Origin of the sequence: Curtobacterium luteum (genome assembly GCF_014646995.1) — a bacterium.
Classification (GTDB): Bacteria; Actinomycetota; Actinomycetes; order Actinomycetales; family Microbacteriaceae; genus Curtobacterium; species Curtobacterium luteum.
This window is the reverse complement of record NZ_BMOI01000001.1, coordinates 211,018-268,688: the sequence shown is the minus strand read 5'-3', so window position 1 is coordinate 268,688 and position 57,671 is coordinate 211,018. Positions and strand designations below refer to the sequence as shown.

Genomic DNA, 57,671 nt, shown 5'->3' with positions numbered 1-57,671 from the left:
CAACGGCAGCGGTCCGTCGGAGCCCGCAGTTCGCTGGGCTCGTCCGTCAGGGGAGCTCGGCCCCTGGTGGGGCTCCGGACGCACGCTCGTGGTCGAGCGCGTGTTGCAGAATGATGACAGCGGCCGCTTGGTCGATCACGGCGCGGGACTTCTTCGTGTTCCGCCCGGCCTGGTGCAGGCCGCGCTGCGCCGTCACCGTCGACAGCCGCTCGTCGACGAGCCGCACCGGCCGGTGTCCGGCGATCCGGGCGGCGAACGCGCGGGCGTCCTCGGTCGAGGGGGTGTCGCCCCCCGACATCGACAGCGGCAGCCCGACGACGACCTCGAGCACGTCGTACTCGTCCGCGATGGCGAGGATCCGCCCGAGGTCGGCGTCGTCGTCGCGGCGGACCGTCTCGACCGGCGTCGCGAGCAGACCGTCCCGGTCGCACACCGCGACGCCGATCCGGGCGCGGCCGACGTCGATGCCGAGCCGACGCCCGGAGCGGATCGCCACGCTCAGGCCGCCAGGCGGGCGGTCACGGCCCGGAGTGCCGCGGGCAGCGCCGCTGCGTCCGTACCACCACCCTGCGCGAGGTCCGGCTTGCCACCGCCACCGCCGCCGAGGACGCTGGCGGCCTCCTTGGCGAGCGGTCCGGCCTGCACGCCGGCGGCACGCGCTGCGTCGTTCGTCGCGACGATCACCACCGGCTTCTCGTTCACGACCGCGCCGAGCACGACGACCGCGGCACCGTCACCGAGCTGGGCACGGACGCCCGTGGCCAACGAACGGAGGTCGTCGCCGGACTGCACGTTCTCGACCGTCTCGGCGACGACGGTGGTCGCGCCGACGGTGGACGCCTGCCGTGCGATCGCCGGGACGCGCTGCTGCAGGTTCGCGGACTCGAACTCGGCGATCCGCTTCTGCGCGGTCCTCAGGTCGTCCATGAGCGACTGGATCCGGGTCGGCAGGTCCTCGCGCGGGGCCTTGAGCGCGCTCGACAGCTGCGACACGATGGTGCGCTCGACCGCGAGGTCGAGGAACCCCTCGAGGCCGACGAGTGCCTCGACACGACGGTTCGTCGAACCGACGCTCGACTCCCCCACCAGGTTCACCAGGCCGACCTGTGCGCTCGACGCGACGTGCGTGCCACCGCACAGCTCGCGCGACCACGGACCGCCGATGTCGACCATGCGGACCTCGGCGCCGTACTTCTCGCCGAACAGCGCCTGCGCCCCGAGTTCCTTGGCCTCGGCGAGCGGGAGCACGCGGGTCGAGACCTCGAGGTCCGAGCGGATGGCGTTGTTCACGACCTCCTCGATCTCGGAGCGGGTGTCGAGCGACACCGGCTGCGACCAGGAGAAGTCGAGGCGCATGTACCCGGACTTGTTGTACGAACCGGCCTGCAGCGCCTCCGGACCGAGGATGTCCCGCAGCGCGGCGTTGACCAGGTGGGTGGCCGAATGGGCCTGCGTCGCGCCCCGGCGGTACTCGGCGTCGACCACGGTCGTGGCGGCGTCGCCGACCCCGACCTCGCCCGAGCGGACCTGCACCGTGTGGCTCCACAGGCCGGCGACCGGACGCTGGACGTCGAGGACCTCCAGATCGAAGCCGTTCCCGATGATCGAACCCTGGTCGGCGTCCTGACCGCCGGACTCCGCGTAGAGCGAGGTCTCGCCGAGGATGACCTCGGCGATGTCGCCCGCGACCGCCCGGTCCACGCTGACGCCGTCGACGATGATGCCGAGGACGCTCGTCTCCGCCTCGAGCGCGTCGTACCCGAGGAACGTCGTCTCGCCCTTGGCTCGGAACGCGCTGTAGACGCTGAGGTCCGCGAGCGCGGTCTTCTTGCTCTTCGCGTCCGCCTTCGCGCGGGCACGCTGCTCCGACATCAGGGTGTCGAACGCGCCGCGGTCGACCTGGACCCCGGCCTCCTCGGCCATCTCGAGCGTGAGGTCGATCGGGAACCCGAAGGTGTCGTGCAGCAGGAACGCGGTGTCGCCGCCGATCGCGGGCTTGCCGTCCGCCTTGGCGCGCTCGACCGCGACGTCGAGGATCGTCGTGCCCTGCGCGAGCGTCCGGAGGAAGGTCTCCTCCTCCGCGTAGGCGATGCGCGCGATGCGGTCGTAGCCCTCGGCGACCTCGGGGTAGGCGTCCTTCATGGCGTCGCGGGACGCCGGGAAGAGTTCGGGGAACGTCGCACCCTCGACGCCGAGGAGCCGCATCGCACGCACCGTGCGGCGCAGCAGCCGACGGAGGATGTAGCCGCGGCCCTCGTTCGACGGGCTGACCCCGTCGGCGATGAGCATGAGCGCCGACCGGACGTGGTCCGCGATGACGCGCATCCGGACGTCGTCCTCGTGGACGGCACCGTAGCGGCGACCGGAGACCTCCGCCGCCTTGTCGAGGACCGGTCGCACCTGGTCGATCTCGTACATGTTGTCGACGCCCTGCTTGATGAACGCGACGCGCTCGAGCCCCATGCCGGTGTCGATGTTCTTGTTCGGCAGCTCGCCGGTGATCTCGAAGTCGTACTTCGACCGCACGTCGGCGATCTGGTACTGCATGAAGACGAGGTTCCAGATCTCGACGTAGCGGTCGTCGTCGGTGGCCGGGCCGCCGTCGATGCCGTACGCGGGTCCACGGTCGAAGAAGATCTCCGAGCACGGGCCCGCCGGGCCGGGCTGCCCCGTCGACCAGTAGTTGGTGTCCTTGCCGAGTCGCTGGATCCGGTCGTCCGGCAGCGAGGAGTGCTGCTTCCAGAACGCGATCGCCTCGTCGTCGTCCTCGTAGACGGTGACCCACAGGTCATCGGGCGAGAATCCGAGGCCGCCGTCCGACTCCGGCGTCGTCAGGAGCTCCCAGGCGTACTGGATCGCCTGCTCCTTGAAGTAGTCGCCGAACGAGAAGTTCCCGTTCATCTGGAAGAACGTGCCGTGGCGCGGGGTCTTGCCGACCTCTTCGATGTCGTTCGTGCGGATGCACTTCTGCACGCTCGTGGCCCGCGGGTACGGCGACGGGACGAGCCCGGTGAGGTACGGGATGAACGGCACCATGCCGGCCACCGTGAACAGGAGCGACGGGTCGTCCGAGACGAGCGACGCGGACGGGACGACGGTGTGCCCGCGGTCGCCGAAGAACTGGAGCCAACGGCGGCGGATCTCTGCGGTCTGCAAGGTGCTTCCTGGTTTCAGGTCGAGTGCGTGGGAGGGCGTGCGCGGTGCTCGGGCGCCGCTGGTGCCGGGCGACGGGCGCCAGGCGTCGGGCGTCAGGCGTCAGGCGTCAGGCGTCGGTGCGGAGTTCGGCGTCGCGGGACTTGTACCCGTCGGCCACGGCGTCCGCGAAGGCCTTCGTCCGTGCGTTCACGTCCGCGAAGAAGCGCGCACCGCCGCGGGTGTTCGCGACCTGGTGCGCCACGGCGAACCCGATGACGATGCCGACGGCGACGAAGAACAGCTGCTTCACGGTGCCTCTCCCTCTCGCGTGCGTGGTGTGCACGCCCGACAAGCTTAGTGGCGGTGCTGAGCGGGAACACGGAACGGCGGGCCGCCCTCGCAAGAGGACGACCCGCCGTTCGTGAGCGATCAGGAGATCAGCGCGCTGCGTAGTACTCGACGACGAGCTGGACTTCACAGGTCACGGGGACCTCGGCACGCTTCGGGCGACGCACGAGGCGGGCCTGGAGCTTGTCGATCTCGACCTCGAGGTAGCCCGGGACCTTCGGCAGGACTTCCTGGTGCCCACCGGCGGCGGCGACCTGGAACGGCTCGAGGGACTCGGAGCGCTGCTTCACGTGGATGAGCTGCCCCTCCTTCACGCGGAAGGACGGACGGTCGACGAGCTTGCCGTCGACGAGGATGTGGCGGTGCACGATCAGCTGACGGGCCTGCGCGGTGGTGCGGGCGAAGCCGGCACGGAGCACGAGGGCGTCGAGGCGCTGCTCGAGGAGCTCGACCAGGTTCTCACCGGTCAGGCCCTTCGTCTTGCGGGCCTCTTCGAAGACGATGCGGAGCTGCTTCTCGCGGATGCCGTACTGGGCGCGCAGACGCTGCTTCTCACGGAGACGGACGGCGTAGTCGCTGTCCGCACGACGGCGGGTGCGGCCGTGCTCACCGGGGCCGTAGGGGCGCTTCTCGAGGTACCGGGCCGCCTTCGGCGTCAGCGGGATGCCGAGCGCGCGCGAGAGGCGGGTCTTGCTACGGGTGCGTGACTTGGTAGACACAGGGTCCTTTTCTCTGTCTGAACTGAATACTCGAGGGGCACCGCCCTCCGTGCGCACGAGACACACGGGAAGGACCGGTCCCGACGACGGGATCCAGAGGGATGAGCCTGTGGGATCGGACGGCTACAGTCCGAACCTCTGCCCCGTGCCACCGGAGTGGCACTCTGTCCTCGACGCAGCCGTGCTCGAGGACCAGGACGTAGGCGGATCAACGATAGCAGCAAGTCGGGCGCCGGACCACCGCCGCGCCTACTCGCCGCGGGTGATCTTCCGGAGACGTTCGAGCCGGGGACCGACCTCGCGCTCGAAGCCGTTCGTGGTCGGGGTGTAGTACTCGGTGCCCTCGAGCGCGTCCGGGAGGTACTGCTGCTTCGCCACCCCGTGCTCGGCGTCGTGCGAGTAGACGTACCCCTTGCCGTGCCCGAGGCGCTTCGCCCCGGGGTAGTGCGCGTCACGGAGGTGGGTCGGCACCACGCCCATCCGCCCCGCCTTGACGTCCGCCATCGCCTGGTTCACCCCGTTGTAGGCGGCGTTCGACTTCGGCGCGGTCGCGAGGTAGACCACCGCCTCGGCCAACGGGATGCGCCCTTCGGGCATGCCGATCAACTGCACCGCCTGCGCAGCAGCCACGGCGATCGGCAGCGCCTGCGGGTCGGCCATGCCGATGTCCTCGGACGCGGAGATGATGATCCGACGGGCGATGAAGCGCGGGTCCTCGCCCGCCTCGATCATGCGAGCCAGGTAGTGCAGCGCAGCGTCGACATCGCTCCCCCGCACCGACTTGATGAACGCACTGATGACGTCGTAGTGCTCGTCGCCCTGCCGGTCGTAGCGGAGCAGTGCGCGGTCCACCGCGGCCGCGACGGTGTCGGCGTCGACGACGGGCACCGTGTCGTCGTCGTCGTCCTGGGCGGCGGCGGCCGACGCGGCCGCGGCCTCGAGCGCGGTGAGCGCGCGACGGGCGTCACCGGACGCGAGGCGCACGATCGCGGCCCGGGCTTCGTCACCGAGGACCACGGCGCCACCGAGCCCGCGCGGGTCCTCCACCGCACGGTCGACGAGCATGCCCAGGTCGGCGTCGGTCAAGGGCTTGAGCGTCAGGAGCAGGGAGCGGGACAGCAGCGGCGAGATGACGGAGAACGACGGGTTCTCGGTCGTCGCCGCGATGAGGATCACCCACCCGTTCTCGACGCCCGGGAGGAGGGCGTCCTGCTGGGCCTTGCTGAACCGGTGGATCTCGTCGAGGAAGAGCACGGTGGTCGACCCGTACAGGTCGCGGTGCGCGAGCGCCTTCTCCATCACCTCGCGCACGTCCTTGACGCCGGCGGTGACCGCCGAGAGCTCCACGAACTCGCGCCCCGACTGCCGCGCGATCGCCTGCGCGAGGGTGGTCTTGCCCGTCCCGGGCGGTCCCCAGAGGATCACCGAGACGCCGCCCGGGTTCTCGCGCGTGCCCGTCGCGAGCTGCACGAGCGGCGACCCGCGACCGAGGAGGTGCTGCTGACCGGCGACCTCCTCCAGCGAGGTCGGACGCATCCGCACCGCGAGCGGCACGGACCCCTGGGCGAGCCCCGCGCGCCCACCCGTGGTGGGCGCGTTGATGCCCGAACGGTCCGTCGCCATGCCCCCAGCCTAGGCGTCACCACCGATAGCACCCACCGCCGGACGGGAGGCACGGTGCGGGCCCGCCCCGCGCCTCCAGGCCGGTGCATGGGCCCGTCCGCTACGCTCGTCGCACACTCGAGACGAGAGGTCCGACCAGCACCGTGGCACCGAAGAACCAGGCGCGTGACAACCGCGAGGCGCGCGAGCGCCTCCGTCTCTACCAGGCCCGCCAGGGACTGCACGAACGGCAACGTCGTCGCCGGGTGCGGGACAACGTCGTCGGCACGGTCGTCCTCGTCGCGGTCGCCGCGCTGGCCACCGGTTCGCAGCTCGCCTTCGCCGGCTCGCAGGGCTCGGGGACGGCGGACGCGAGCGCAACGGCCACCGCGACGTCGACCCCGACGCCGAGCGCGACCGCCGGGAACACCGGGGACGTGCCGAGCAAGTCCATCGCGAAGGACTCGACGTGGACGGGCACACTCACGCTGAACAAGGACGTCCGGCTCGGCATCGAGCTCGACGGGCAGAAGGCCCCGCAGGCCACCAGCGTCGAGATCGAGCTCATCGAGGAGCAGTTCTACAACGGCACGACCTGCCACCGCCTCGCCGACAGCACGGGCCTGCAGTTCCTCCAGTGCGGTTCGGCGAACGGGGACGGCACCGGGGACGCCGGGTTCGAGTACGGCCCGCTCGAGAACGTGCCGAGCGACGGTGAGTACGCGAAGGGCACGATCGCGATCGCCCGCAGTTCCTCGCCGTACTCGCAGTCGACCCAGTTCTTCATCGTCACCGGCGACACGACACTCGACTCCTCGACGGGCGGGTACACGGTCGTTGGGAAGGTCACGAGCGGCCTGTCCGCCCTCGTGTCGAAGATCACCTCGAAGGGCATCGCGAAGGCCGGCAGCGACGGCACCGGCGAGCCGAAGGTCGCGACGAAGATCACCGGCGCGACCATCGAGCGGGAGCAGTAGTCCACAACCCGTCGACCCCGGCCGTCCCGGCAGCGTCTTCGTGCAATAGGCTGACGACCTGACCGTGCCGACGGGGACGTCGGCGATGCACGACCACGATCGAGGCGAGACCTGTGGGATCTGACGAAGCAACGACCTGGGGGCGGGTCGACGAGAACGGGACGGTGTACGTCCGGTACGAGGACGGCGAGCGAGCCGTCGGCGAGTACCCGGACGCCACGGCGGACGAGGCCCTCGCCTACTTCGCACGGAAGTACGCCGACCTCGAGGGCCAGGTGAAGATCGCGGAGCAGCGCGTGCAGCGCGGCGCCTCGGCGAACGACGTCTCCCGGACCGTCGCGCACCTCCGCGAGCAGCTGGCGGACGCCCGGGTCGTGGGTGACATCAAGACGCTCGAGGACCGCGTCGCCGCGCTCTCCGACCAGGTCGGCTCGCTCACCAAGGAGCAGGCCGAGCAGGCCCAGCAGGCGCTGACGGACGCCCTCGCGCACCGGACGGCACTGGTGGAGGAGGCCGAGGCCCTGGCCGCGGTGGACCCGGCGCGTGCGCAGTGGAAGCAGATCACCGCGCAGCTCGACGACGTCTTCGCCCGCTGGCAGCAGCACCAGCACGACGGTCCGCGGATCCCGAAGAACGAGGCCAACGAGCTGTGGAAGCGCTTCCGTGCCGCTCGTTCGACGGTCGACCAGCACCGTCGTGCCTTCTACTCCGAGCTCGACGCGCAGCACCGTGACGCCCGCAGCCGGAAGCAGGACCTCGTCGCCCAGGCCGAGGCGCTCGCACCGCGCGGCTCCGACGCGATCCCGACCTACCGGCAGCTGCTCGACGACTGGAAGCGCGCCGGCCGTGCGGGCAAGCGCCATGACGACGCCCTGTGGGCACGGTTCAAGGCGGCCGGAGACGTCCTGTTCGAGCAGCGCCACGCCGAGGCGGCCGTCGAGAACGAGGAATTCGCTGCCAACCTCGACGCGAAGCAGGCGCTCCTGACCGAGGCCGAGCCGCTCCTGCAGGAGACCGACCGGGTCGCCGCTCGCCGGACCCTCACGGGCATCCAGCGTCGGTGGGACGAGATCGGCAAGGTGCCCCGCGGCGACGTCCGGCGCATCGAGGACCGTCTGCGTCAGATCGAGGACCACGTGCGGAGCCTCGAGGACCAGCACTGGAAGGCGTCCGACCCGGAGCGCAAGGCCCGTCAGACCGGTCTCGCGAGCCAGCTCGAGGACGCGATCGGCAAGCTCGAGGCGGAGCTCGCCGCGGCCAAGGAGTCGGGCGACGCCCGGAAGATCAAGGACGCGCAAGAGGCCCTCGACGCCCGCAAGATCTGGCTCGACGCGCTCGGCGGCTGAGTCCTGGCACCGCAGGACGCCCCGCGACCGACGTCGGTCGCGGGGCGTCCTGCGTTCTGCGCCGGGTGCGGGGCGCGCGGCGTACGCGGCGGCGAGTGTCGGGCTGCGCGGGGGCGAGTCTCGCGCTGGGCGACAGTTCTCGCGTTCGGAGCCGCGAAAACTGTCGCCTCGGCCGACACTCGCGGGCGCCCGGCCGAGTCTCGCGCCCGCCCGGCCGAGTCTCGCGGGCGCACGGCCGAGTCTCGCGCCCGCGGGAGACGGCAGCTGCCGACGTCAGACCGGCGCGGGCAGCCCGAGCAGGAGTCGGATGTCGAGGTCGTCCTGCTGCATCTGCGCGGCGAGCTCGTCCATCGACGAGAACTTCACCATGCCGCGGACGTACGAGACGAACAGCACCGCGATCGTCTCGCCGTAGAGGTCGATGTCGACGTCGAGCAGGTGCGCCTCGATCTGCTTCTCCGGGACGCCGTCGAACGTCGGGTTGTTGCCCACCGACACCGCGGCAGGGTACAGCGTGCCGTCGTGCAGCACCCGGGCCGCGTAGACGCCGTCGGCCGGGACGAAGCCCTCGCAGTGCGGGTCGAGGTTGGCGGTGGGGTAGCCCATCGCGCGTCCGCGCTGGTTGCCGTGCACGACGACGCTCCGGACGGCATGCTCACGTCCGAGCAGCCGGGCGGCCTCGGCGACACGGCCGTCGCCGAGCAGCTCACGGATCCACGTCGAGGACACCCGACGCTCGCCGGCGGGGCGGACGTCGTCCACCAGGTCGACGTCGTCGATGAGCTCGACGGTGAAGCCGAGACGCTCCCCCAGGCTGCGGAGCAGGGTGACGTCCCCGGCGCCGCGGTGCCCGAACCGGAAGTCGCTGCCGACGAAGACGTAGCGCGCGTGCAGCGTGTCGACGAGGATCTCGGAGACGAAGTCCTCGGGTTCCTTCGACTGGAGGTCGTGGTCGAAGCGGAGCAGCACGGTCGCGTCGACGCCGACGTCCTCGAGGAGTTCGCGTCGCTGGGCGATGCTCGTCAGCGCCGGGGGCGTCTTCACCGGGTCGATGACGCTCAGGGGATGCCGGTCGAACGTGACGACGGTCGACACGAGGCCCTGCTGCCGGGCCGACTGTTCGAGGTGCGCAATCACCGCGCGGTGCCCGACGTGCACGCCGTCGAACTTCCCGATGGTCACGGCGCTCGGTCCGAAGCCCTGAGCCATGTCGGCGAGGTCGTCGTAGTACTGCACGGCCGTCCCTACTCGCCCACGGGGGCGGTCGGTGTCGCGTCCGAACGGTGGTCGGCCGCGGGCGTCGCCTGCGCGGCCGTCCGGTGGTGCTTGCGGAGCCACCAGAGGCCCGCGATCGGCAGGACGAGCGGCGCGAAGAGGTAGCCGAGCCCGTAGTAGGACCAGACGGTGTCGTCGGGGAACAGCTGGTGGTCGAGGAGCGAGAGCGTCCCGACGACGAGCACCCCGGCCATCTCGAACCCGATGGTGACGCAGGCGACGCGGTACCAGACCCGGCCGGGAGCGATCAGCGCGATCATCGCGACGATGTACACGACCGCGGCGACGGCACTGAGCGTGTAGGCGAAGGGCGCGAAGGAGAACTTCTCGATGATCTGCACGACGCTTCGACCCGTCGCGGCCAGCGCGAGGATGCCGTAGACGGCGATGAGGACTCGGCCGACGCCGGTCGCGAGTGAGGATCTGGTCGCCATTGCACCGATTCTACCGACCAGCACCGACCCGGATGACGCCGCCGGTCGCGCCGCACCGGATCAGACCAGGGCGAACCAGATCTGGTACATCCGGTAGACCATCACGGCGACGGTGAACGCGCCGGCGCCCAGCACGACGGTGCTCCATCGCGTCCGGTCGATGAGCGCCCAGACGACGGCCGCCGGCGGCACGAGCAACACGGAGACCGCGTACACGCCGAACTCGAGCGCGTTGCCCTTCGGCGGACTGCCGACTGCAGGCAGCACGAGCGAGATGACCCCCTGCGCGATGAGCAGCAGCTCGACGAGCACGAGGGAGCCGACGGTGTAGTCGTTCGGCTTCCACCCGATGAGTCCGACCACCACGGCGAACAGCCCCGCGACCACGGCGAGCACGAGCTGGACCCACATGAACCACTCGATCACGGCTCAGGCTCCCGTCGGCGTGGGGAAGTTGGTGATGACGCGGAGCTGTCCGCGGCGGACCGAGACGAGACCGACGAGCCGGTCCGATCCGGCGGCGATGGCCGCGACGGGACCGTCGTGGTCCGGGTGCTCCGCCCGCACGCGCTTGCCGTCGGCGAGGTCCTTCGCGGACACCGGGTCGAGGGCGACGGTCGGGAACAGGGTGCGCGCGACGTCCGCGGGACGGAGGAGCGCCGCCCGCACGTCGACCGAGTCGTCCTCGATGTCGACGGCGTCGTCCACGTGGAAGGGACCGACGTCGATGCGCCGCAGGGCGGTCAGGTGCGCACCGGTGCCGAGGGCTGCGCCGACGTCACGGGCCAGCGCCCGGACGTACGTGCCCGAGGAACACGCCACGACGACGTCGAGGTCGACGACCTGCACGTCGACGCCGTCGACGGTGACCGTGTGCTCCTGGCGACCGGTCACGTCGAAGCGCGACACGGTGACCGTGCGGGACTTCAGCACGACCTCCTCGCCCTTGCGCGCGAGGTCGTACGCGCGCCGGCCGTCGACCTTGATGGCGCTCACGGTCGAGGGCACCTGGTCGATCGTGCCGCGCTGCGCAGCCACGGCCGCCTCGACGGCCACGTCCGACACGTCAGCGCCGGCGACCCCGGGCGCGGCGACCGGATCGCCGTCCGCGTCGTCCGAGTCCGTGGACACACCGAGGCGGACGGTGGCGGTGTAGGTCTTCCCGAGGCCGACGAGGTGGGTCAGCAGCCGGGTGGACGGTCCGGCACCGAGCAACAGTAGCCCGGTCGCCATCGGGTCGAGTGTGCCCGCGTGGCCGATCTTCTTCATCCCGAGCCGACGGCGTGCGATCGACACGACCCGGTGACTGGAGATCCCCTGCGGCTTGTCGACGAGGAGGATCCCGTCCGGCGGCGATTCGAGCACCCGGAGAGGCTACCAGCGCTCCTCATCCCCCGGCTGCGCTCAGCAGGCGTCGTTCCACTCGCGACGGGGGTGCTCGGGGTCGGTGACGTCGAGCACGGCCGACGCGGCGATCTTCACGTCGGCGCGCCGCTCGAGCCGGCCCTCCTCGCGCTCCACCCAGAGCGACCAACGCCACAGGCCGCGCACGCCCTGGTCGAGGAGCCCGTGTCCGTGGACGACCAGCACACCGGGTCCCTCGCCCGTGGACCGGAACGGCGCGACGACGCCGGACCGCAGCTCGTCCGCCGACGCCGAGGGCGCCGCGGCGGCCATCGCCTGCACGCCGTGCTGCTCGAACCCGGCGACGAGCGCGGCCGCGACCCGCTCGAGGTCGGTGCCCGACTGCCCGTCGACCCCGATGACGGTGCGGTTCGTGCCGACCTGCGCGATCGCCTCCGCCGCGATCGCGGCCATGGTGTCGGTCTCTTCGGGTGCCCAGCGTGTCATGCACCCCACCGTAGGCTGTCCTGGTGAACGCGAGTCGAGCCTCCAGGCCGCCTGTGGAGAACGCGCCACGTGTGGACGGCACCGCCGAGGCGGACGCCCCCGACATCGCCACCCCGCTCACCGCGTGGTTCCGCGCGGAGGCGCGCGACCTCCCGTGGCGCCGTCCCGGCTTCCCCGCGTGGGGCACGCTCGTGAGCGAGATCATGCTGCAGCAGACGCAGGTCGCGCGCGTGGTCCCCCGCCTGGAGGCATGGCTCACCCGGTGGCCGACCCCTCGCGACCTCGCCCAGTCGCCTCCGTCCGACGCGGTCCGCGCCTGGGACCGGCTCGGCTACCCGAGACGGGCGCTCGCGCTGCACGCCGCGGCGACCGTGATCGCGGAGCAGCACGACAACGTCGTGCCCCGCGACGTCGACGCGCTGCTCGCGTTGCCGGGGATCGGCGACTACACCGCGCGGGCGGTGGCCGTGTTCGCCTACGGCGACCGGCACCCCGTCGTCGACGTCAACGTCCGTCGCGTCCTCGCTCGCGCCCTGCTCGGGCAGGGCGAGCCCGGCCCCGCGAACGCGAAGCGGGACCTGCCGCTGATGGATTCCGTGCTGCCCGAGGACCGCGACGACGCCGCGGCCACGAACGCCGCCGTGATGGAGCTCGGGGCGCTCGTGTGCGTCGCCCGCTCCCCCGCGTGCGACGCGTGCCCGATCGCCGACCGGTGCGCCTGGCGCGCCGCCGGGTACCCGGAGCACGACGGGCCGCGGGCCCCGAAGCAGGCGAAGTTCGCCGGGAGCGACCGGCAGGTGCGCGGGCTCCTCATGGCCGAACTCCGCGCGAGCGACGTGCCCGTCACGCGGTCCGAGATCGACCTCGTCTGGCCGGACGACGCACAACGGGAGCGTGCACTCGCCTCGCTCCTCCGCGACGGACTGGCCGTCGGCGACGATGCGGGTGGGTACACGCTCCCGATCGGGTGAGGACTATGCCTCCTCGTCCTCGTCGTGCTTGTACGGGTCGGCGTCGCCGGCGTACTGCGCGCCCGCCGAGGCGGCACGCACCTGCGCGTCGCGGACCTGGGCCTGCGCGAGCAGGTCCTCCATGTGCGCCGAGGTCTCCGGCAGCGCGTCCGCGATGAACTCGAGCGACGGGGTGAGCCGTGCGGTGATGTTCTTGCCGACCTCGCTCCGGAGCATCCCGGTGGCGGCCTTGAGCGCGGCGGCCGAGTCGGCGCGCTCCTCGTCGGACCCGTAGACGGTGTAGAAGACCGAGGCGTGCTGCAGGTCCCCGGTCACGCGCACGTCGGTGATCGTCACGAAGCCGAGGCGCGGATCGCGGAGTCCCTTGTCGAGCCGACGTGCGACGACCTCCTTGATGCGGTCCGCCATCTTGCGGGCGCGCTGCGGGTCAGCCATGAGTGCCTCCTGGGGCAGGTGTCTTCTGGTGGAACGGGTGGACCCCGCCGCTCCCCTGGGGGAACGGCGGGGTCCAGGATAGCCAGGCGACTAGTCGCGCGGCTTCTCGACGAGCTCGGTCGTCTCGATCTCGTCACCGATCTGGATGTCGTTGTACTTGCCCAGACCGATACCGGCCTCGAAGTCCGTGCGGACCTCGGTGACGTCGTCCTTGAAGCGACGCAGGGACTCGATCGCCAGACCGTCGGCGATGACGACACCCTCGCGGATGACGCGCGCCTTGGCGTTGCGGGTGATCGTGCCGGAGCGGACGATGACACCGGCGATGTTGCCGAACTTGGAGGAACGGAACACCTCGCGGATCTCCGCGACGCCCGACTGGACCTCTTCGTACTCGGGCTTGAGCATGCCCTTGAGGGACTGCTCGATGTCCTCGAGTGCGTTGTAGATGACCGAGTAGAAGCGCACGTCGATGCCTTCGCGCGCCGCACGCTCGCGGGCCTTGACGTCCGGGCGGACGTTGAAGCCGACGACGATCGCGTTGTCGATCGTCGCGAGGTCGATGTCCGACTCCGTGATCGCACCCACACCGCGGTGCAGGATGCGCAGCTGGACGCTGTCGTCCACCTCGATGTCGAGGAGCGACTGCTCGAGTGCCTCGACGGCACCGGAGACGTCACCCTTGATGATGAGGTTGAGCGAGTCGACCTTGCCCTCTTCGAGTGCACGGGTGAAGTCCTCGAGCGAGATGCGCTTGCGGGCCTTGGCCAGCTGGGCGTTGCGCTCGGCGGCTTCACGCTTCTCAGCGATCTGACGGGCCGTGCGGTCCTCCTCGGTGACGAGGAACGTGTCACCGGCGCGCGGCACCGACGACAGACCCTGCACCTGGACCGGACGCGACGGGGTCGCAGCCTGGACGGCGACGCCGTTCTCGTCCGTCATCGCACGGACGCGACCGTAGGCCGTGCCGGCGACGATGGCATCCCCGACGTGCAGCGTGCCGGACTGGATGAGCACGGTCGCCACCGAACCACGACCCTTGTCGAGTCGGGCTTCGATCGCCACACCGCGGGCGTCCTTGTCGGGGTTCGCACGCAGGTCGAGACCGGCGTCGGCCGTGAGCAGCACCGCGTCCAGGAGGTCCTGGATGCCGATGTTCTGGCGGGCCGACACGTCGACGAACATGACGTCGCCGCCGTACTCCTCGGCCACCAGGTTGTACTCGGTGAGCTGCTGGCGGACCTTGGCCGGGTTCGCGCCTTCCTTGTCGATCTTGTTCACCGCGACCACGATCGGCACACCGGCCGACTGGGCGTGGTTCAGCGCCTCGATCGTCTGGGGCATGATGCCGTCGTCCGCCGCGACCACCAGGATCGCGATGTCCGTCACCTGCGCACCACGGGCACGCATGGCGGTGAACGCCTCGTGACCCGGGGTGTCGATGAACGTGATCGGACGCTCGACGCCCTCGTGCTCGGTGACGATCTGGTAGGCACCGATGTGCTGGGTGATGCCACCGGCCTCGCCCTCGACGACCTTCGAGTTGCGGATCGCGTCGAGGAGGCGGGTCTTGCCGTGGTCGACGTGACCCATGACGGTGACCACCGGGGGCCGCTGCTGCAGCACCGAGTCGTCCTCGTCCTCGAGTTCGCCTTCGAGGTCGATGTCGAAGCCCTCGAGGAGCTCCTTGTCCTCGTCCTCGGGCGACACGATCTGGATCTTGTAGCCGAGCTCCTCGCCGAGGACCTCGAACGTGGCCTCGTCCAAGGACTCCGTGGCGGTCGCCATCTCACCGAGGTGGAACAGCACCGTCACGAGGTTGCCGGGGCTCGCGTCGATCTTGTCCGCGAAGTCCGAGATGCTCGCACCACGGCGCAGACGGATGACCGTGCTGCCGTCGCCGCGCGGGACCTGCACGCCGCCGAGCGACGGCGCCTGCCGCATCTCGTACTCGGCGCGCTTCGTCCGCTTCGACTTGCGGGCACGGCTCTTGCCGCCACCGCGACCGAACGCACCGGCGGTCCCACCACCGGGGCCACGACCACGGCCGCCACCACCGGCGGGACGCGGGCCGCTGAACGCCGGGCGCGGGAAGCCGCCACCGGCACCACCGGCACCACCCGGACGACCACCGGGGCCGCCACGACCGCCGGCACCCTGGCCCGGGCGCTGCCCGAAGCCGTTGGGACGACCGGACTGACCGGGACCACCCGGACGCGGCGCACCGGGACGAGGGACACCCGGACGCGGCGGAGCCGGACGCGGGATGCCGTTGCCGCCACCCTGACCGGCCGCGGGGCGCTGCCCCATGCCCTGGTTCTGGGAGTACGGGTTGTTGCCGGGGCGCGGCGGGCGGGAGCCCATGCCCTGGCTGGATGCGTAGGGGTTGTTCCCCGGACGGGCACCCGGCTTCGGACCACCCGGCTTCGGACCGGCGGCCGCGGGCTTCTGCGACCCCGGCTTGACGGCGTCACCGCCCTTGTCGGTCAACGTGTCGTCCGTCGCTGCCTTCTCGGCCGCGGCGGCCTTCCGTGCGGCCTCGGCCTCGGCCTGCCGCTGCGCGACCGACTTCGGGGCGGCCGGCGTCGGGACGTCGGACGGTGCCTGGGCGGCGGGAGCGGACTGCTCGGGCGCGGGGGTCGGCGCCGCGGGACGTGCCGGACCCGGCTTGGCACCGCCCGGCTTCGGGCCGGCGGTACCGGGCTTGGGTGCCGTGGCGCGTGCCGCAGGAGCGGCGCCGCCTGCGGCCTTGTCCGACGACGATGCGCCGGCCGCCTGCAGCGCAGCACGGAGCTTGCGCGCGACGGGGGGTTCCACACTGGAGCTCGGGCCCTTGACGAACTCGCCGAGCTCCTTGAGCTTCTCCATTGCGGTCTTGCTGTCGACACCGAGTTCGGATGCGATCTCGTGTACGCGTGGTTTTGCCACTGTTCTCCTTCACGGGTCCTGCCCCGTGAAGGGGCAGGACTCACTGGATGACGGGTCTCATTTCGAGCCGCTCATCAGTTGTCCATAAGCCGTTCAGCCTGTTCTGTCGTGTCCGGGCGCTCGGATGTCCGCTCGGCCGTGCGGCCTTGCAGGTACTCGAGCACCGAGGACGTGTCGGGTTCACGATCCAGCCGAAGCGCCCGGCGAAACGCCCGTCGCTTGACGGCCAGCTCGTAGGCGTCGACGGTCGGGGTGAGCCACGCTCCCCGGCCCGGCATGACTGCCTTCGGATCCGCCACGACTCGCCCGTCGCTCAGGGCGACGACACGGAGGAGGGAGGATCGGGGCGCGCGACGACGACTGCCGATGCACGTTCTGACGGGTTCCACCTTACTCCTTGCCTCGGACGGACGCGATCCGGCACGCCCGGTCCGGCCACGCCGGCAGCGAAACGCCGCCGACGCGGGCCGCGGGGGCGCAGCTGCGCGGGTCGTGCTTACTCGTCCCCGTCGAGGATCGAGTCCGGCTGGATGTCGATCCGCGCGCCCGTGAGCTTCGCGGCGAGACGGGCGTTCTGCCCCTCCTTGCCGATCGCGAGCGACAGCTGGTAGTCCGGCACGAGCGCCCGCACGGCCTTCGTCGAGGCGTCGAGCACGAACGCGCTCGTCACCTTCGCCGGCGACAGCGCGCTGGCCACGAACGTCGCGAGGTCCGGGGACCAGTCGACGATGTCGATCTTCTCCGCACCGAGCTCGGTCGTCACGGCACGCACGCGCGCGCCGAGCTCGCCGATGCAGGCGCCCTTCGCGTTGACACCGGACTCGTTCGCCTTGACGGCGAGCTTCGTGCGGTGGCCGGCCTCGCGGGCGAGGGACGTGATCTCGACGACGCCGGACGCGATCTCCGGGACCTCGAGCGCGAACAGCTTCCGCACCAGACCCGGGTGCGTGCGCGACACGGTGATCTGCGGCCCCTTCGGACCCCGACCGACGCTCGTCACGTACACGCGGATGCGCGAGCCGTGCTTGTACTCCTCGCCGGGGACCTGCTCCTCCGGCGGCAGGATCGCCTCGACGGTGCCGAGGTCGACGTGCACCATGCGCGGGTTCGGCCCCTGCTGGATGACACCGGCGACGATGTCGCCCTCCTTGCCGCGGAACTGGCCGAGGATCTTGTCGTCACCGATGTCGCGGAGGCGCTGGTTGATGACCTGCTTCGCCGCGAACGCCGCGATGCGGCCGAAGTCGCTCGGCTGGTCGACCGACTCGCCGACGACGGTGCCCTCCTCATCGCGCTCGGGCACGTAGACGGAGACCTCACCGCTCTTGCGGTCGAGCTCCACGCGCGCCTGGGCGTCCACGGGCTCGTCGTTCTCGGCGCGGTGCTTCTGGTAGGCCGTCAGGATCGCCTGCTCGATGATCTGGACGAGTTCTTCGAACGGGATCTCCCGCTCGCGCTCCATGAGTCGCAGGACTGCGAGATCGATCTTCACCGAGGTGCCTCCGTATTCAGCTGAGTCGCCTCCGCAGTGGAACGTCGCGGAAGTCGGCGACCAGCGTACCCCACTGCGGCTCGCGAGCCCGGCCGTGCGATGGTTCGTCAGTCGGATCGACGGCCGGGAGGCGTGGTCCAGGTGGTCACGACACCCCGCTCACGTCCGCTGAGCGGTCAAGAACGGTCACATTGGCGACGCCAGACCGACCCATCATGACCACTCGGCGCCGTGCATGCGGCGCGTCCTGACCACACGGCAACTCCCGCGGACCGCTGCTGACGACGACGCCGACGACCGACCAACGGGTGGGTCGACCGACAGCGGGCGTCGCCCGAGTGGTCACGACTCCCCGCTCACGTCCGCCGAGCGGGCAACAACGGTCACATCGGCGACGCCAGACCGACCCATCATGACCACTCGGCGCCGTGCATGCGGCGCGTCCTGACCACACGGCAACTCCCGCGGACCGCTGCTGACGACGACGTCGACGCCGACGACCGACCAACGGGTGGATCGACGGACGGGAGGCGCGGTGCCCGCTGGCACCGCGCCTCCCGTCGATCATCGGCCGCGTCGGGGACGTGACCCGTCAGATCGCGCGGACCGCGTCCAGCAGCTCGGCCACCGGCACGTCGCTGCGCTCGCCCGACGAGCGGTCCCACAGCTCGACGACGCCGTCGGCGGCGTTCCGCCCCGCGACGACGACGATCGGCATCCCGAGCAGTTCCGCGTCGCGGAGCTTCACGCCGGGCGACACCTTGGGACGGTCGTCGTAGACGACCTCGAACCGCTCGCCCTCGAGTTGCGCCACGATGTCCGTCGCGAGGTCGTAGGCCACCGAGTCCTTGCCGGTCGCGACGACGTGCACGTCGAACGGGGCGACGTTCTTCGGCCAGACGAGGCCCTTCTCGTCGTTGTGCGCCTCGGCGAGGATGGCGAGGATGCGCGTCACGCCGATGCCGTACGAGCCCATCGTGACCGTCGCGAGCTTGCCGTTCTCGTCCTGCACCTTGAGCCCGAGCGCCTCGGCGTACTTCCGTCCGAGCTGGAACACGTGGCCGATCTCCATGCCTCGAGCGGTCTCGAGCGGGCCGGAGCCGTCGGGTGCGGGGTCGCCGGCACGGACGTCGGAGACCTCGGCGACGCCGTCGGCGGTGAAGTCGCGGCCCATGACGAGACCGGAGACGTGCACGCCGCGCTCGTTCGCGCCCGTGATCCACGCGGTGCCGTCGACGACACGGGGGTCGACGACGTAGCGGATGCCCGACGGGCTCTCGGCGCCGAGCACCTGCGGTCCGATGTAGCCCTTCACGAAGACGCCGGGGTGCCGCTTGAAGTCGTCGTCCCCGGCCGGCTCGACCTCGGCGGGCGCGAACGCCACCTCGGCGCGCTTCAGGTCGACCTCGCGGTCGCCGGGCAGGCCGACGACGACGACCTCGCGGGTTCCGTCGAGGTGCGTGAGCGCGAGGACGACGTTCTTCAGCGTGTCCGCCGCGGTCCACGGTGCACCGTCGCGCGGGGCGACAGCGTTCGCGTGCGCCACGAGCGTGTCGATGGTCGGGGTGTCGGCCGCGGGGAGCAGCACGGGCTCCGGCTTCCCCTCGATCGGCAGCGCGTCCGGCACCGGGGTGACGTAGGCCTCGACGTTGGCCGCGTAGCCGCCCGCGCTGCGGACGAAGGTGTCCTCGCCGACGGCGATCGGGTGCAGGAACTCCTCGGACTTCGAGCCGCCCATCGCGCCGGCGTCGGCCTTCACGATCGCGTACTCGAGGCCGAGCCGGGCGAAGATCCGCTCGTACGCGTCGCGCATCGTCTGGTAGCTGCGGTCGAGGCCGGCATCGTCGATGTCGAACGAGTACGCGTCCTTCATCGTGAACTCACGGCCGCGCAGGAGTCCGGCGCGGGGGCGGGCTTCGTCGCGGTACTTGTCCTGGATCTGGAAGAGCGTGACGGGGAGGTCCTTGTACGACGAGTACAGGTCCTTCACGAGCAGGGCGAAGAGCTCCTCGTGCGTCGGCGCGAGCAGGTAGTCGGCGTCCTTGCGGTCCTTCAGGCGGAAGATGCCGTCGCCGTACTCGGTCCAGCGGTTCGTCGCCTCGTACGGCTCGCGCGGGGCGAGTGCGGGGAGGAGGACCTCCTGCGCGCCGGCGGCGACCATCTCGTCGCGGATGATGCCCTCGATGCGGGCACGGACCCGGAGGCCGAGCGGCAGCCAGGCGAAGATGCCCGGGGCCTGGCGACGGATGTACCCGGCGCGGACGAGCAGCTTCGCGCTCGTCACCTCGGCGTCGGAGGGGTCGTCGCGGAGCGTGCGGAGGAAGAGATGGGAGAGCCGTGTGACCACGGGGCAAGCCTAGCGGCGTGCTCGCGCCGTGCGAGGCGGGGCGCCGGCGGGGTCGGGCGGGGTCGGGGACGGGGGCGCACCGTGCGAGGGCGCGACGCGCCTCGTGGCACGGTGCGAGGTTCCCCACATCGTGCGAGGCGAAACGGGTCACACCGTATATGGAACCCCACACCGTGCGAGGCGAAACGGGTCCCACCGTGTGTGGAACCTCGCACCGTGCGTGCGCCTCGCACCGTGCGAGCGGCGGGGTCGCACCGTGCGAGGGCGCGACGCGCCCCGCGGCAGGGTGCGAGGTTCCCCACATCGTACGAGGCGAATCGGGTCCAACCGTGTGTGGAACCTCGCACCGTGCGTGCGCCTCGCACCGTGCGAAGGGGCAACCAGCACTCGCGCACCTCGCGCCGTGCGCAAGGGCGCACATTGGCGCGCACCACGCGACGGACGGGAGGCGCGGTGCCAGCTGGCACCGCGCCTCCCGTCCGGTACGCCCGCGCGACGCGCGCTACGGGGCGGTGATGACCTGCACGGAGCCGGTGGCGGCGGCCGGACCCATCTCGTCCGCGATGCGGTTGGCCTCCTCGATGAGGGTCTGCACGATCTCGCGTTCCGGGACGGTCTTGATGACCTCGCCCTTCACGAAGATCTGGCCCTTGCCGTTGCCGGAGGCGACGCCGAGGTCGGCTTCACGGGCCTCGCCCGGACCGTTCACGACGCAGCCCATCACGGCGACGCGCAGGGGCACGGTCATGCCCTCGAGCCCCTTCGTGACGTCGTTCGCGAGCTGGTAGACGTCGACCTGGGCGCGACCGCAGCTCGGGCACGAGACGATCTCCAGCTTGCGCTCCCGGAGGTTGAGCGACTGCAGGATCTGCAGGCCGACCTTCACCTCCTGCACGGGCGGTGCCGAGAGCGAGACGCGGATCGTGTCGCCGATGCCCTCCGCGAGCAGGATGCCGAACGCGGTCGCGCTCTTGATCGTCCCCTGGAACTCCGGACCGGCCTCGGTCACGCCGAGGTGCAGCGGCCAGTCGCCCGCCGCTGCGAGCTGCCGGTACGCCTTCACCATGACGATCGGGTCGTTGTGCTTGACCGAGATCTTGAAGTCGTGGAAGTCGTGCTCCTCGAACAGGCTGGCTTCCCAGACGGCCGACTCGACGAGGGCCTCGGGCGTGGCCTTGCCGTACTTCTGCAGCAGGCTCGGCTCGAGCGACCCGGCGTTGACACCGATGCGGAGCGAGACCCCGGCGTCCTTCGCGGCCTTGGCGATCGCACCGACCTGGTCGTCGAACTTGCGGATGTTCCCCGGGTTGACGCGGACGGCCGCACACCCGGCGTCGATGGCCTGGAAGACGTACTTCGGCTGGAAGTGGATGTCGGCGATGACCGGGATCTGCGACTTCTTCGCGATGATCGGCAGGGCGTCGGCGTCGTCCTGGCTGGGAACGGCGACGCGGACGATGTCGCAGCCGGAGGCGGTGAGCTCGGCGATCTGCTGCAGGGTCGCGTTGATGTTCGTGGTGGGTGTCGTGGTCATCGACTGCACGGAGACCGGCGCGTCACCGCCCACGAGGACCTTGCCGACCCGGATCTGCCGCGACTTGCGACGCGGGGAGAGCGTTTCCGGGACTTTCGGCAGACCGAGGTTCACTGCTGGCACGCTCGCCACTCTACGCGGTGCGTGCGACGCTGCTGGGTCCGTTCACAGGTCGTTCGCGGAGTCGACGACCGTGATGAGCGGCGCGTAGAGCCGCATCGCGGCAAGCGCGCGCTCGTGGTCCTCGTCGCTGGCCCCCGCACAGGCGTCCGCGACGACCGTGACGGTCGCCCCGGCGTCGGCCGCCGCGAGGGCCGTCGACAGCACGCAGCAGTCCGTGGAGACTCCCGTCAGGACGAGGTGTGGGTGGTCGCCGACCACGGCCAGGAGGCTCGTCCCCCACTTCCCGAACGTCGGTTCCGTCACGACCGGGTCGCCGCGGTCCGCCGCCGCGGTCGCGAAGGGCTCGGTCAGCGCGTAGAGCGGATCGCCGTCGGGGACGAGCGCGAACGGCCACTCGCGGTAGTACGGCACCCAGGCGCCCTCGGGCTGACTCGGCGCGACGAAGCGCGTGAAGACGGTCCGACCGGTGAACCGGGGCAGCAGGTGCTCGATGGTCACTCCGGCGTGGGTGTACCGGGGTGCCGCCCACGGGCTCTCCCCCGTGAAGACCTCCTGCATGTCGACGACGACGAGCCAGGCGTCGTCGGGGACCGTCACGCGCGGCCCTCCTGGCGGCGCACGGCACCGGCGGAGAACAGGAGCGTGCCGAGGAAGCCGACGACCAGGGCCACGAGGACCCCGAGGTTCGCGTACGCCCAGGCTCCGTCGCGGCCGCCGAGGCCGAACGGCCCGAGGAGGTACCCCTGCCAGGCCAGCCACGACGGTCCGGACAGGGTGACGAGCCCCCACCCGAGGACCGTGCCGACGGCGACCAACGCGATCGCGACCCAGCGCACGTCGCCGTACCGGCCGTGGCGGTCCTCGAGCTCGGTCTCGGCGTAGTCGCGACGCCGCAGCAGCACGTCGGCCACGAACACCCCGGCCCAGGCGGCGATCGGGACGCCGAGGGTGATGAGGAACGCCTGGAACGGCCCGATGAAGTCCGGCGCGAAGAAGACGACGGAGACCGCGCCGATCACCATCACGACGCCGTCCACACCCGCCGCGACGGGGCGAGGGATCCGCACCCCCGCGCTCAGCAGTGCGAGGCCGGACGAGTAGATGTCCATCACCGCGCCGCCGACGATCCCGAGGATGGCGACGATCGCGAACGGGACGAGGAACCAGATCGGCAGGATCGTGGTGAGCGCGCCGATCGGGTCGGCGTTGATCGCGGCGTTCAGGTCCTTCGAGGACCCGGCGAGCAGCACGCCGAAGACGACGAGGAGCGCCGGTGCGAGGGCTCCGCCGAACGTCGTCCATCCCACGACCCCGCGGGTGGAGGACGTGCGCGGCAGGTAGCGCGAGTAGTCGGCGGCGGCGTTGACCCAACCGAGCCCGAACCCGGTCATCACGAGCACCAGCGCACCGATGACCTGCTGCGCACTGCCCGACGGCAACGCGGCGATGGCGGCGAAGTCGATCGACGGGGCCGCGAGCACGACGTACACCACCGTGAGCACCGCGGTCACGACGGTGATCCAGGTCTGCAGCCGCATCACGACGTCGAAGCCCGCGATCCCGGCCCCCACGACCAACGCGGCGACGACGACGAGCGCCACCAGCTTGGTGACGACGCCGTCGTCCCAGCCGAGCTCACGGAAGACCGTCGACGTCGCGAGCACGGCCAGAGCAGCCAGCGCGGTCTCCCACCCGACCGTGAGCACCCAGCTGAGGAACGACGGCAGCCGGTTGCCCCGGACGCCGAACGCCGCCCGGCTGAGCACCATCGTCGGTGCCGACCCGCGCTTGCCCGCAATCGCGACGACGCCGCACAGCAGGAACGAGAAGACCACCCCGATGACGGCCACCACGGTCGCCTGCCAGAACGAGATGCCGAACCCGAGCACGAAGGCGCCGTACGCGATCCCGAGCACGGACACGTTCGCCGCGAACCACGGCCAGAACAGCCCACGCGGCGTGCCCTTCCGGTCGGCCTCGGCGATGACGTCGGTGCCCTGGCGTTCGACGGTCCGCAGTTCCGGGCCCCGCGGGTCCGGTGCAGGGGGCATGGGCGCTGTGCTCATGCGCCGAGCGTAGTGCGCGCGCCGCCGGCCGGGCAGGCTCGCCGTCGTCCTGTGGACGGACTGCTGCGGTCCTGGGACGGACTGCTGCGGTCCTGGGGACGGACCACTGCCGTCCTGAGGACGGGCCGGCTACCCGAACAGGTTCACGGGGCGCACGATGTCGGCGTAGATGAGCAGCGCGCTCATCCCGGCGAGGAGCACCACGACGACCATCGTGAGGGGCGTCGTCTTCGCGAGGTCGATCGGCCCCGGATCCGCCTTCCCGACGAGCGTGAAGGACCGGCGCTTCACGGCCTCCCACAGGGCACCCGCGATGTGGCCGCCGTCGAGGGGCAGCAGCGGCACCATGTTCAGGACGAACAGGCCGATGTTGAGCGAGGCGAGCAGGCCGAGGATCGTGTAGGCCTTGTCGACGATCGGGACCCCCGACATCGACGAGACCTCACCGATCGCGCGCCCGACGCCGACGACGGACACCGGGCTGTCCTGCGACCGGGCCTGCGAGCCGAACGCCGCGTTCCACACCGCGACGAGCCGCTGCGGGAGGTCGATGATGAGGTGTGCTGACGCCGAGATCTGCGCGCCCGTCGCCGGCAGGACCGCCGTCGGCGACTGCCGGACGAGCGACTGCCCGATGCTGACGCCGACCACGCCGACCTGCTGGGTCTTGGTCGTGCCGTCCTCGTTCTTCGCGACCGTGCCGTCGGAGAGGTAGACGTCGCGCGTCGCCGTCACCGGGGTGATCTCGAGCGTCTTGCGGGCACCGTCGCGCTCGACGACGACCGTGAGCTCCTTGCCGGCGCTCCGCTGGAACAGCGTCGACACCTCGGCGATCGTCGGGTCGGCCTTCCCGTCGACGGAGAGCACGACGTCGCCGGACCGGATGCCGGCCTCCTTCGCCGGGGACACCGCGTCGTCCGCGGTGCAGGTCGTCGTCCGGCTGTTCGGCAGCACGCAGTCGACGCTCGACGTGAACGTGGTCGTCGGCGCGCCGAAACCACAGAGGAGCACACCGAACAGGACGATCCCGATGACGAGGTTCATCGCCGGACCGGCGACCATCACGATGATCCGCTTCCACGGCGTCAGGCGGTAGAACGCGCGGGAGTCGTCCCCGCCGGACTCCGCGATCTGCTCGGCGCTGGCCTGCCGGGCGTCCTGCACGAACGCGCCGTACATGCCCGTGTTCGTGATCGCGCTCGGCTTGCCCGACGCCCGCGGTTTGAGCATGCCGACCATCGAGATGTACCCGCCGAGGAGGATCGGCCGGATCCCGTACTCCGTCTCGCCGCGCGTGAACGACCAGATCGCCTTGCCGAAGCCGAGCGAGTACTGCGTCACCTTCACGTTGAAGAGCTTCGCGAAGGAGAGGTGCCCGAGCTCGTGGAGTCCGATCGAGACCAGCAGGCCGACGATGAAGACGACCACGCCGAGGACGAAGAGCAGGACGGATTCGACGGTCACCGGGAAAGGCTACGGGACGCTCCCCATGACGGAGCCGAGCGCACCCTGGGAGGTGGGTCGCGCCTCCCGTCCGACAGGTGGTGGGCTTTCAGCCTGGAGGCGCGGCGTGGGTCAGCGCGACAGCGCGCGGTCCGCCGCGGCGCGCGCCCAGCGCTCCGCTGCCAGGACGCCCTCGAGGGAGGACTCCCCCATCGTGTGCTCGTCGACGACCCGCTCGACCGTGTCGACGATGTCGAGGAAGCCGATCGCACCCGCGTGGAACGCGGCGACGGCCTGCTCGTTCGCGGCGTTGAACACCGCGGGGAACGTCCCGCCGGCCTCGCCGACGCGCTTGGCGAGGCCGACGGCTCCGAACGCCGCGGCGTCGAGCGGCTCGAACGTCCAGGTGCTCGCGGTCGTCCAGTCGAGCGGGACCCCGACGCCCGGCACGCGGTCCGGCCAGGCGAGCCCGAGCGCGATGGGGAGGCGCATGTCCGGCGGCGACGCCTGCGCGATCGTCGACCCGTCCACGAACTCGACCATCGAGTGCACGATCGACTGCGCGTGCACCGTCACGTCGATGCGGTCGTAGGGCACGTCGAAGAGCAGGTGGGCCTCGATCACCTCGAGACCCTTGTTCACGAGCGTCGCCGAGTTCGTCGTGACCACGAGCCCCATGTCCCACGTCGGGTGCGCGAGCGCCTGCGCCGGGGTGACGTCACGGAGTTCGTCGCGGGAACGGCCCCGGAACGGTCCGCCGCTGGCCGTCAGCACCAGGCGCCGGACCTCGTCCGACGAGCCGGAGCGCAGCGCCTGCGCGATCGCCGAGTGCTCGCTGTCGACGGGCACGATCTGCCCCGGTCGGGCCGCGGCCTGCACGAGCGGCCCGCCGACGATGAGGCTCTCCTTGTTCGCGAGGGCGAGCGTCGCCCCGGACTCGAGGGCGGCCAGGGTGGGTCCGAGTCCGACCGAGCCGGTGATGCCGTTGAGGACGACGTCCGCCTCGACGCTCCGGATCAGCCGCTCGGAGTCGGCGGCACCGAACGCGGTGTCGTGGACGCCGAAGCGCGTGGCCTGCTCGGCGACGAGGGCACGGTTGTTGCCGGCGGTGAGGCCGACGACCTCGAACCGGTCCGGGTTGCGCGCGACGACGTCGAGCGCCTGGGTGCCGATCGAGCCGGTGCTGCCGAGGACGACGATCCGGCGCTTGGGGGGCTGCATTTCGTAACTGTACCGAGACCGCACACGAGCCATCCCTCCGCTGATATGCGGAAGGATGTTCAGCATGCGAACCAAACAGCGCTCCGTCGCAGCACTCCTCGCCTCAGCCGCCACCACGCTCGTGATCGTGGGCTTGGGGACGACGAACGCGCAGGCGACTCCCGCCCCGTCCGCCGCGGTCGACACCGCACAGCTCCGTGCGCTGAGCACCACGCAGAGCCGGGCCGAGATCGACGCACTCGTCAGCGGGACCGACCCGGTGTCGCTCTACGTCGACGCCGCGACCGGCGAGGTCCTCGCCGCAGCGCCGGCGCCGGACAGCACGGTGACCGGCGTGCACACGCGAGCGTTGACCCCGATCGGTCCGGGATGCACGTCGACGAGCGTCTGCATGCGGAGCATCTCGGGTACGCCGTACGGCCTCACCGGGACCGGTACCCGCACGGGCACGTGGAAGAAGATCATCAGCTACTCTTCCGGCGACCGGGAGACCAGTTTCTGGGCGTCGAACGGTATGGCGTACACCTACCGGGCGTACTCGAACGTGACGCTGAACGTGACCGTGACGATCACGAAGGTCCAGCGCTGAGCCGTTCCTCATGAGGCGAGGGCGATGAGCACCTGCTCATCGCCCTCGCCGAGGATCACGTCCTGCTCCGTCAGCCGATGGCGAGGATGTCGACGACGAAGACCAGCGGAGCGTTCGCGGGGATCCCGGACCCTTCACGCGGGTTCGCTCCGTAGGCGTCGTCCGAGGTGGCGACGATCAGGACCTGCGAACCGACCTTCTGACCGACGAGCCCCGTCACGAAGCCCTTGATGAGACCCTGCTCCGAGACGGTGAACGTCGTCGGGACGCCCTTCGACCATGACGAGTCGAACTCCTTGCCACCCTTGAGCAGCACGCCCTTGTACTGCACGAGAGCGGTGTCGCCGTCCTTGATCGTCTGCCCGTCGCCCTGCTTGAGGACCTCGACCTCCGTCTTCGAGGGGGTCTTGATCCCCGACGGGATCGTGATCTGCGGCTCGCCGTCGGCCTTGTCCTTGACGGTCGGCAACGCGGGGTCCTGCTCCTGGGGCGTGCCCGTCGCCTTGGTCGGGATCTTCGAGACGATGTCGGCGACGACGACCACGTCACCGCCGGTGTTGAAGCCGATGGCCGAGGACTGGCCGACGACGACCACGCGCTCGCCGACCGTCGAGCACGCGAGGATGGCGCCGAAGCCGCTGCCGCCCACGGAGAGCGCCTGCGGGTTGCCGGAGTCGAAGCCGACGCTGCCGAGCTTCGACGCGTCCTTCGCCTGGTACACGCTGTAGGAGACCTGCGCGTAGTCGCCCGACTTGAGGGACGCACCCTTGCCCTGCACCGCGACCGTGGCCTGCGGCTCCGATGCACTGAGCCCCTTCGCGAAGGACACCTTCGGAGCGGTGGCCGTGCCGACCGCACCCGACACCCTCACCGAGTCGGAGGCCTTGCCCGGATCGGGGCAGGAGGTGATCGCCGCTGCGCTGGCACTGGCGCTGGACGACGCGCTCGGCGATGTCGTGGCGGTGCCCGACCCCGTGCCGGAGCACGCGGCGAGTCCCAGCACGACGGCGGGGACCAGGGCGATCGGGAGCAGGCGAAGACGCTTCACGGGACCCTAGTCTGCCGCACTCGCCGATGATTCCCCTGCGAGCACCCGGATGTCGGGCTCGTGGTGGACGGGGAACGCAACGGAGCGCGCGATGAAGCAGAGCCGGTTCGCCTCGGCGTGCGCAGCGATCGCGTCCTCGATCTTGTCCGCCTCACGGATGGTGACGACCGGGTGCAGCGTCGTCTCGACGAGCTCGCCGGAGCCGTCGCGGTTGAGGTTCAGGCTCGCGGTCGCCCGGTCCTGGTAGTCGACGACCGTGAAGCCCTGCTGCACGGCGACGTGCAGGTAGCTCAGCATGTGGCACTGCGCCAGCGCCGCGACGACGAGCTCCTCGGGGGTCCAGCGGTCGCGGTCGCCTCGGAACGTCGGGTCGGCCGAACCCGCCAGGTCGTGCTTCCCCGCCGCGGAGACCACGTGGTCGCGGCCGTAGTCGCGGTAGCCGCTCGTGCCGGAACCGCGGTCTCCGGTCCAGCGGACGGACGCCTCGTAGGAGTGGTCGGACACGTGGGGCACCTCGTTCGTCTCGTTAGCATTGCGGCATGACTGAGCGCCATCCTCTCACCGCCGACGGGTCCGTCGAACTCGCCGTCCTCGACCGGAACGGCTTCGAGGAGAGCCGGCACGTGGGCGCCGGAGTGGTCGTCGCCGCGGACGGCTCGGTCATCGACTCGGTGGGCGACGTCACCGCGAGCGTCTACCCGCGCTCGACGATGAAGCCGTTCCAGGCGCTGGCCGTCCGACGCGCCGGAGCCGCCTTCTCCGACGAGGAGCTCGTGCTCTCCACGGCGAGCCACGCCGGCACCGCCGCCCACCAGGCGATCGCGCAGCACATGCTCGAGTCCTTCGACCACGTCGAGGCGGACCTCGGCTGCCCGCCCGACCTGCCCTTCGACCGCGCCGCCGCCCGGACGGCGGACGGGCCGCGACGGCTGGCGATGAACTGCTCCGGCAAGCACGCCGCGATGCTCGCCGCCTGCCGCGTCAACGGTTGGGACGAGCGTTCCTACCTCGACGTCGACCACCCGCTGCAGCAGCGCGTCCGCACGACGGTCGAGGAGTACACGGCGGAGACCGTCGACCTGGTCGGCACCGACGGCTGCGGGGCACCGGTCTTCCCGCTGACCCTCACCGGTCTCGCGCGGGGCATCGCCGGCGTCGTCGCCCGCGCCGACGCGGACTCCGCAGCCCTGACGGACGCCGTGCTCGCACACCCCTGGGCGCTCGACGGCGTCGGGCGCGCGAACACCGTGACGATCGAACAGCTGGGGGTGTTCGCGAAGCTCGGCGCCGAGGGCGTGATGGTGATGGGCCTCCCCGGTGGGGCGGCCGTCGCGGTCAAGACGCTCGACGGTGCGCAGCGCGCGGGCACGCTCGCGGCGCTGACCCTGCTGCAGCGGAACGGGCTGGTGACCGCCGAGGGCGTCGCGGGGGTCATGGCGGCGACGGGCGAGCAGGTGCTCGGTGGGGGCGTCCCGGTGGGCGCCGTCCGCGCCGGCGCCGGTCTGCGCTGAGCCCTGGCGCGGTTCCCGTCGGCTCGGCGGGGCGAGGTCCCGCCGACTCGGCGGAGGCGGTGCCTGCGTCGACGGCTCCCGCGCCCTCGGCTGGGAGGGCTCCCGCGCCCTCGGCGGGGAGGTCGAGGATCGGGAGCACCGGGGCGGTCGCGATCGGCTCCCCCTGCGCGGTCCGGAACGTGCACCCCGACCGGCCGACCGTGACGACCGCGTCCGCGCGGCGCGGCGTCCGGCCGTGATCGGGGACGAGCACGAGCGTGCGGAGGCCGTGGCGTCCGTCCGGCGACACCACGTGGACGACGATCCCCTCCGGCAGCGGGGCGAGCCCGTCCGGCAGGCCCTCGCTGTGCCGGGACGGCGCAGCGACGGTCGCGGCGCCGAGCTGCGCGGACAGGGCGTCGAAGACCGCGCGTGCGAGCGCACCTCGTCCGACCACGACGAGGTGTGATGCTGCGGTGTGGACCGGCGAGCCGTCGTCGAGACGGTGCCCCACCACGAGCGTCGCTGGACGATCGGGATCGGGAACCGGTGAGTGCGTTCGGGCAGGCGCGGGCTGCGGGGCCGGGGGGTCGAGCTGGGATGCCGCGGTCTCGGATCGACGCTGCCGCCACTCGACCGCAGGCTGCGACGCTCGGCTCCGCCCGGCAGCGACGACGAGGCGGTCGAGCACGGCGAGCACCGACCCTGCCGCGACCGCGACCAGCCGGACGGTGCCCGGGAGCGCTGCGAAGACGCCGGTCCCGACGAGAACGAACGCGCCGACGACGAGGATCGTCCGGGCGAGGAGCGTGTTCACGCCACCAGTCGACCGGAGATCCGTGGGTCCGGTCGCCACTGTCGGCCCCGCTGTGGACTGATCGCGGCGGGATCCCTCCCGTGCAGGAGGAGGTCTCGCCACACGATCACTGCACGAGGAAGAACTGCTCCCCGATGTCCACCCGCGCGCCACGCTCGACCCGGTAGCGCCGTCCCGGTTCGCACCGCCGGATCGACCCGTCGATGTGCCGCACCACGGTGCCGTTGCCCGAGAAGCGGTCCGACACCCAGAGGTCTCCCCCGTCACGACCGAGCTCGAGGTGCGTCTTGGACACCGACTTGCCCGGGTCGTGGACGGTCAGGAGGTCGTCGAAGCGCTCACCCGGCTGCGGGCGGGGCAGGCGGCCGAGGAGGCCGGTGCCGTGCACGCCGAACCGCTCGCCGGTGCTGAAGTGCAGCACGAACGGCGCGTGGGTCGGGGTCTTGGACACGATCCGGGTCTCGTCGACGTCCTGGTCGTCGCTGTCATCGGGCACGTCGCCGTCATCGAGGTCAGTACCGGCGCTGGACGGCACGGATGGACGCTGGAGCGGCGGAGCGGGGCGCTCGGGAGCCGCGGTCTGCCCAGGGTCAGGCATCTCGGGGATCGGCGGGAGCGGCGCGGCCCGCGGCACGGGTGTGATCGGTGCGGCGGCGTCCCCCGCGTACTCGGGTGCTCCGGCAGGGTCGTCGGCGGCCAGCGCCTCTCCCGCGCTGTCCGTCGACACCGGCGCAGCGTGCTGTCCTCGTGGCCGCACGGCCGCGCGGAAGAGGTGGTCGTCGTCCGGCGCGGACGATGCCCCGTCAGCCGTCACATCCGGCGTCGCCTCGGTCGCCGTGTGCTCCGACGGTCGACCTGCTCCGGCAGTCGGCTCGGGCTCAGGCTCGTCACCCGCGACCGCTGCGTGGTGCAGGGCGGCGTCGCGCTCGGATGATCCGTCGTGGTCCGCGATCTCGTCGTGGTCCGCGACCTCGTCGTGGTCCGCGACCTCGTCGTGGTCCGCGACCTCGTCGTCCGAGGCGTCGCCGGCCCGCTCGCGAGCGTCCGACTGCTCGTCGTCCTCGGCCGCAGCCTCGTCCTCGCCCGGTCCCTCGTCCTCGGCAGCCCAGTCGGGGCGGGCGACGGGGAGCGGGACGACCGGGCCGGTGAAGGCCGCCGTGACCGCGGGGCGGACAGCGCCGCAGTTGCTGCAGAAGATGTCGTCCGGCTCGAGCGCGTGGCCGCACACGTGGCATGTGGCACCGGCGGAACCCGGGGTCACGAGCGGGACCGGACGCTGGGGCGCGGGGCGGCGATCGACGAGCGGCTCCACGACGGCGGTGTCCCCGGGCTGTGGCGGCGAAGCGACCGGGGCCGGACGCTCCGCCGCGAGAGCAGCGTCCGCGGCGTTGCTCGGCTGGTCCAGCCCCGGCGTCGCCGACGGGGTGCCCGAGCCGGCTCGGTCTCCGGGCTCCTCCTGGGTGGGCGCGGCCGAGCGGCCGATCCACCAGGACGGCGTCGAGGGCGCGGCGGGCGCGGCCTCCGGTGCGGGAGGCTGCCATGCCGGGGTCGACTGCTGGGCCGGCGGCTGCCAGACGGGCGCGTCCGGGGTCGGCTGGTGCCCGCGGTCGGAGCCCGGGGCCCGCGGTGCACGGTCCGCGACGCGGGTCACCTCGGGGTCGTCCTCGGGCGCCGACGACGCGGAGCCGGGAGCGAAGGCGTCGGGGTCGAGCGGCGGCTCTTGCTCGAAGGACGGCACCGCCCACGCTGGCTGACCGCCGGTCCGCGGGCCGGGCGCAGGCTCACCGCCCGTCGGCAGACCGGGCGCCGGCTGTCCGGATTCCGGCTGTCGGGACCCGTACCCGGCGGAAGGGGTCGAGGGCTGCGCGGGCGCCGCCTGACGCCGGGCACCGGGGCGGTCATCACCGGCGAGCCAAGCGCGGGTCGCCGGGTCCAGCGTGGACTCCGGGAGCCAGGCATCCGCCGCCGGGTCCGGACGACGGCCGTGCACGTCGGGCTGGAGGAGCGGCGGCGGCGGCGCCTGCTCGACCGGGGCGCTGGCGGCCGGACGTCGGTTCGCGGTCGCCGTCACCGCACGTCCGCACTCACCGCAGAAGATCGCTCCGTCCGGCAGCGCTGAGCCGCAGTGTTCGCATCTGATCACGTGGTGCCTCTGTCCTCACTCGGTCGACCTTCCTCGCGCTGTCGTCCACGACGTCCGATCGGCCTCCGGCCATCGTAGTCACGCGAGGTCCGACCGCCCTTCGAGGCGACGAGGCCGACCCGGCCGTCGACCGCCGCCCGGCGGACGTCGCCGAGCCGGAGGGAGCGGAGGGACACGGCCGTCCGGAACCGTTCCCGACGGGTGCGCCCCGTGCGCAGGCTGGTGATCGCCTCGTCGGTCGCCCGCCACATCCGGTCCGCGGTCGGCTCGTCGACCTCGCTCGGCCCGAAGACCGCACGGTCGGCCAGGGCCGCCAACCCGGGGCCGCCCTCCCCCGGCGCGCCGCGGACGCTCTCACGGCGGGTCGCCGAGGGTGCCACCGCGTGTCCGCGGTCGAGGAGCGCATCGCGGTACTCGTCCCACGCCCCGACGATCCGACCGCGTGGCGACGGAGCCCGACGTCGACGCCGACGTCGGATCCGTTTGACCAGGACGATCACGGCGAACGGCAGGAGCACGAGCGCGGCGACCGCGAGGACCCCGGCCACCCACGGGAGCACGGCGAGGAGGATCTGGAGCCAGAGCGGCTGCACCGGCGGCGTGTCGCGGTCGCTCTGCGGCGGCGCCTGCTGGTCCTGGTCCTGCTGGTCGGCCGGCGGCGGGGGCACGACGGTCTCCGTGCGGGTGACCGGCTTCGGGGTCTCCTGCTGCGCGTCCGGGATCTTCCGGACGGTCGGGTTGGGGTTGAGCACGACCCATCCCCACTGCGCCGTGTCGACCTCGATGCGAGCGGTGACGTCCGAGCCCGTGAACGTCGTCGTCCCGCCGTCGGAAGCCGCGTCGGCGCCGGAGTCGCCACCCTCCGCGAACCCGAGCACGACCCGTGTCGGGAAGCCGATCTGCTCGGCCATCAGCGCAGCCGCCACCGCGTACTGCTCCTGGTCCCCGACCATGAGCGCCGAGGTCAGCAGCTCGGTGATCCGGTCGGCGCCGTGTCCGGACCGGCTCGCGCGGTCGTCGCCGACACCGTGGCTCACGTAGCCCGTTCGTCGCAGTTGCTCCAGCATGGCGACGAGCTTCGCGCCGTCCGACCCCGCACCGTCCGTGTACGCCTCGACGGTGTCGCGCACCGCGTCCGGGACCCCGCGGAGCGCGGGGAGCTGCGCCGTCCCCGGCTTCGCCGAGGCGAGCTGGCCCTGTGTCGGCTGGTCCGGGAGCACCGCGGTCAGGTCGTAGGTCGTCCCGCGGGACACCCCGCCGACGACGGCACCGGTGCCCGTGGAGGCGTTGTAGAAGAAGGCACCGCGGTCCTCGTCGGCACGGCGCCCGGAGAAGTCGACGCGTTCGAGGTCGCCGACCGTGGGCAGCCACACCCCGCTGTAGCCGTCGACCGTCACCCCCACGCGCACCGTCGTCCCCCGCACGCCGCGGACGTCGACCGAGGTCGGGACGCGTTCGAACGTCCCGGACGCGGCGGCACCGTCCGAGCCGCCGACGCGGTAGACGACGCCGTCGTACGTGTCGAGGGTCGCGATCCGCACGAAGCCGTCCGCCGGGAGTCCGGTGACCCGCAGCTGCGCCGTGTCGGCTTCGTCGGACTCCTCGTAGGCGCGGAACCCGCTCAGCGGGCTGACGTAGTCGCGTGGATCGAACGGCTTGACCACGTCCGTCCGCGCCACCGTGCGGGCCCCCGAGGGCGGCGCGACGAGTCCGAGTGCGGTCGCGACGACCGCGGCGGCGACGATGGTCCCCGTCCCGACGAGCGCCGGCCGGAGGACCGAGCGCGCGATCGGCACCCGCGTCCCGACGGTCGACGCGACGGCCACGGCACGGCGCGCGTGCCGCGCGGTGAGGGCCCACACCAGCGCGAGGCCGGCGAGGACGACCGCGGTCACGATCGAGGTGTCGAGCCGTGTCGGCCCGACCACGATCCCGGCCGCGAAGAGCGCGAGGGGCGCGATCGCGCCCAGTTCCTGCCGGGAGGCGCGGGTCGCCACGCTCACGCCGGTCACCGTCACGACGAGGACGCTCACGAAGTACGGGACGAGCAGGGCTTCGTAGGAACCGACCGGCAGGCTGATGGTCACCAGCTGCTTCCAGCCGAGGGCCACGCCGGCGAAGAGGTCGAGCAGCCCGCGCCCCGTCGGCAACACCCCGTTCGCCGCCCCCGGCACAGCGGCCGGCACGCCGGTGAGCGTGAACGCGGCGACCGTCGCCAGGCCGACGACCGGCGACGAGAGTCGGTACACCGCGCCGAGGAGCGCGACGACCGTGCCCGCCACGATCGCGGTCACCGCGGCCACGAACATCGAGTCGTCGCGGTAGACCGGCCACCACGACGTGCTCGCCACCGCCACGAGCAGCCAGACGACCAGCGTCCCGCCCGCCAGGCGCAGCGGAGCGGCCCGACGCGCGTTGCGCCGAGCGGTCCGGCGGACACGGGTCGCCGGCGTCGCGGGTGCCGGGGCGCTCACGCCGCCGCCGATCGGTGGAGCGCGGTGCGCAGGTCGTCGAGGTAGCCGATCGTCATGACGGTCAGCCCGGCAACCCGGAGGAACCGCGGCTGGGCCTCGGGCTCGCAGATGACGGCCACGACCTCGACCCCGACGGGGAACCGCGTGGCGGCGAGCCGGAGTGCCGGGAGCTCGACGGTGGAGCCGACCACGAGGAACGCGACCGAGATGCCCGCCGTGTCGTTGCCGACGATCCGGGCGACCTCGGCGATCGGGAGGCAGGCCTCGGCGAGGCCCACGGTCGCGAAGTCGTCGAGCAGCCGTGTCGGGGTGACCGTCGGCAGCCGGTGCACCGCGTACACCGGACGCTTCGCGAACTCCGGCGTCCGCTCGGACACCACCACGGTGACGTCGCGGCCGTCCCGGATCGCTCGGGTGCCGAGCGACGCGGCGGCGCTCACGGCGAGCTCGAACTCGTCCCCGTCGGCGAACTCGGCCCGGGACGACCCGAGCGCGACCACGAGGTGCGACCGACGGGTGTCCTCGAACTGCCGGACCATCAGGGCGCCCGACTTCGCGGTCGACTTCCAGTGGATCGTGCGCGGGTCGTCACCGGGCATGTACTCACGGATGGCGTGGAACGCGATGTCGGCCGGTGAGAGGTCCGTCGTCGCCTGCCCCTCGAGGTCCCGCACGAGTCCGGTGCTCGTCGACGGGATCGCGATCGTGCGCGGGTGCACGATGACCTGCTCACGGGCAGTCCAGACGACCTCGCGACGGACGAGTCCGACCGGGTCCGCTCGGACGCCGGTCACGGGGCCGACGTCGAGCACGCCGCGCCGCGTCGTCGGGACCGGGACCTCCTGCTCGAAGGTCCCCTTCGCCGCGATCGCCGGGATGGCGACGTCGACCAGCCCCACCCCAACGGGGACCTCGACCGTGCTCGGGACCGACGGCAGCCGTCCCGGGTTCTCGGCGGTCACCACCACCGCGGCCGGGTCGCCGACGGCGACGCGGTGCTGCGGGAGGCGCATCCGGACGAGCAGGCGCGACCGCCCGATCAGGGCGACCGCGGCGACGACGATCAGCAGCGCACCGGCGAACCCCACGACGACGACCTCGCGGAGGCCGAGACGGTACCCCGCGACGAACGCGACGAGCGTGAGGACCGCCACCGTCCATCCCAGGCCGGTGACCACCGACGAGACCTCGTCCCAGGCACGTCCGACGAGCCTCCAGGCCGTTGCCCAGAGCCGGACGACGCCGACGACCGCGTCTGCGGCGACGCTGTCGCGGTCCCCGACCAGACGGGTCCGCACGTTCGTCAGGCCGGCGACCGTCCCGGTGCGCTCGGACGCGCCCGACCCGCGACGCGACCGCGTCGAGGAGGGGCGGCGCGAACGCGTCGTGGCGGGCCGGCGGTCGGTCACGACGCGACCCGGTCAGCAGGGGGTGGCGTCTCGACCAGGAGCTGCGACACGACCGCGGTCGGGCTGACGCCGTCGAACTCGGCCTCGGCGTCGAGCACGAGGCGGTGCGCGAGCACCGGGACCGCCAGCGACTTCACGTCGTCGGGCGTGACGTAGTGGCGGCCGTTGAGCGCCGCGAACACACGGGACGCCCGCATCAGACCCATCGCGCCACGGACGCTGACCCCGAGTCGGACCTCGCTCGCGGAGCGCGTCGAGTCGACGAGCCGGGCGACGTAGTCGGCGATGACGGCGTCGACGTGCACCGATCGGGCGAGCGCGGCCATCTCGGTGATCGTCGCCGCCGGCACGACGCTCGCGAGCGGCACCGACGCCGACGGCGCAGACGACGTCTCGAGGATCTTCACCGTCGCGGCGTGGTCCGGGTAGCCGATCGACGCCTTCATGAGGAAGCGGTCGAGCTGCGCCTCCGGCAGACGGTAAGTGCCGGCCTGCTCGACGGGGTTCTGGGTGGCGATCACCATGAACGGCGCGGCGAGCCGGTGGTTGACGCCGTCGACGGTGACCGCGGACTCCTCCATCGCCTCGAGCAGCGCGGACTGGGTCTTCGGGCTCGCGCGGTTGATCTCGTCGGCGAGCACGATGTTCGAGAACACCGGGCCGCGGTGGAAGTCGAACTCCTGGGTGCGCTGGTCGTAGACGCTGATGCCCGTGATGTCGCCGGGCAGCAGGTCGGGCGTGAACTGGATGCGGTTCGTCGAGCCCTGCACACTCTGCGCCATCGCCCGCGCGAGGCTCGTCTTGCCGGTGCCGGGGACGTCCTCGAGCAGGAGGTGTCCCTCGCTGAGCATCGCCGTGACCGCGAGCCGGATCACGAACGTCTTCCCGAGGAGCACCTGCTCGACGTTGGTCACGATGCGGCCGGCGACGTCGGCGAACCAGGTGGCCTGCTCCGGGGTCATGCTCATGCGGGGTCGTTCCTTCGGTGGTGAGTCGTTGGTCGTGGGCGCGCTACTCGGAAGCGTAGAGCGTGGTCGGCACGTGGCTCAGTTGCCGCTGCCGCTGCCGGTCACCCGAGCGCTGGCGTAGCCCGGGTCCGTGTGCTTCGCACCCTGGCTGTCCGTCACGGTCTCCTGCACACGGATCTCGTCGTAGCCGGCGGGCACCGGGTCAGAAGTGCTCCAGGCGGTGTCGGTCTCGGGGTTGTCGGCGTCGCACGTGCTCCCGAGGCCGAGCGGGTTGTCCTTGCAGTACAGGATCGTGTACGAGATCGCGTCCGCTTTGAACAAGCCGTTGTTGTTGTCCACGATGTTCGGAGTGCTCCCGACCGCCGCGGACTGCACGCTCGCCCGGGTCGTGAACGCGGTCGCCTGCGATGCCGCGCTCGATGCGCAGTAATCGCCGTCCGTGGCACACGCGGTGAAGACGACGCTCGTCGCGATCCCGAACCCCGCCCCGGCCCGGAGGTTCACGGTGCCGCCGAACCGCACCGGCGCGGCTCCGTTGACCGAGTAGTACAGGTACTGCGCCGAGCTCGAGGTGCTGGCGACGACATCCCAGTTGGCGCCGTTCTGTTGCAACGCTGCCGAGCCGGTGGGCGCATCCGGAGTCTGGTAGCCCTGGACCCCCTGCGGGGACGACGGGGTGCAGAAGAGACCGTTGTCGGCGTACGCGACGTAACGGTAGGGATCGGAGATGGTGTCCGTCCTCGATGCCCCGGTCCAGACAGCCTCGGCTCCGTCCGTCGAGCACCCGGACGGGATCGGGGTCGACCTCGCGAACTTGGCGATCTTGATCGTCCCGACCGGGCCTGCCCAGTCGCCCTCGGACGCGTTGAGCGTCACCGCGGTCGAGGAGCCCTGCCGTTCGCCGTCCGCCGTCAGCGTGGGGACCGCAGGTGTCCCGACCGCCGTTCCCGAGCCGGATGCCGAGTTCCACTGCACCACGGTGTCGTTCCGATCAGCCTGGTTCCGCGCGGAGATCTTCACCACGTAGTTCTGGCCGCTCTGCGCCCCCGTGAACGACGTGCTCGTCGCGGTCCCCGTGCTCCTCGTGACCGTCAACCCCGGTCCGGAGATGGTGACCACGTAGTTGTCCACGGCGCTGCCGTTGTTCGGCGCGGGCACCGCGTTCCAGTCCACGTCGACCTGGTTCGGCGTGTCCGGGTTCGGCTTCACGGTGATCCCGGTCGGCGGTGCCGGCACGTAGTCGGCGCTCATCGGCGCGGACTGCGCCGACGGCTCGCTGTCGCCGACGGCGTTGGTCGCCGTCACCGAGAACCGGTACGAGGCCTTCGGGTCCAGCCCTGTCAGCTGGCAGACCGTGGCCGTGCCGCAGTCCTTCGACACCCCGTCGGTCCCGGTGACCCGGTACCCGGTGATCGGCGAGTTGTTCGCCTGCGGCGTCGACCACGTCAGCGTCACCTGACCGCCGTCGTACGACCCGGTGCGGGTCGGAGCGCCCGGAGCGTCGGGGACGTCCTGCACGGAGATCGTGACGTCGCCCCACACGTACCGGTCCGGGTCGTCGGTGGCGTCCGCGACCTGGTACTGCAGGTGCGCGTCGACCGGCTTCGCGGACGAGGACACCTGGACCTGCAATCGCGACTTGTCGGCGCTCGGCGTGACGCTCACGCCGGCGGGCAGGCCGCCACCGAGCCCGCGGATCGCCACGACACGGAGTCGCTCGCCCGGGAACGGGTTGGTCGGCTGGTCGTTGGCGAGCACGTTGATGGAGGTCGTCTCGCCGCGCTTGGCGATGCTCGTGTCGGCGCCGGGCTGGACGAGCGGACGAGTGGACGCGACGACCGACACGCTGATGGTGCCCGCCCGTCCGGCGTTGGCGTCGTCCGCGACCCCCACGCCGATGGAGGACGTGGTGTCCTTCTTCGCGGTGTCGGCGACCGTGACGGTCAGCCGCTGCCCGACGACGGTCGCGGTGACCCCCTGGCTCGGCTGGCTGACGATGGAGTAGCGCAGCTCCGGGAGGTCCTTCGGGTACGGGTAGTCGGTGAGCTTCGCGAGGTCGACGGTGTGCGACTCCCCCGGCTGCATGTCGAGCGCGGACCCCGAGAACGCGGGCGGCTGGTTCGACCGGGGCAGCACCTTGATCGGCAGGACGAGCGTCGCCGTCCGGCCCTTGCCGCCGTTGGCGTTCGAGCCGTCCGTGACCTCGAACGAGATCGACGCGTTCCCGTAGTACAGCTTCGCCGAGGTGAACTGCAGCGTCGACGAGTCCACGACGAGGTCCTGGCCGTTGGCGTGGGTGGCCTTGACGGTGCCGTCGTCCGTGATCTTCGCGGTCTGCCCGTTCGCGGTGACGACGTAGTCGGACAGCGGGATGCGGACCGCCGCCTCGCTCTTCACGGTGATGGCGGGGGCGGTGCGGTCGATCTGCGGGAGCGCGTCGTCGAACCCCGGCACGTTGATGAACCCGTACGAGACCACGTCCGGCCGGTCCTTGCGCGCGACCGAGAACGGGATCACCTGCGAGTCGTCCGTCAGCTGGACCTCGATGCGCTCGTCGTCCGTCAGCCGAGCCGTGTCGCCGTACCCGTCGACGACCCCGACGGTGAGGTCGGCAGCGGTGCCCTCGGCGAAGAAGACGTTCTTGAGGACGTCGACCGTGACGCTCTGCCGGCGGATGATGTCCTGCAGGTCGAGTGTCGTGTCGTCGACCTCCGGCCGCAACGGCTCGGCGTCCTTGTCGACCGTGACCGTGAGGAACGCCGTGCTCGACCCGCCGCTCTCGTTCGTCGCCGTGTAGAGGACGGCGAAGTCACCGCTCGTGGCGTCCGCGGGCGGGGTCACCCGGATCTGCTGCTTCCGGAGCACCTTCGCCCGCACGGCGGTGTCGGTGGGTTCGGCCTTCGTGACGGTGAGCTGGCCGCCCTCCGGGTCGGAGTCGTTCTGGAGCACGCGCACGGTGACGGAGCCGCCGGGGCGGATGGTCATGTGGTCGGCCTCGGCGACGGGGTTCGACGCCTGCTCGGCGCGCGGCGCGATGCCGACGCGGACGGTCCCCGTCGCCCGGGCGCCCAGTGCGTCCACCACGGTGTAGGTGAACTCGTCGGTCCCGGCCGAGTAGTCACCGGCTTCGTAGGTGAGCGAGTCGGCGGAGACGTCGCTGACGGACCCCTTGTCGGGGTTCGAACCGACGCCGACCAGCTGGACCGAGTCGCCGTCGGGGTCGATGCCGTTGAGCGGGATCGAGATCCGCACGGACTTGCCCGCGACGACCCTGGCCGTGACGGTCTGCGGGACGGGCGGGTTGTTCGTCGCCGTGTCCTTGTCGCGGACCGAGATCGACACGGTGGCGTCGGCGTACTGTCCGTCGGGCCCGGCGACGCGGTAGACCGCGGTGTAGTTGCCGGGGGTCTTCGGTGCGAGGTACCGGAGGTGGTCGCCCGAGACGAAGAGCAGGCCGCCGTCGCCCGGGACGTTCTGGACGAGGTCCGGCTGCAGGGTGAGGGGTTCGCCCTCGGGCTGGGTGTCGTTGTCCAGCACGGGGATGTTCGCGACGTCCCCGACCCGCACGGTGGCGGTGTCGGGCTGGGCCACCGGCGGCTGGATGCGGTCGGGCTTCGGGATCTCGACGACGGTGATCGAGCCGGTCGCCGACGCGAGTCCGTTCGTCTCCGTGTAGCCGAACGTGACCGGACCGTCGAGCGGCGCCGTCAGCGTGATCCGGACCGTGTGCTGGTCGAGCACGCTCGCCTGCACGCCGGACGCCCGGTCCGGCTGGTCGATCGCGGTGACGAGGAGCACGCCGCCCGCGGGGTCGATGTCGGTCGCCGTGACGTCGGTGTCCTTCGTCGACAACGTGTTGACGAAGACCGTCTTCGGCGTGGTGATCGGCGGCGTCGAGGCGTCCGGCGGCGCCTGGATGGTGACCCGGACCACACCGCTGGTCGTCTTCGAGCCGTCCGTCACGGTGTACTCGAGCTGGTGGTCGCCGGCTCCGGCGCCGACGACACGGAACGTGCCGGAGTCGTAGCTCGGCGTGACCGTGAGGCCCTTGGACGACGACACGCTCGTCAGGGTGACCGTCCCGTTGCCGCCGCGGACGTGGTCGAGCGGGTCGACGGTGAACGCCTTGCCGGCGTAGCCCGCCACCGGGAACGCGTCGGCGTAGAGCGGGACGCTGCCGGCCTTCGCGACCGCGACGGTCAGGGAGCCGCGACCGTCGGCCTGGCCGTCGCTCACGACCAGCTGCACGGAGCGGTCGCCGGTCCGGCCGCTCTTGTTGCGGTAGTCGAGGAGCCCGTCGGGCGTCGTCGACACGGTGTCGCCGTCGGACGCCGTCGCGGACTTCAGGTACACCGGATCGCCGTCCGGGTCGACCCAGTCGCCGAGCACGTTGGTCACGACGTGCCCGTTCTGCACGACGTTCGCGCTGGTGTCGCGGACCTGCCGCGGAGCGTCGTTCTCGGACGGCTGCCGCACGGCGACCCGGACGGTCGCGGTGTCGGAGCCACCGTTGCCGTCCGTGATCGTGTAGGGGAACGAGACGGTGCCGCGCGCGCGGTCGGAGAGCGTGATCTGCAGCCGCTGGCCCTCCGCGACGATCGCGACGCGACCGATCGCGTCGTCGATCTTCCCGACCTCGCTCACGATGATGGGGTCGCCGTTGGGGTCGTAGTCGTTGAGCAGGACCGGGAGGCTCGTGGTGCGTCCCGGACGCGCACCCAGTCGGTCGTCCACCGCGACCGGCGGTTTCTGGTCCTTCTCGACCTGCGGGTCGTCGTCGGAGACCTGCTCCTGCTGCTGGTCGTCGTCCTTCTTGATGAGGTCGGACCAGTTGTCGATGAGCTGACCGCTGCGGTCGATCGCCCACGACTTGCCGCTGTCGGGGTCGTTGGCGACGATCGTGCTGCCGTTGTGCAGGATCTGGAGGTCGCCGGAACCGGCAGCACTCTGCAGCCGCTGCACCGCGCGACCGTCGCACGTGTCGACGGCTTGTCCACCGGCCCAGGCCGCGTAGACGCACGATCCGTCGACGTACGGCCGGGCCGCGCGACCGGACACCGTCAACGGGGTCGCGTCGACCGCACCGTTCGCCGAGACCCGGACGATGCCGGCCGTCCCGGCGACGACGACGCTCGTGCCGTCGGCCGTGGAGCGCTGCAGGGCGGGCTGTGCACCCACCCGGTCACCGAGTTCGACGCGGTCGCCGTCGACCGCGAGGACGCCGTCGGTCCGGTCGAGCACGGCGACGTGCTGCCCGAACGCTGCGACCTCGAGGTCGTGCTCGGCGTCCATCCGCACGGTCCACTTCTGCGCGACGGACGGCGTCGCCCCGAGCGCGACGAGCGAGGCGGTCGACGTCTTCGGGGAGTAGACCGCCACGTGGTCGTCGGACGCGTCGAACACCGCGTCGGCGCCGAGCGTCAGATCGGCCTTGGCGGAGGCATCGAAGTCGGCGAGGTCCGCCGCCGGGGTCGTCCAGAGCTCGCCGGTGTCGGCGTTCCCGATGACCGCCGACGACCCGGCGAAGAACACCTGCGGCGACCCGGCGGGCAGGGTGACGGGGTCGCCCACGGTCGCATCGGCGACGTCGACCTTCGCGACGGTCCCCTTGGTCTGGTCGACGCTGTAGACGGTGGAGCCGCGCTGCAGCACCGCGAGCTGGTCCGTCGAGGTCTCCACCGCGGTGTTCAGCTCGAGGACGCCCGTGTTCGCCCGCCCGACGGCGCCGTACTGGGAGGACGGCACCCAGACGGTGCCGTCGCCGAGGTCGACGCGCTGGGTGTGGTAGCCGCTCGAGGCCACGGCCGCGGTGGCGACGACGGCGCCGACGAGCACCGAGGCCGCGGTCGTGATCGCTGCCGACCGGTGCTTCGTGAGGAAGGCCCGGATCACCGGCCGCTCCCGATGGTCGCGCACCGCTGCGCGCTCGCTGCCCCGGTCTTGCCGTCACGGTTCACCGCGACGGAGATGCACTCCTCGTCCCCGCGCTGGCCGCTGACGACGAACGTGGTGCCCGACTGCTGACTGGACGCGCCGTTCGAGGAGACGACGTAGGTGTCACCGTCGGCCAGCCCGGGATCAGCCCAACGGAAGGTCACGGACGTCGCGCTCGTGCTCGCACGGACGTCCGACACGACCGGGATCGCCCCGCTGCCGAGTCGACCGACCACGACCACGGTCGCGATGGCCAGGGCGGCGACGACGACCACCGCCGACGAACCGGCCCAGAGCAGCGTGCTGCGGTTCCTGCGCCGCGCGCGGGTCGCCGATCCGGTGCGGTGCACCGTGCCGACGCTCTGCGCGCCGATCGCCGCGACGCCGCCCTGCACCGCTCGGCGCGCGCGGCGACGTCCTCCGACCCGGGTCGGCGGCTGGAGCTCGCGGATCATCGTGCGGTCCCCGTCCGGCGTCGGGGTGGCCACGGCCCACGCCTCGACCGCGACGTCCGCGGAGGTCTGCGGGATGCCGAGTTCGGCCTCGACCTGTTGGAAGCCCCGCACGAGCTCGAGCACGGTCGCCGGCCGCTGCTGCGGCTTCCGGGACATCGCGGTCGCGAGCAGTCGTTCGAGCGACGGCGGCGCGTCGGTGCGGCCGGTGGGCTTCACGCCGCCCTTCTCGATCCGGCTCATCAGGTCGCCGGCGCCGTTCTTGCCGCCGCGGACCTCGAACGGGCTCCGTCCGGCGAGCAGCGAGTAGACGGTCGCGGCGAGCGAGTAGACCTCGGACTGGACCGTGCCGCGGGACTCGTCACCGAGGACCTCGGGCGCGGACCACGGGATCGACATGCCGATCGGCTCGTCCGGGTCGGACTCCCCCACGGTCGCCGCGATGCCGAAGTCGGACAGCACGGGGTTGCCGTACGCCGTGAGGAGGATGTTCGACGGCTTGATGTCGCGGTGCAGGACGCCTTCACGATGAGCGGTCTCGAGCGCAGCACCGATGCGGACACCGATCGCGAGCACCTCGGACACGGGGACTGGCTCACGCCGGTACCGATCGCTGAGCGACGACGAGCAGAGCTCCATCACCAGGTACGGTCGGCCGTCGGACGCGACGCTCGCCTGGAAGACGGTGAGGATCGAGGGGTGGGTGCTCAGCCGGGCCATGAGGTTCGCCTCGGCCTGGAACATCTGCCGGACACGGTCGTCGACGACCTCGTCGAGCAGCACCTTCACCGCGACCTTGCGCCGCGGCATGTCCTGCTCGTAGAGGAAGACGTCCGCGAAGCCGCCGGAGCCGAGGACGTGCACGGGACTGAAGCCCGCGATCACGGGCGGGTCGGACGGCAGTCGTCGTGCCATGCTCCCCTCCTCCCCGACCGACGCACGGCCGGCACGCTCGTCACGGCCATGTCATTGTACGGAAGGCCACCGACGCCCAGCCCGGGGGCCGGACCACCTCCCAGGACCGGACGACCCCAGTTCGGGGGCCGTCAGTGGCGGGGCAGGGTGTCCTCGACGTCGCCGTCGTCGGGCGCCCCGTCGACCTGCAGCACGACGACCGTCACGTTGTCGCGTCCCCCCGCGACCACCGCGTCGCCGACGAGGCGTTCAGCGAGGTCCTGTGCACCCTCGACGCGCGCAGCGATGCGGGCGATGCCGACGTCGCCGAGCTCCTTCGTCAGCCCGTCCGAGCAGACGATGTAGCGGTCGCCCTGCCGCAGCGGCAGGGTCCACCAGTCCGGCTCGGGCGGCTCACCGAACCCGACGGCGCGGGTGATGACGTTGCTGTCCGGGTGCCGTTCGGCGTCCTCGGCACGGAGGAGCCCCGCGTCCACCATCTCCTGCACGACCGAGTGGTCGACCGTCACGCGGCGGAGCACCCCGGCGTCGATGCGGTAGGTCCGCGAATCCCCGACGTTGAACACGAGCGCCGCGGGCTGCCCCTGCGACGCCACGAGGGCGATCCCGGTGACGGTCGTGCCGGCCCCGATGGCGTTCCCGCCCGCGGCGCGCTCGATGTCGGCGGTCGCGAGGAGGAGCGCGCGTTGGATCCCCTGCCGGGTGGTGAAGGGCTGCTCGGACACCTGTGCCAGCCGACGGACGACGGCGTCGCTGGCGCGGTCGCCCGCGAGGTGCCCGCCCATGCCGTCCGCGACCACGAAGAAGGGGGCCCCGACGATGTAGCTGTCCTCGTTGTGGTCACGACGCCGACCCACGTCGGTCGCAGCGCCCCACGACAGGGTGAGGACGGCGCCGTCGGCACCGGGGACGTCGATGGCGTGCGCAGTGGCTGCTCGGCCGAGTTCGGTCACGTGTCTTCGATCGCTCTCTGGGGGTTCGGGGGCACGACGGTCAGGGAACCGGTCACGGCCAGTCCGGCGGGGCGGGGACGGGATCCCCCGGGGCCGCACGGAGGTGCGGCGAGAGGATCTCGACGGTGTTGCCGTCGCCGATCTCGACAACCGTACCCGTCAGGACCACCGCGGTCCCACCCGCCGGCATGCGGAAGGGCGCTCCGGCGACCGGGCGGACCACGGTGCCGTTCGTCGATCGGAGGTCCTCGACGACCGCGGCCTCACCGGAGGCCTGCACGAGCACGTGCGACGACGAGACCTGTCCGGATGCTGACCGCACGGTCACGAGCCGGGGTTCCGGCCCGCGCACGACGCGCGGGAGCGTGGGACGACGCCCGACGATCACGGGCCGGTCGAGCCGCACGACGTGGTCCCCGATGCGGACGGAGGGCACCCGCGCGGTGCGCGGTTCGGCCGGGAGGCGCGGTGCCGGTCCCGCGAGCGGTGCGGCTCCCAGGGGTGGTCGCGGGGGTGCCCCGCGGACGGTGTCGTCGGTCGTCGGCTCCGGCCCGGCCAGGGCGCCGCGGAGGACGGTGTCGTCGTCCGCGGGGCCCACGGGGCGCGGACGGATCACGGTGTCGCCGAGTGGGTCGGCAGCACGGTCCAGCCGGGGTCGGATGACCGTGTCGCCCAGGAGGTCGTCGCTCACAGCGTCGTCGTTCACGGGATCGTCGGCGGACGCGGTGCGGTGGCGTGGTCGGATGACGGTGTCGTCGATCTCGTCGTGAGTGTCGTCGTCGCGCACCCGAGCCCTCCCTCGCTGGTGCTCCAACCGTAGACGATGCCGGGACCGCGACGTCACAGCCGCTCCCACGCGGGTCTCGTCCGGGTCCGGACCAGTCGTGCCACGAGTGACGCCAGCGGATCGTCCGCGGCGGTCTCGAGCGCGTACACGGCACGCGTCTGTGCGCGGGCGTCGGACCCGAGCGCCCACGCACACCAGGCTGCGAGGGCCAACGCCCCGGCCGCTCCCTGCGCACAGCCCTCCGGATCGCTCCCGGCTCTCCAGAACCGCCACGCCGCGGCCAGGCGGTCACCGGCCGTGCGCACCCGGTCGGGGTCCGGCGCGGGCCCCGCGCCGATCAGCGCGGGCGGCAGCCGGTCGGTGAAGGCGTCGAAGGGCACGACGGAGCGGGCGTCGCGCCCGGACGCATCGGCCACGTGCTCGAGCACGGCGAACCGCGTCGCGAGCGCGGCGCTCGTCGTGAGGACCGCGATCGACTCCGCGGGCGTCAGTGGGCGGCCCGCGGGTCCGGAGGTCAGGGCGGCGCAGGCCGCACGCAGGGTCACTGCGGCAGCGATCTCACGCGGGTACCGGATCGTTCGGTCGTGCTCGGACCGTGTCGTGGTGGGGATCATGCACGACATCGAAGCGCGATCCGTGCCTCCAGGCCGGTCGGGAGCCGCCACCTGTGGACGGCGACCCGACCCGTGCGACCTGTGGAGGACGAACGCCGTCAGGCGGGGACGCCCTCGAGGGACTCGGCCACCAGGTCCCAGCCGTCCTGGGTGCGCTCGAGGACGACGCCGTTCTCCGCAGCCCAGGAGAGCAGCCCCTCGGCGGAGGCGACCGCCGCGCCCGTCCGGCCGAGCAACGCGACCAGGCGCCCCTTCGCGGTCTTGTTCCAGTGGTTGAGCGCCTTGCGGCGGCCGGAGCCGTCGACGCTCACCACCCGGGGCGCGAGCGCACCCGGCACCGGACCGAGCTGTCGGTAGCCCTCGGACCGGAGGTCCAACACCACTCCGTCGGAGCGCGCGGCCAGCACCGGCGTCGAGACGGCCGGCCAGTGCGCGGCCAGCCGGAGGGTCCCGAGGCGGGAGTCGTGCGAGAGCCGGTACGCCGGGATCGCGTCCCCGGCACCGATCGGCCCGAACATCGCGGACTGCACCACGACGTGGTCGAACCACCACCGTCGGGTGGCGTCGTCGGCGCTCGGCGCACCGAGCGGGTCGTAGAGCACGCCCGTGTAGCGGTCGATCGCCGGCATCGTCGGCGAGGTCTCGAGCTCGAGGTTCCGGAACCGCTCGGCGATCGACTTCGGACCGAGCTTCAGCGCCGTCCGCGCAGAGGACTCCTCGGAACTGACGGAGCGGGCCGCGGTGATCACCGCGGCCCGCTCGTCGGACAGTTCCGGGAACGACAGCGCACGCAGGTCGAGTGTGCGGTCGGTGTCCCCGCCCTCCCGCTTCGTCTCCGAAGGCGGGAGGAGGACGGTCAGTCCGGTCAGGACGCCAGCGCGGCCTGCCGCGCCACGATCGTGACCGTGTCGTGCTCGACCGACAGGAAGCCGTCGGCGGCGTCCGCCGTCACCGTCGAGCCGTCGGCCCGGGTGATGCGGACCTGACCCTCGGCGAGGGTGGCGAGCAGCGGCTCGTGCCCCGCGAGGACACCGATCTGGCCCTCCGTCGTGCGTGCCACGACCATGGTGGCGTCGCCCGACCAGACCTCGCGGTCGGCCGAGACGACGCTCACGGTGAGTGCCGCCATGTCAGCGGTTCTCCTTCTGGATCTGCGCCCACTTCTCTTCGACGTCGTTGATGCCACCGACGTTGAAGAACGCCTGCGTCGCAACGTGGTCGAACTCGCCGTCGGCGATCGCGCGGAACGACTCGATGGTGTCCTTCAGCGGGACGGTCGAACCCTCGACGCCCGTGAACTTCTTCGCCATGTACGTGTTCTGCGAGAGGAACTGCTGGATACGACGAGCGCGCTCGACGGTGATCTTGTCCTCTTCGGAGAGCTCGTCCACACCGAGGATCGCGATGATCTCCTGCAGTTCCTTGTTCTTCTGGAGGATCTGCTTGACACGCGTCGCGGTCTCGTAGTGGTCGGCGCCCAGGTACCGGGGGTCCATGATCCGCGACGTGGAGGTCAGCGGGTCGATGGCCGGGTACAGACCCTGCGACGCGATCTCACGGGAGAGCTCGGTCGTGGCGTCGAGGTGCGCGAACGTGGTCGCCGGCGCCGGGTCGGTGTAGTCGTCGGCCGGCACGTAGATCGCCTGCAGCGAGGTGATCGAGTGACCACGCGTCGAGGTGATGCGCTCCTGGAGCACACCCATCTCGTCGGCGAGGTTCGGCTGGTAACCCACCGCGGACGGCATGCGGCCGAGCAGCGTGGAGACCTCGGAACCGGCCTGCGTGAACCGGAAGATGTTGTCGATGAAGAGGAGCACGTCCTGCTCCTGGACGTCACGGAAGTACTCCGCCATCGTCAGCGCCGACAGGGCCACGCGGAGACGCGTTCCCGGCGGCTCGTCCATCTGGCCGAACACGAGGGCGGTCTTGTCGAAGACGCCCGCCTCTTCCATCTCGCCGATGAGGTCGTTGCCCTCACGGGTGCGCTCACCGACACCGGCGAACACCGAGACACCACCGTGGTCCTGCGCGACGCGCTGGATCATCTCCTGGATGAGGACGGTCTTGCCGACGCCCGCACCACCGAAGAGACCGATCTTGCCACCCTGCACGTACGGGGTGAGGAGGTCGATCGACTTGATGCCCGTCTCGAACATCGTGGTCTTGGACTCGAGCTGGTCGAAGGCCGGGGCCTTGCGGTGGATCGGCCAGCGCTCGGTGACCTCGATGGCCTCGTCGGTGTTGAGCACGTTGCCCAGCACGTCGAAGACCTTGCCCTTGGTGACGTCACCGACGGGGACCGAGATCGGAACGCCCGAGTCACGGACCTCCTGGCCACGGACCAGACCGTCGGTCGGCTTCAGCGAGATGGCGCGGACGAGGTCGTCGCCGAGGTGCTGCGCGACCTCGAGGCCGATCTCCTGCGAGGAGTCACCGATGGTGATCGTCGTGTGCAGGAGGTTGTAGATTTCGGGGATGGCGTCGTGGGGGAACTCGATGTCGACGACGGGGCCCGTGACACGGGCGATCCGGCCGACACCGGGCGCCGACGACGTCTCGACCGCGGTGGTGGCGGTGTCGGTCATGGCTGGTGCCTTCCTGAGGGTGGGTAACTGTCCGCGAACGACGCGGACTACTTCTTCTTCGACGAGAGGGCGTCGGCGCCGCCGACGATCTCGGAGATCTGCTGCGTGATCTCGGCCTGACGCGCGTTGTTCGCGAGGCGGGTGAAGTCACGGATGAGGGAGTCCGCGTTGTCACTCGCCGACTTCATGGCCTTCTGGCGGGCGGCGTGCTCGGAAGCGGCCGACTGCAGCATGGCGTTGAAGATGCGGCTCTCGATGTAGACCGGGAGCAGAGCGTCGAGCACGGCGTCCGCGTCGGGCTCGAACTCGTACAGCGGGAGCGGCTCGTCGTTCGACGGCGCCTCGACGCCCTCGACGACCTCGAGCGGGAGCAGCCGGACGACCTGCGGCTCCTGCGTCGCGATGCTCACGAAGCGGTTGAACACGATGTGGATCTCGTCCACCCCGCCCTCGGCCGTGTCCTGGAGGAACTTGCCGACGACGGCGTCGCCGATCTCCTTGGCGGTCGAGAACTCGGGCTGGTCGGTGCCGCCGACCCACTGCTGCTCGGACGGGCGCTCACGGAAACCGAAGTACCCCACGGCCTTGCGGCCGACCAGGTAGAACACGACCTCCTTGCCCTCGCTGCGGAGGAGGGACGCGAGTTCCTCACCCTGCTTGAGGACGTTCGTGCTGAACGCACCGTTCAGACCGCGGTCCGAGGTGAACAGCACCACCGCGGCTCGCGTCGAGGACTCGGGCTCCGTGGTCAGCACGTGGTCGACGTTCGAGAACGTCGCCACGGCCGACACAGCCCGCGTCACGGCCCGCGAGTACGGACCGGACGCGGCCATGCGGGCCTGTGCCTTCTGGATCCGCGACGCCGAGATCAGTTCCATCGCGCGCGTGACCTTCTTCGTGGTCTTCGCGGACTTGATCCTCTGTCGGTAGACCCGGACCTGCGCTGCCATCTAGCGACGACCCTTGACGATCTGCTCCTGGTCGACGTCCTCGGAGGACGCGGACTCGAACTGCTCCGAGCCGAGCGTCTTGCCGTCGCTCGTCTGGAAGCCCTTCGTGAAGGCGTCGATCTCGCGGTCCATCGCGGCGACGGTCTCGTCGCTGAGCTGGTTGGTCTCGCGCAGGGTGGTGAGGATGTCCGAGTTGCGGCGGAGGTGCTCGAGCAGCTCCGACTCGAAGCGGAGGACGTCCGACACCGGGACCTCGTCGAGCTTGCCGTTGGTGCCGGCCCAGATCGAGACGACCTGCTCCTCGACCGGGTACGGCGAGTACTGCGGCTGCTTGAGGAGCTCGGTCAGACGCGCACCGCGGTCGAGCTGACGCCGCGACGCCTGGTCGAGGTCGGACGCGAACATCGCGAACGCCTCGAGCGAGCGGTACTGCGCGAGCTCGAGCTTGAGCGTGCCGGAGACCTTCTTGATCGACTTGACCTGCGCGTCACCGCCGACACGCGACACCGAGATGCCCACGTCGACCGCCGGACGCTGGTTCGCGTTGAAGAGGTCGGACTGCAAGAAGATCTGGCCGTCGGTGATCGAGATCACGTTGGTCGGGATGTACGCCGACACGTCGTTCGCCTTGGTCTCGATGATCGGGAGACCCGTCATCGAACCGGCGCCGAGGTCGTCGGACAGCTTCGCGCAACGCTCCAGCAGGCGGGAGTGCAGGTAGAAGACGTCGCCCGGGTAGGCCTCGCGGCCCGGCGGACGGCGGAGGAGGAGGGACACGGCACGGTAGGCCTCGGCCTGCTTCGACAGGTCGTCGAAGATGATCAGGACGTGCTTGCCGCCGTACATCCAGTGCTGGCCGATGGCCGAACCGGTGTAGGGGGCGAGGTACTTGAAGCCGGCCGGGTCGGAGGCGGGTGCCGCGACGATGGTGGTGTACTCCATCGCGCCGGCGTCCTCGAGCGCGCCCTTGACGGAGGCGATCGTGGAGCCCTTCTGACCGATGGCGACGTAGATGCAGCGGACCTGCTTGTCGACGTCGCCCGAGTCCCAGTTGGCCTTCTGGTTGATGATCGTGTCGATCGCGATCGCCGTCTTGCCGGTCTGGCGGTCGCCGATGATCAGCTGGCGCTGACCGCGGCCGACGGGGATCATCGCGTCGATGGCCTTGATGCCGGTCTGGAGCGGCTCGTGCACCGACTTGCGGGACATGACGCCGGGTGCCTGGAGCTCGAGGGCACGACGGCCCTCGGCCGGGATCTCGCCGAGACCGTCGATCGGGTTGCCGAGCGGGTCGACGACGCGTCCGAGGAAGCCGTCGCCGACCGGGGCCGAGAGGACCTCGCCGGTGCGGGTGACTTCCTGGCCCTCTTCGATGCCGTCGAACTCGCCGAGCACGATGGCGCCGATCTCGTCCTCGTCGAGGTTCTGCGCGAGGCCGAGCGTGCCGTCCGCGAAGCGGATGAGCTCGTTGGCCATGACGCCGGGGAGGCCCTCGACGTGCGCGATGCCGTCTCCGGCGTCGGTGACGTGCCCGACCTCGGCCGTGGAGGCCTTCGTCGGCTCGTAGTTCGAGACGAAGTCCTTCAGGGCATCACGGATCTCATCGGGGCTGATGGTGATGTCTGCCATGGGATTTTCCTTGTTGGTTTCCGGGGCCCTTCGGCTCCGAGAGGGTGATGCTGCCGTCACGACGACAGTTCCCGTTGTGGACTCTGGGTGGGGCGGCTTCGACGGTACGCTCAGCCGGCCAGCTGGAGCCGGAGCTCCGCCAGGCGCGTGGACACGGTGCCGTCGATGACGTCGCCGCCGATCTGCACCCGGACCCCGCCGACGACCGAGGGGTCGGCGACCTGGTTGATGCTGATGTCCTTGCCGTACCGCTCGCCGAGACCGCGGGCCACGCGGGCGGACTGTCCGGCGTCGAGCGGCGTCGCGGTGATGACGGTCGCGACGAGCTTGTCCGCCTGGTCGGCCACGATGCGGCTCGCGTCGCGGACCAGCTCGCCGATCCGACGGCCACGCGGCTGCTGCACGAGCGCCGAGAGGATCGTCACGGTCTGCTGCGACGCCTTGGAGCCGAGCAGCCGCTCGACGAGCGCGCCCTTCTCCGCCGGGCTGCCGAGCTTGGTGCCGAGCGCCAGCTCGAGGTCGGCGTCCGAACGGACGGCGGTCTCGAAGGCGAACAGCTCCGACTCGATGGAGGACTCCGACCCCGCAGTGGCGGCGACGGCGCGGATGCCCGCGTCCTCGATGCCCGCGAGGAGGTCCTGCTGCGAGGACCAGCGCGAGCCGGCCACCGCGGTCAGGACCGCACGCGTCGCGTCCGACTGACCGGCGAAGACGCGGTCGAGGACGACCTTCTTGCCGGCCGGGTCGGCCGTCGGGTCGGACAGCAGACCGAGCAGCTGCGGCGCACCGGCGATCGCACGCCCGGAGGCGAGGATCTCGGCACCCGTGGCCAGGTCGGCGCTGCTGCCGAGGTCGGCGAGCACCGCCCTCGTGGACGCGAGTGCTTCCCTGGTGGCGCTGCGCATGCTCAGCGCTCCCCGGCCTTGGACGCCTCGAGGTCCGCGAGGAAGCGGTCCACGACGGCGTTCGACTTCGCGTCGTCCTTGAGGGACTCCCCGATCACACCGGACGCGAGGTCCAGTGCGAGCGAGCCGACCTCGGTGCGGAGCGACTGGAGCGCGCTCTGGCGCTCGGCCTCGATCTGCGCCTGGGCGTTCGCGGTGATGCGGGCGGCATCGGCGGCAGCCTGCTCGCGGACCTCGTTGCCGATGGCGGTTGCGTCTGCACGGGCCTGCTCACGGATGCGCGACGCCTCGGCACGCGCTTCCGCCAGCTGCTTGTTGTACTCGTCGAGCGCAGCGGCGGCCTGCTCCTGAGCGGCCTCCGCCTTCTTGATGCCACCTTCGATGGCCTCGGTGCGCTCGTCGAGCATCTTCGTGATCCGCGGGATGATGACCCAGTAGAAGACCGCGAGGATGATGACGAACGCAACGGCCGACCACACGATGTCGTACACCGGCGGGACGAGGGGACTGTGCGTCTCCTCCGCCGCGATGATCAGTGCGTTCTGCATCGAGGGGCCTTAGTTGGTGCCGGTGAAGATGAAGTACGTCGCGATGCCGATGAAGGCAAGGGCCTCGGTGAAGGCGATACCGATGTACATGAGGGTCGTCAGACGGCCCTGGAGCTCCGGCTGGCGAGCGACGGACTCGATCGTCTTGCCGACGACGACGCCCACGCCGATGGCCGGGCCGATCGCTGCGAGGCCGTAGCCAACCGTCGCGATGTTGCCGTTGATTGCCGCGAGAACGGTCGTTGCGTCCACGTGTTTTCCTTTCAGGTGCGACCCGGCGGATGCCGTGCCGTATGGGGGTCAGTGCAGGTCAGTGCTCGTCAGCCAGCGCGAGCTGGATGTACACAGCGGTCAGCAGCATGAAGACGTACGCCTGCAGCAGCGCGACCAGGATCTCGAAGAAGCTGAACGCGATGCCGAACGCGAGCGTCCCGACACCGAAGAGCTTGAAGGCGCCCTCGGTGTCGAACAGGAAGAACTGCGTCGCCGCGAAGAACAGGACGAGCAGCAGGTGCCCGACGACCATGTTCATGAGCAGTCGCAGCGTCAGCGTCACCGGACGGAGCACGAAGGTCGAGACGAGCTCGATCGGCGTCACGATGATGTAGAGCGGCCACGGGACCCCGGGCGGGAAGAGCGCATTGCGCAGGAACGCGCCGGGGTGCTTCTTGAGGCCCGCGTAGATGAACGCCACGTAGGCGACGACCGCGAGGATCAGCGGGTACGCGATGCGGCTGGTGCCCTGCAGGTTGAACCCGGGGATCAGACCCGTCAGGTTCAGGAACAGCACCGAGAAGAAGATGGTGGCGAGGATCGGCAGGAACCGCTTGCCGTCCTTCTCGCCGAGGTTGTCGAACGTGTTGCGACGGACGACGTCGAACGCGTACTCGATGAGCGCCTGACCGCGACCGGGCACGAGCTTCATCGAGCGGGTCCCGACGATGCCGATGACCAGCAGGACGGCGACGGCGATGAAGCGGATGATGACGAGGCGGTCGATCTCGAACGGCGTGCCCGCGAAGAGGAGCGCGTCAGGGAAGAACTCGTTGATCGACGGACCGTGGAACTCGGCGGCCTGGCTGCTCCCCGCCGCGACGGGGTTGACCGCAGCGGTGAGGGACAGGGGAAGAGCGTGGGATAGCAGCGCTGTCTCCTGTGTCGGCGCGCGCACACACGGCACGCGATGGTGGACTTTGTGGAGGCTCGTCCGCTCCGAGCGCAGGCTCCGGACGCGGACTTCGAGAAGCCTATCAGGTGCGGGAGGCTTCCCGGGCTCTCAGTTGCGGGTGTCGCTCTTCCCAGGAGCCGAGGAGGAACCGGGGAGCGGCACGTCGATCGGGACCCGCGCGGTGGCGACCGCCACGACGTCGATGACGAGCGAGCCGACCACGCCGACGATGATCACGATCGCGAGGGTCGGGAAGTCGACCCAGTCCCGGCCGCGGAGCAGGAAGAGCGCGACGAGGAACAGCACGAACTTCAGCAGCCACGTCCCCATGACGATGCCGAAGAACGCGCCGGAGATCATCTGGCCCTTCGAGGCACGGAGCGCGACCAGGACGGACAGCGCGGTCAGCCCGAGGAACACGACGCTCAGCACCGCGCCGAGCAGGCCCCCGACGAGCCCGGGCGTGCCGGAGACCAGGAGCCCAACGACTCCCCCGACGACGGCGAGGCCGAGCGCGAGCAGGCCCGCCCAGACGAGGATGCGGCGGAACACCGGCCGGACGTGGTCGAGCGCGTTCGGTGCGGTCACGTGATGTCTCCAGGGATCGTGCGGTCGTTGGCGGCCCGGTCGAGCGGGTCGAGGCTGGCGTCCACCACGGCGGCGGAGCGGTTGGCGGTCTGGGCGGCGATCTCGGTGCGCTTCCGGCCGAGCGGCGCGAACGTGGCGACGGCGCACACGGTGAACCCGACGGCCACGAACGCGACCACCCAGTACCAGTCGACGAACAGGAACAGGAGGCAACCGAACGCGACGGTGGCCGTCCAGGCGTAGAAGATGAGCACCGCGTGGAAGTGCGAGTGCCCCATGTCGAGGAGCCGGTGGTGCAGGTGCTTCCGGTCCGCCGAGAACGGCGACTTGCCGGCGCTGAGCCGTCGGGTGACCGCGAGGCCGAAGTCGAGGATCGGCACGATGAGGATCGCGAACGGCAGCAGGATCGGGATGAACGCCGGCAGCAGCGCCTGACGGGTCTGCACGGCAGCGGGGTCGATGTTGCCCGTCACGCTCACCGCGCTGGTGGCCATCAGGAAGCCCACGAGCAGCGCGCCGGCATCCCCCATGAACAGCTTCGCGGGGTGCCAGTTGAGGATGAGGAACCCGAAGCACGCCCCGACGAGGACGGCCGTCAACAGCGACGGCAGGTTGAAGAAGAACTCCGTCTGCACGACCACGCGGTTGATGAAGAACGTGTAGAGGAAGAACACCCCGCCGGCGATGATCGCGACCCCGGCCACGAGCCCGTCCAGGCCGTCGATGAAGTTCACGGCGTTCATCACCAGCACGACCGCCAGCACCGTGAAGATGAGGCTCATGTACGAGGAACCGACGCCGAGCGTGTTGCCGATCGGCAGCGAGACGATCGCGACCCCCTGCCACGCCAGGATGCCGGCGGCGATGATCTGCCCGGCGAGCTTCGTCATCCAGTCCAGGTCCCAGATGTCGTCCGCGACGCCGAGCACGACGATGATCGTCGCGCCGCCGAGCACCGCGAGCACGCGCCCGGGTTCGGAGAACACCAGCCGGAAGTAGTCCGTCCCGGCGATCGACGGGAACAGGAACCACGCCGCGAGCATTGCGACGATGACGCCGAGGTACATCGCGATGCCCCCGAGGCGCGGTGTCGGCGTGCGGTGCACGTCGCGCTCGCGGACCTTCGGGTACCAGCCGTACCGGACCCCGAGCTTCCAGACCAGCCAGCTGATGCAGAAGCTCACGACCGCGGCGATGGCTCCCGCGAGCAGGTAGTACTTCACGCGACCAGGTCGGCCCCGACGACCCGCGCGATCTCGTCGTCCGGGATCACGCCGTGCCGCACGATCGTCAGCTTGCCCCCGGTCGAGAGCCCGGTCGCGTCGACGATCGTCGACCCGGTAGACGCCGCGAACCCGTCGTGCACCTCGATCGGCCCGCCGTCGAGGTACACCGAGACGCTGTCGCCGAGCATGCGCTCGGCCGCGTCGACGTCCATCGCCGCGGGGTCGCCCGTGCTGTTCGCCGAGGAGACCGCGAGCGGACCGACCTCCTGCAGGAGCTCGAGCGCGATCCGGGAGTCCGGCATGCGGAGCGCGACGGTGCCGCGGGTCTCGCCGAGGTCCCAGTCGAGCGACGGCTGCGCGCGGAGGATCACGGTGAGCCCGCCCGGCCAGAACTCGTCGACGAGGTCGCGCACCTGCTGCGGGACCTCGCTCGCGAGCGCGTCGAGCGTCGGCGGCCCGGGGATGAGCACGGGCGGCGGCGACTGCCGGGTGCGGCCCTTCGCGTCGAGCAGCCGCTGCACCGCGGACGCGCTGAACGCGTCGGCGGCGAGACCGTAGACGGTGTCGGTGGGCACGACGACGAGCTCTCCGCGTCCGAGTGCGGCACGTGCGAGCCGCATCCCGGTGAGGAGGCCGTCGGGGTCGGTGCAGTCGTATCGGGAGGCCATGACTCGCACGATGATAGTGCGACAGAATGGGTGGCATCGTGAACCAGACGCCCGTGCCCCCGCTCCTGTTCCTGTTCGACATGGACGAGGTCCTCGTGCACTACGACTGGCGGGTGCGGATGGAGGCCCTCGCCGCGTTCACCGGGCACGACTTCACCGAGCTCCGCCGGCGCTGGTGGGACTGCGGCAACGAGGCCCGCGCCGAGGCCGGGCACTACGCCGACGGCGACGCCTACCTCGCCGCGTTCGAGGACGCGATGGGTTGCGACGTCCCGGAGGCCGAGTGGGCACGGTTCCGCGGCGCGGCCATGACCGAACTCCCCGAGCGGATCGAGGCGGTCCGCATCGCGGCCGAGCACGGGCGCGTCGGGCTCCTCACGAACAACGGGCCGCTCGCCGGGCGGTGGATCGCGCGGTGGGCGCCGTCGCTCGCGCAGCTCTTCGGCGAGCACCTCGACACGACGAGCAACTTCGGCGCGCGCAAGCCCGAGCCCGAGGTCTTCACTCGGGCGCTCGAGCACCACGGCGTACCGGCTGAGCGGACCTTCTTCGCGGACGACATGA

50 protein-coding genes and 1 pseudogene are annotated in these 57,671 nt (G+C 71.3%); 6 read left to right on the top strand and 45 right to left on the bottom strand.

Annotated features, from left to right (window positions below; translation table 11 throughout):
• Window positions 1-46: 46 nt before the first annotated feature.
• From ruvX to IEY20_RS01120, 5 genes are all read right to left on the bottom strand, one after another.
• Entirely contained in the window at window positions 47-490 is a 444-nt protein-coding gene (ruvX, locus tag IEY20_RS01140; protein WP_031273837.1) for a Holliday junction resolvase RuvX, read from the bottom strand.
• 8 nt (window positions 491-498) lie between these two features.
• Window positions 499-3,156: an alanine--tRNA ligase gene (alaS, locus tag IEY20_RS01135; protein ID WP_188888853.1), complete on the bottom strand. Its 2,658-nt coding sequence runs from the start codon at window positions 3,154-3,156 to the stop codon at window positions 499-501.
• A 106-nt stretch (window positions 3,157-3,262) separates the two neighbouring features.
• Window positions 3,263-3,445: a hypothetical protein gene (locus IEY20_RS01130; RefSeq protein WP_175329137.1), complete on the bottom strand. Its 183-nt coding sequence runs from the start codon at window positions 3,443-3,445 to the stop codon at window positions 3,263-3,265.
• 127 nt (window positions 3,446-3,572) lie between these two features.
• A complete protein-coding gene (gene rpsD / locus IEY20_RS01125) occupies window positions 3,573-4,202 on the bottom strand; it encodes a 30S ribosomal protein S4 (protein WP_058726527.1) in 630 nt (209 codons plus the stop codon).
• 249 nt (window positions 4,203-4,451) lie between these two features.
• Complete coding sequence (locus IEY20_RS01120) at window positions 4,452-5,825, bottom strand: replication-associated recombination protein A (protein WP_175329136.1); 1,374 nt, start codon at window positions 5,823-5,825, stop codon at window positions 4,452-4,454.
• 143 nt (window positions 5,826-5,968) lie between these two features.
• Between IEY20_RS01120 and IEY20_RS01115 the strand changes: the two genes are divergently transcribed.
• Together IEY20_RS01115 and IEY20_RS01110 are read left to right on the top strand one after the other, a co-directional pair.
• On the top strand, window positions 5,969-6,781 hold the full coding sequence (locus tag IEY20_RS01115) for a peptidylprolyl isomerase (RefSeq protein ID WP_175329135.1): 813 nt from the start codon (window positions 5,969-5,971) through the stop codon (window positions 6,779-6,781).
• A gap of 113 nt (window positions 6,782-6,894) precedes the next feature.
• Window positions 6,895-8,127: a DUF349 domain-containing protein gene (locus IEY20_RS01110; RefSeq protein WP_175329134.1), complete on the top strand. Its 1,233-nt coding sequence runs from the start codon at window positions 6,895-6,897 to the stop codon at window positions 8,125-8,127.
• A 273-nt stretch (window positions 8,128-8,400) separates the two neighbouring features.
• Here IEY20_RS01110 and IEY20_RS01105 read toward each other — a convergent pair whose 3' ends face one another.
• Genes IEY20_RS01105 through IEY20_RS01085 form a run of 5 tightly spaced genes read right to left on the bottom strand, consistent with a single transcriptional unit; the run spans window position 8,401 to window position 11,687 of the window.
• Window positions 8,401-9,363 carry a bifunctional riboflavin kinase/FAD synthetase gene (locus IEY20_RS01105; RefSeq protein WP_022902283.1) on the bottom strand — a complete coding sequence of 321 codons (963 nt, stop codon included), beginning with the start codon at window positions 9,361-9,363 and terminating at the stop codon, window positions 8,401-8,403.
• Between the two features lie 8 nt (window positions 9,364-9,371).
• The gene (locus tag IEY20_RS01100) at window positions 9,372-9,836 is read right to left on the bottom strand and encodes a hypothetical protein (protein ID WP_022902282.1); all 465 of its coding nucleotides are present in this window, start codon (window positions 9,834-9,836) and stop codon (window positions 9,372-9,374) included.
• 60 nt (window positions 9,837-9,896) lie between these two features.
• Window positions 9,897-10,262, bottom strand: coding sequence for a hypothetical protein (locus IEY20_RS01095; RefSeq protein ID WP_022902281.1), 366 nt, complete (start codon window positions 10,260-10,262; stop codon window positions 9,897-9,899).
• 3 nt (window positions 10,263-10,265) lie between these two features.
• The gene (gene truB / locus IEY20_RS01090) at window positions 10,266-11,201 is read right to left on the bottom strand and encodes a tRNA pseudouridine(55) synthase TruB (RefSeq protein WP_175329133.1); all 936 of its coding nucleotides are present in this window, start codon (window positions 11,199-11,201) and stop codon (window positions 10,266-10,268) included.
• 39 nt (window positions 11,202-11,240) lie between these two features.
• Window positions 11,241-11,687: a hypothetical protein gene (locus IEY20_RS01085; RefSeq protein ID WP_175329132.1), complete on the bottom strand. Its 447-nt coding sequence runs from the start codon at window positions 11,685-11,687 to the stop codon at window positions 11,241-11,243.
• 71 nt (window positions 11,688-11,758) lie between these two features.
• Here IEY20_RS01085 and IEY20_RS01080 point away from each other — a divergent pair, with 71 nt between their 5' ends.
• On the top strand, window positions 11,759-12,658 hold the full coding sequence (locus IEY20_RS01080; protein WP_022902278.1) for an iron-sulfur binding domain-containing protein: 900 nt from the start codon (window positions 11,759-11,761) through the stop codon (window positions 12,656-12,658).
• Window positions 12,659-12,661: 3 nt separating this feature from the next.
• Here the strand turns inward: IEY20_RS01080 and rbfA are convergent, their stop codons facing one another.
• The 10 genes from rbfA to dxr all read right to left on the bottom strand — a co-directional run bounded on the left by rbfA (window position 12,662) and on the right by dxr (window position 26,247).
• Window positions 12,662-13,093: a 30S ribosome-binding factor RbfA gene (rbfA, locus tag IEY20_RS01075; protein ID WP_022902277.1), complete on the bottom strand. Its 432-nt coding sequence runs from the start codon at window positions 13,091-13,093 to the stop codon at window positions 12,662-12,664.
• A 90-nt stretch (window positions 13,094-13,183) separates the two neighbouring features.
• A complete protein-coding gene (infB, locus tag IEY20_RS01070; protein ID WP_175329131.1) occupies window positions 13,184-16,021 on the bottom strand; it encodes a translation initiation factor IF-2 in 2,838 nt (945 codons plus the stop codon).
• 74 nt (window positions 16,022-16,095) lie between these two features.
• Window positions 16,096-16,410 (bottom strand): YlxR family protein, encoded by a 315-nt coding sequence (locus IEY20_RS01065; protein ID WP_175329130.1) that lies wholly within the window; start codon window positions 16,408-16,410, stop codon window positions 16,096-16,098.
• 107 nt (window positions 16,411-16,517) lie between these two features.
• Window positions 16,518-17,513, bottom strand: a complete 996-nt coding sequence (gene nusA, locus IEY20_RS01060) for a transcription termination factor NusA (RefSeq protein WP_022902274.1) — start codon at window positions 17,511-17,513, stop codon at window positions 16,518-16,520.
• A 592-nt stretch (window positions 17,514-18,105) separates the two neighbouring features.
• Entirely contained in the window at window positions 18,106-19,860 is a 1,755-nt protein-coding gene (locus IEY20_RS01055) for a proline--tRNA ligase (protein WP_175329129.1), read from the bottom strand.
• A 502-nt stretch (window positions 19,861-20,362) separates the two neighbouring features.
• Window positions 20,363-21,496, bottom strand: coding sequence for a flavodoxin-dependent (E)-4-hydroxy-3-methylbut-2-enyl-diphosphate synthase (gene ispG, locus IEY20_RS01050; RefSeq protein WP_031272324.1), 1,134 nt, complete (start codon window positions 21,494-21,496; stop codon window positions 20,363-20,365).
• Window positions 21,497-21,559: 63 nt separating this feature from the next.
• Window positions 21,560-22,114 carry a cysteine hydrolase family protein gene (locus IEY20_RS01045; protein WP_268239134.1) on the bottom strand — a complete coding sequence of 185 codons (555 nt, stop codon included), beginning with the start codon at window positions 22,112-22,114 and terminating at the stop codon, window positions 21,560-21,562.
• Window positions 22,111-23,583 (bottom strand): purine-cytosine permease family protein, encoded by a 1,473-nt coding sequence (locus IEY20_RS01040; protein ID WP_229727785.1) that lies wholly within the window; start codon window positions 23,581-23,583, stop codon window positions 22,111-22,113. The genes IEY20_RS01045 and IEY20_RS01040 overlap by 4 nt, the downstream gene beginning before the upstream one ends.
• A 129-nt stretch (window positions 23,584-23,712) precedes the next feature.
• Complete coding sequence (locus IEY20_RS01035; protein ID WP_175329128.1) at window positions 23,713-25,047, bottom strand: M50 family metallopeptidase; 1,335 nt, start codon at window positions 25,045-25,047, stop codon at window positions 23,713-23,715.
• Window positions 25,048-25,158: 111 nt separating this feature from the next.
• Window positions 25,159-26,247, bottom strand: a complete 1,089-nt coding sequence (dxr, locus tag IEY20_RS01030; protein ID WP_175329127.1) for a 1-deoxy-D-xylulose-5-phosphate reductoisomerase — start codon at window positions 26,245-26,247, stop codon at window positions 25,159-25,161.
• A 64-nt stretch (window positions 26,248-26,311) separates the two neighbouring features.
• Here dxr and IEY20_RS01025 point away from each other — a divergent pair, with 64 nt between their 5' ends.
• Window positions 26,312-26,836, top strand: a complete 525-nt coding sequence (locus IEY20_RS01025; protein ID WP_022904886.1) for a hypothetical protein — start codon at window positions 26,312-26,314, stop codon at window positions 26,834-26,836.
• 70 nt (window positions 26,837-26,906) lie between these two features.
• On the opposite strand, the gene IEY20_RS01020 is transcribed toward IEY20_RS01025, so the two are convergent.
• Together IEY20_RS01020 and IEY20_RS01015 are read right to left on the bottom strand one after the other, a co-directional pair.
• Entirely contained in the window at window positions 26,907-27,884 is a 978-nt protein-coding gene (locus IEY20_RS01020; RefSeq protein ID WP_175329126.1) for an FKBP-type peptidyl-prolyl cis-trans isomerase, read from the bottom strand.
• Between the two features lie 6 nt (window positions 27,885-27,890).
• Window positions 27,891-28,388 (bottom strand): OsmC family protein, encoded by a 498-nt coding sequence (locus IEY20_RS01015; RefSeq protein WP_188888851.1) that lies wholly within the window; start codon window positions 28,386-28,388, stop codon window positions 27,891-27,893.
• Between the two features lie 35 nt (window positions 28,389-28,423).
• Between IEY20_RS01015 and IEY20_RS01010 the strand changes: the two genes are divergently transcribed.
• Window positions 28,424-29,395, top strand: a complete 972-nt coding sequence (locus tag IEY20_RS01010; RefSeq protein WP_175329124.1) for an asparaginase — start codon at window positions 28,424-28,426, stop codon at window positions 29,393-29,395.
• Here the strand turns inward: IEY20_RS01010 and IEY20_RS01005 are convergent.
• From IEY20_RS01005 to IEY20_RS00900, 23 genes and pseudogenes are all read right to left on the bottom strand, one after another.
• Window positions 29,316-30,191 carry a hypothetical protein gene (locus IEY20_RS01005; protein ID WP_175329123.1) on the bottom strand — a complete coding sequence of 292 codons (876 nt, stop codon included), beginning with the start codon at window positions 30,189-30,191 and terminating at the stop codon, window positions 29,316-29,318. The two genes, IEY20_RS01010 and IEY20_RS01005, sit on opposite strands and share 80 nt — an antisense overlap.
• Before the next feature lie 106 nt (window positions 30,192-30,297).
• A complete protein-coding gene (locus tag IEY20_RS01000) occupies window positions 30,298-31,929 on the bottom strand; it encodes an FHA domain-containing protein (protein ID WP_229727784.1) in 1,632 nt (543 codons plus the stop codon).
• A 336-nt stretch (window positions 31,930-32,265) separates the two neighbouring features.
• A pseudogene (locus IEY20_RS17395) lies at window positions 32,266-32,334 on the bottom strand (zinc-ribbon domain-containing protein); the annotation flags it as partial.
• Window positions 32,331-34,808 carry a transglutaminase TgpA family protein gene (locus IEY20_RS00995; RefSeq protein ID WP_188888849.1) on the bottom strand — a complete coding sequence of 826 codons (2,478 nt, stop codon included), beginning with the start codon at window positions 34,806-34,808 and terminating at the stop codon, window positions 32,331-32,333. The pseudogene IEY20_RS17395 and the gene IEY20_RS00995, both read right to left, overlap by 4 nt.
• Window positions 34,805-36,217 carry a DUF58 domain-containing protein gene (locus tag IEY20_RS00990; RefSeq protein WP_175329120.1) on the bottom strand — a complete coding sequence of 471 codons (1,413 nt, stop codon included), beginning with the start codon at window positions 36,215-36,217 and terminating at the stop codon, window positions 34,805-34,807. The genes IEY20_RS00995 and IEY20_RS00990 overlap by 4 nt, the downstream gene beginning before the upstream one ends.
• Window positions 36,214-37,185, bottom strand: coding sequence for an AAA family ATPase (locus IEY20_RS00985; protein WP_175329119.1), 972 nt, complete (start codon window positions 37,183-37,185; stop codon window positions 36,214-36,216). The genes IEY20_RS00990 and IEY20_RS00985 overlap by 4 nt, the downstream gene beginning before the upstream one ends.
• 78 nt (window positions 37,186-37,263) lie before the next feature.
• The gene (locus tag IEY20_RS00980) at window positions 37,264-43,077 is read right to left on the bottom strand and encodes an Ig-like domain-containing protein (RefSeq protein WP_175329118.1); all 5,814 of its coding nucleotides are present in this window, start codon (window positions 43,075-43,077) and stop codon (window positions 37,264-37,266) included.
• Window positions 43,074-44,486 carry a serine/threonine-protein kinase gene (locus IEY20_RS00975; protein WP_175329117.1) on the bottom strand — a complete coding sequence of 471 codons (1,413 nt, stop codon included), beginning with the start codon at window positions 44,484-44,486 and terminating at the stop codon, window positions 43,074-43,076. The genes IEY20_RS00980 and IEY20_RS00975 overlap by 4 nt, the downstream gene beginning before the upstream one ends.
• A 131-nt stretch (window positions 44,487-44,617) precedes the next feature.
• Window positions 44,618-45,439: a PP2C family protein-serine/threonine phosphatase gene (locus IEY20_RS00970; RefSeq protein WP_022904252.1), complete on the bottom strand. Its 822-nt coding sequence runs from the start codon at window positions 45,437-45,439 to the stop codon at window positions 44,618-44,620.
• Between the two features lie 52 nt (window positions 45,440-45,491).
• The gene (locus tag IEY20_RS00965; protein ID WP_175329116.1) at window positions 45,492-46,130 is read right to left on the bottom strand and encodes an FHA domain-containing protein; all 639 of its coding nucleotides are present in this window, start codon (window positions 46,128-46,130) and stop codon (window positions 45,492-45,494) included.
• Window positions 46,131-46,279: 149 nt separating this feature from the next.
• Window positions 46,280-46,840 carry a hypothetical protein gene (locus IEY20_RS00960; RefSeq protein WP_175329115.1) on the bottom strand — a complete coding sequence of 187 codons (561 nt, stop codon included), beginning with the start codon at window positions 46,838-46,840 and terminating at the stop codon, window positions 46,280-46,282.
• 98 nt (window positions 46,841-46,938) lie between these two features.
• Window positions 46,939-47,700, bottom strand: a complete 762-nt coding sequence (locus IEY20_RS00955; protein WP_175329357.1) for a YaaA family protein — start codon at window positions 47,698-47,700, stop codon at window positions 46,939-46,941.
• Window positions 47,701-47,705: 5 nt separating this feature from the next.
• Window positions 47,706-47,969 (bottom strand): F0F1 ATP synthase subunit epsilon, encoded by a 264-nt coding sequence (locus IEY20_RS00950; protein ID WP_022905158.1) that lies wholly within the window; start codon window positions 47,967-47,969, stop codon window positions 47,706-47,708.
• 1 nt (window position 47,970) lies between these two features.
• On the bottom strand, window positions 47,971-49,425 hold the full coding sequence (gene atpD / locus IEY20_RS00945) for a F0F1 ATP synthase subunit beta (protein ID WP_175329114.1): 1,455 nt from the start codon (window positions 49,423-49,425) through the stop codon (window positions 47,971-47,973).
• A gap of 47 nt (window positions 49,426-49,472) precedes the next feature.
• Window positions 49,473-50,375, bottom strand: a complete 903-nt coding sequence (locus IEY20_RS00940) for a F0F1 ATP synthase subunit gamma (RefSeq protein WP_022905155.1) — start codon at window positions 50,373-50,375, stop codon at window positions 49,473-49,475.
• Entirely contained in the window at window positions 50,376-52,004 is a 1,629-nt protein-coding gene (gene atpA / locus IEY20_RS00935) for a F0F1 ATP synthase subunit alpha (RefSeq protein ID WP_022905154.1), read from the bottom strand.
• Between the two features lie 110 nt (window positions 52,005-52,114).
• Window positions 52,115-52,909: a F0F1 ATP synthase subunit delta gene (locus tag IEY20_RS00930; RefSeq protein WP_175329113.1), complete on the bottom strand. Its 795-nt coding sequence runs from the start codon at window positions 52,907-52,909 to the stop codon at window positions 52,115-52,117.
• A gap of 2 nt (window positions 52,910-52,911) precedes the next feature.
• Entirely contained in the window at window positions 52,912-53,457 is a 546-nt protein-coding gene (locus IEY20_RS00925; protein ID WP_022905152.1) for a F0F1 ATP synthase subunit B, read from the bottom strand.
• Window positions 53,458-53,466: 9 nt separating this feature from the next.
• A complete protein-coding gene (gene atpE, locus IEY20_RS00920) occupies window positions 53,467-53,709 on the bottom strand; it encodes an ATP synthase F0 subunit C (RefSeq protein WP_175329112.1) in 243 nt (80 codons plus the stop codon).
• 58 nt (window positions 53,710-53,767) lie between these two features.
• A complete protein-coding gene (gene atpB, locus IEY20_RS00915) occupies window positions 53,768-54,628 on the bottom strand; it encodes a F0F1 ATP synthase subunit A (protein ID WP_022905150.1) in 861 nt (286 codons plus the stop codon).
• Between the two features lie 105 nt (window positions 54,629-54,733).
• Window positions 54,734-55,213, bottom strand: a complete 480-nt coding sequence (locus tag IEY20_RS00910; RefSeq protein ID WP_022905149.1) for a Cg1360 family ATP-synthase-associated protein — start codon at window positions 55,211-55,213, stop codon at window positions 54,734-54,736.
• Complete coding sequence (locus IEY20_RS00905; RefSeq protein ID WP_022905148.1) at window positions 55,210-56,436, bottom strand: MraY family glycosyltransferase; 1,227 nt, start codon at window positions 56,434-56,436, stop codon at window positions 55,210-55,212. Before IEY20_RS00905 ends, IEY20_RS00910 begins: the two co-directional genes overlap by 4 nt.
• Window positions 56,433-57,107: an L-threonylcarbamoyladenylate synthase gene (locus IEY20_RS00900; protein WP_022905147.1), complete on the bottom strand. Its 675-nt coding sequence runs from the start codon at window positions 57,105-57,107 to the stop codon at window positions 56,433-56,435. The genes IEY20_RS00905 and IEY20_RS00900 overlap by 4 nt, the downstream gene beginning before the upstream one ends.
• Before the next feature lie 38 nt (window positions 57,108-57,145).
• On the opposite strand from IEY20_RS00900, the gene IEY20_RS16960 reads away from it, so the two are divergent.
• On the top strand, window positions 57,146-57,671 hold a 526-nt coding region (locus IEY20_RS16960; protein WP_194461789.1), incomplete at its 3' end, for an HAD family hydrolase.

Bases quoted from the DNA above. Each gene is read 5' to 3' on its own strand.
- IEY20_RS01120 (WP_175329136.1), bottom strand. From the start codon at position 5,825: ATGGCGACGGACCGTTCGGGCATCAACGCGCCCACCACGGGTGGGCGC.
- IEY20_RS01100 (WP_022902282.1), bottom strand. From the start codon at position 9,836: ATGGCGACCAGATCCTCACTCGCGACCGGCGTCGGCCGAGTCCTCATC.
- IEY20_RS01085 (WP_175329132.1), bottom strand. From the start codon at position 11,687: ATGACACGCTGGGCACCCGAAGAGACCGACACCATGGCCGCGATCGCG.
- rbfA (WP_022902277.1), bottom strand. From the start codon at position 13,093: ATGGCTGACCCGCAGCGCGCCCGCAAGATGGCGGACCGCATCAAGGAG.
- IEY20_RS01040 (WP_229727785.1), bottom strand. From the start codon at position 23,583: ATGAGCACAGCGCCCATGCCCCCTGCACCGGACCCGCGGGGCCCGGAA.
- dxr (WP_175329127.1), bottom strand. From the start codon at position 26,247: ATGCAGCCCCCCAAGCGCCGGATCGTCGTCCTCGGCAGCACCGGCTCG.
- IEY20_RS01025 (WP_022904886.1), top strand. From the start codon at position 26,312: ATGCGAACCAAACAGCGCTCCGTCGCAGCACTCCTCGCCTCAGCCGCC.
- IEY20_RS01010 (WP_175329124.1), top strand. From the start codon at position 28,424: ATGACTGAGCGCCATCCTCTCACCGCCGACGGGTCCGTCGAACTCGCC.
- IEY20_RS00985 (WP_175329119.1), bottom strand. From the start codon at position 37,185: ATGAGCATGACCCCGGAGCAGGCCACCTGGTTCGCCGACGTCGCCGGC.
- IEY20_RS00975 (WP_175329117.1), bottom strand. From the start codon at position 44,486: ATGGCACGACGACTGCCGTCCGACCCGCCCGTGATCGCGGGCTTCAGT.
- IEY20_RS00960 (WP_175329115.1), bottom strand. From the start codon at position 46,840: ATGATCCCCACCACGACACGGTCCGAGCACGACCGAACGATCCGGTAC.
- IEY20_RS00950 (WP_022905158.1), bottom strand. From the start codon at position 47,969: ATGGCGGCACTCACCGTGAGCGTCGTCTCGGCCGACCGCGAGGTCTGG.
- atpD (WP_175329114.1), bottom strand. From the start codon at position 49,425: ATGACCGACACCGCCACCACCGCGGTCGAGACGTCGTCGGCGCCCGGT.
- IEY20_RS00940 (WP_022905155.1), bottom strand. From the start codon at position 50,375: ATGGCAGCGCAGGTCCGGGTCTACCGACAGAGGATCAAGTCCGCGAAG.
- atpA (WP_022905154.1), bottom strand. From the start codon at position 52,004: ATGGCAGACATCACCATCAGCCCCGATGAGATCCGTGATGCCCTGAAG.
- IEY20_RS00930 (WP_175329113.1), bottom strand. From the start codon at position 52,909: ATGCGCAGCGCCACCAGGGAAGCACTCGCGTCCACGAGGGCGGTGCTC.
- IEY20_RS00925 (WP_022905152.1), bottom strand. From the start codon at position 53,457: ATGCAGAACGCACTGATCATCGCGGCGGAGGAGACGCACAGTCCCCTC.
- IEY20_RS00900 (WP_022905147.1), bottom strand. From the start codon at position 57,107: ATGGCCTCCCGATACGACTGCACCGACCCCGACGGCCTCCTCACCGGG.